25 protein-coding genes (2 of these 25 cut by a window edge) are annotated in these 57,671 nt (G+C 55.4%); 23 read left to right on the forward strand and 2 right to left on the reverse strand.

All coding sequences use genetic code 11. The features are described from left to right. Positions 1–305, forward strand: partial view of a chromosomal replication initiator protein DnaA gene (dnaA, locus tag H6B30_RS06935; RefSeq protein WP_205109044.1) — the final stretch only. The gene continues 1,102 nt to the left of window position 1, outside the view; the window shows 305 of its 1,407 coding nt (coding positions 1,103–1,407); the start codon falls outside the window, past its left edge; its stop codon occupies positions 303–305. Between the two features lie 364 nt (positions 306–669). After that, the gene (locus H6B30_RS06940) at positions 670–2,736 is read left to right on the forward strand and encodes a TonB-dependent receptor plug domain-containing protein (protein WP_205109046.1); all 2,067 of its coding nucleotides are present in this window, start codon (positions 670–672) and stop codon (positions 2,734–2,736) included. 304 nt (positions 2,737–3,040) lie between these two features. Here H6B30_RS06940 and H6B30_RS06945 read toward each other — a convergent pair whose 3' ends face one another. Then, the gene (locus tag H6B30_RS06945; protein ID WP_205109048.1) at positions 3,041–5,422 is read right to left on the reverse strand and encodes a C10 family peptidase; all 2,382 of its coding nucleotides are present in this window, start codon (positions 5,420–5,422) and stop codon (positions 3,041–3,043) included. Between the two features lie 260 nt (positions 5,423–5,682). Between H6B30_RS06945 and H6B30_RS06950 the strand changes: the two genes are divergently transcribed. From H6B30_RS06950 to H6B30_RS06990, 9 genes are all read left to right on the forward strand, one after another. Next, positions 5,683–8,256 (forward strand): rhamnogalacturonan lyase family protein, encoded by a 2,574-nt coding sequence (locus H6B30_RS06950; RefSeq protein WP_205109049.1) that lies wholly within the window; start codon positions 5,683–5,685, stop codon positions 8,254–8,256. A 158-nt stretch (positions 8,257–8,414) separates the two neighbouring features. Then, positions 8,415–11,297, forward strand: a complete 2,883-nt coding sequence (locus H6B30_RS06955) for a glycoside hydrolase family 2 protein (protein WP_205109051.1) — start codon at positions 8,415–8,417, stop codon at positions 11,295–11,297. 1,548 nt (positions 11,298–12,845) lie between these two features. Next, on the forward strand, positions 12,846–13,805 hold the full coding sequence (locus H6B30_RS06960) for a transporter (RefSeq protein ID WP_205109052.1): 960 nt from the start codon (positions 12,846–12,848) through the stop codon (positions 13,803–13,805). A 109-nt stretch (positions 13,806–13,914) separates the two neighbouring features. After that, positions 13,915–15,987, forward strand: a complete 2,073-nt coding sequence (locus H6B30_RS06965) for an RNA degradosome polyphosphate kinase (protein WP_205109054.1) — start codon at positions 13,915–13,917, stop codon at positions 15,985–15,987. A gap of 2 nt (positions 15,988–15,989) precedes the next feature. Beyond that, positions 15,990–16,907: a Ppx/GppA phosphatase family protein gene (locus H6B30_RS06970; protein WP_205109056.1), complete on the forward strand. Its 918-nt coding sequence runs from the start codon at positions 15,990–15,992 to the stop codon at positions 16,905–16,907. Positions 16,908–17,412: 505 nt separating this feature from the next. Further along, on the forward strand, positions 17,413–21,990 hold the full coding sequence (locus tag H6B30_RS06975) for a rhamnogalacturonan lyase family protein (RefSeq protein WP_205109058.1): 4,578 nt from the start codon (positions 17,413–17,415) through the stop codon (positions 21,988–21,990). A 199-nt stretch (positions 21,991–22,189) separates the two neighbouring features. Next, positions 22,190–24,769 carry a hypothetical protein gene (locus H6B30_RS06980; RefSeq protein ID WP_205109060.1) on the forward strand — a complete coding sequence of 860 codons (2,580 nt, stop codon included), beginning with the start codon at positions 22,190–22,192 and terminating at the stop codon, positions 24,767–24,769. Between the two features lie 71 nt (positions 24,770–24,840). Continuing rightward, positions 24,841–25,413, forward strand: a complete 573-nt coding sequence (locus H6B30_RS06985) for a hypothetical protein (protein ID WP_205109062.1) — start codon at positions 24,841–24,843, stop codon at positions 25,411–25,413. Between the two features lie 1,652 nt (positions 25,414–27,065). After that, complete coding sequence (locus H6B30_RS06990; RefSeq protein WP_205109134.1) at positions 27,066–29,639, forward strand: hypothetical protein; 2,574 nt, start codon at positions 27,066–27,068, stop codon at positions 29,637–29,639. A 168-nt stretch (positions 29,640–29,807) separates the two neighbouring features. On the opposite strand, the gene H6B30_RS06995 is transcribed toward H6B30_RS06990, so the two are convergent. Next, complete coding sequence (locus tag H6B30_RS06995; protein ID WP_205109064.1) at positions 29,808–30,071, reverse strand: hypothetical protein; 264 nt, start codon at positions 30,069–30,071, stop codon at positions 29,808–29,810. 536 nt (positions 30,072–30,607) lie between these two features. On the opposite strand from H6B30_RS06995, the gene H6B30_RS07000 reads away from it, so the two are divergent. The 12 genes from H6B30_RS07000 to H6B30_RS07055 form a co-directional block, all read left to right on the forward strand. Then, on the forward strand, positions 30,608–33,496 hold the full coding sequence (locus H6B30_RS07000; protein WP_205109066.1) for a fasciclin domain-containing protein: 2,889 nt from the start codon (positions 30,608–30,610) through the stop codon (positions 33,494–33,496). Between the two features lie 43 nt (positions 33,497–33,539). Further along, a complete protein-coding gene (locus H6B30_RS07005) occupies positions 33,540–36,911 on the forward strand; it encodes a SusC/RagA family TonB-linked outer membrane protein (protein WP_205109068.1) in 3,372 nt (1,123 codons plus the stop codon). Between the two features lie 41 nt (positions 36,912–36,952). Beyond that, positions 36,953–38,704, forward strand: a complete 1,752-nt coding sequence (locus H6B30_RS07010) for a RagB/SusD family nutrient uptake outer membrane protein (RefSeq protein ID WP_205109070.1) — start codon at positions 36,953–36,955, stop codon at positions 38,702–38,704. A 15-nt stretch (positions 38,705–38,719) separates the two neighbouring features. Beyond that, a complete protein-coding gene (locus H6B30_RS07015; RefSeq protein ID WP_205109072.1) occupies positions 38,720–40,855 on the forward strand; it encodes a fasciclin domain-containing protein in 2,136 nt (711 codons plus the stop codon). 25 nt (positions 40,856–40,880) lie between these two features. Then, positions 40,881–42,608 carry a fasciclin domain-containing protein gene (locus tag H6B30_RS07020; RefSeq protein WP_205109073.1) on the forward strand — a complete coding sequence of 576 codons (1,728 nt, stop codon included), beginning with the start codon at positions 40,881–40,883 and terminating at the stop codon, positions 42,606–42,608. Then, positions 42,605–45,892, forward strand: coding sequence for a SusC/RagA family TonB-linked outer membrane protein (locus H6B30_RS07025; RefSeq protein ID WP_205109075.1), 3,288 nt, complete (start codon positions 42,605–42,607; stop codon positions 45,890–45,892). The genes H6B30_RS07020 and H6B30_RS07025 overlap by 4 nt, the downstream gene beginning before the upstream one ends. Positions 45,893–45,904: 12 nt before the next feature. Beyond that, positions 45,905–47,746 carry a RagB/SusD family nutrient uptake outer membrane protein gene (locus H6B30_RS07030; protein ID WP_205109077.1) on the forward strand — a complete coding sequence of 614 codons (1,842 nt, stop codon included), beginning with the start codon at positions 45,905–45,907 and terminating at the stop codon, positions 47,744–47,746. Positions 47,747–48,084: 338 nt separating this feature from the next. Then, a complete protein-coding gene (locus tag H6B30_RS07035; RefSeq protein ID WP_205109128.1) occupies positions 48,085–49,674 on the forward strand; it encodes an alpha-galactosidase in 1,590 nt (529 codons plus the stop codon). Positions 49,675–49,774: 100 nt separating this feature from the next. After that, entirely contained in the window at positions 49,775–50,449 is a 675-nt protein-coding gene (locus H6B30_RS07040; protein ID WP_239483712.1) for an SGNH/GDSL hydrolase family protein, read from the forward strand. 128 nt (positions 50,450–50,577) lie between these two features. Continuing rightward, a complete protein-coding gene (locus tag H6B30_RS07045; RefSeq protein ID WP_205109081.1) occupies positions 50,578–53,241 on the forward strand; it encodes a family 78 glycoside hydrolase catalytic domain in 2,664 nt (887 codons plus the stop codon). 157 nt (positions 53,242–53,398) lie between these two features. After that, entirely contained in the window at positions 53,399–54,817 is a 1,419-nt protein-coding gene (axeA1, locus tag H6B30_RS07050) for an acetylxylan esterase AxeA1 (protein ID WP_205109083.1), read from the forward strand. 928 nt (positions 54,818–55,745) lie between these two features. Beyond that, positions 55,746–57,671, forward strand: the 5' portion of a protein-coding gene (locus H6B30_RS07055) for a rhamnogalacturonan lyase family protein (RefSeq protein ID WP_205109085.1). It continues 2,679 nt past the right edge of the window; only the first 1,926 of its 4,605 coding nucleotides appear in the window; it begins with the start codon at positions 55,746–55,748; the stop codon falls past the right edge of the window.

Raw genomic sequence — 57,671 nt, forward strand, 5'->3', positions numbered from 1 at the left:
TAGACAACCGGCCGCTCACCGTCGACGACATTCTCGAGAAGGTGTGCGCCCACTTCAACGTGACCACACAGAACGTTTTCAGCCGCAGCCGCAAGCGCGACTATGTGCTGACGAGGCAGATATCCATGTACTTCGCGCAGAAGTACACCAAGATGCCGGCCTCGCGCATTGGCCAGCTGATAGGCAACCGCGACCACTCGACCGTCATCCACAGCTGCTCTACGATAGAGAAGCGGCTCAAGGTGGACAAGGCTTTCGTGGAAGAAATGAACAGCATAGAGAACGCTTTCCGCCTGAAGAAATAGGCGGTGAGCCACAGCGTTCCTCTCTCCGAATAGGGCTGCCCCGCACAAGGCAGCCTTTCGTCGTTTCTATGGCCCTGGCGTGGCGCTCGGGTGCGGCTGGCGCCCATGTCGCATTGGCCTGGGCTGCGGGAGCGGTTACGGCCGTATGCCGTTGCCATGCGTCGATTGCCAATTGCGAAACGATGGTGTTCGCTTTATCGCCCATAGTGTTCGCCGCGGGAGCAATGCCGCTCCCTCATTCCAGTTGTCCTTGCCTTGTGTCCATGTTGCGGCATTTTCTTTCTGTGGTTTCGCCTTTTTTGCTTATCTTTGCAAACCCGGCAAAAAGTCCGGGCATGTTATTTTATTTTTAATTACCAATCAAATGTACAAACCAAATTTCTACAAGCGCGAGGTCTTTGTGTTCCGCCGTTTCGGTCGCAAGGGCTATTCACTCTTTGCTTGTTTGGGGCGTGAGGTGGTGATAAGCACCCTGAGTGCGTTCACCCTTACCCATGCCACGGCCAAAGGTGTCAGCATCAAGCCAATCAAGGCTGACACCATAGCGGCCGCCACAGACAGGGAGATGATTCTCGGCGAGGTCAGTGTGACCGGCACGAGGGCGCCGCTGGCCTCCGGCCGCACCGTGAGAATGGTTCGTGTGCTGACAAAGGCGGACATTGCCGCTGCGCCAGCGCAGAGTGTAAACGACTTGCTGAAGCTCGCCGTCGGCGTTGACGTGAGGCAGCGCGGCCCCATAGGCGCGCAGACCGACGTGAGCATCAGGGGCGGAAACTACGAGCAGATAGCCATATTGCTCAACGGCGTCAACATCTGCGACCCGCAAACGGGGCACAATGCTTTCGATTTCCCTGTTGATATTTCTGAAATCGAGCGCATTGAAGTATTGGAAGGGCCGGCCGGCCGAGTCTACGGCACATCGTCGCTTTCGGGTGCCATCAACATCGTCACTTCTTCGCCAATGCGTACTTCGGCCTATGCGCGCGCCGAGGGCGGAAGCTATGGCTATGCCTCGGCAGCTGTGAGGCTGGCTCTGTCGGGCGGCAATGCCGGCAACAGCATCTCGGGCAGCTACACGCGGAGCGACGGCTACAGCCGCAACAAGGCGGGAGGGCTCAATGCCGACTACAGTGGCGGCAAGGCGTTTTACCAAGGCGCCTATGCAGGCGATGGCATCGCCGTGCGCTGGCACGCCGGCATGAGCATAAAAGACTGCGGGGCCAACACGTTCTACGGCGTATCTTCCGACGACCAGTTTGAACATACCATGAAGACATACACCGCATTGCAGGCCGAGGCCCGTGCCGGGGCGTTCCGCTTGCGTTCTTCTATATATTGGAATCACGGCGCCGACCGCTTCGAGTATTTCCGTGGCTCGGAAGTCAAGAGCCCGTTCAACTATCACCGCTCCGACGTGTTCGGCGTCAGCGTGGGCGGATATTTCGACTCGCCCCTGGGCCGGACATCGGTCGGGGCAGAGCTGCGCAACGAGGACGTGGTGAGCACCAAGCTCGGCGAACCGCTGTCAAGGCCGCATCATATCCATGGCACCGACCGTGACTATAAGTATGGGCTGAACCGCACAAACGTCAACCTGATGCTTGAGCACAATGTGGTTTGGCGCGGACTGACGGTCTCGGCAGGGCTCGTGGCGGCCAAGAACTCATGGAACGACATGAACATGAGGGTTTATCCGGGTGTCGACATCAGCTATGCCATAGGCCGCTCGTTGACGGTGTTTGCCTCGTGCAACACGTCGTTGCGCATGCCGTCGGTCACTGAGCTGTATTATTCGGTGGACGGGCACAAGGCCGACAAGTACCTGAAGCCGGAAGAGCTGACGGCATTTGAGGGCGGAGTTAGGTATGCCTCGGGGGCCGTGCAGGCCGAGGCTTCGGTTTACCACAACCGTTACAAGAACATGATAGACTGGGTGCGCCATACGTCCGACGGGCCCGATGCTTCTTGGGAATCGGTGAATTTCACGCGTATCAATGCCTTGGGCGTGGAAGCCTCGCTCAGGCTGGGGCTCGACCGGCTCATGCCTTCGCAGCATGTGTTGCACTCGTTGGCCGTCAGCTATGGCTACATCGACCAGGACAAGGCCAACACCGACGGCCTGGAGAGCAAGTATTCGCTGGAGTATCTGCGCCACAAGCTGGTGGCCTCGCTTGGCGTAAGCGTTGTGCGCAACGTCTCGCTCGGGCTTAGCTGCCGCTGGCAAGACCGAACGGGGATATACACCGACACCGGTGGTATGAAGCAGTCGTATTCTCCTTATGCCGTGGCCGACGCGCGGCTGGAGTGGCTGGTAAGGCCTTGCAAGATGTATGTCGAGGCCAACAACCTTCTGAACACAACTTACGTAGACTATGGCAACGTGCCGCAGCCAGGATTCTGGTTTGTGGCCGGGGCCTCTGTCGAACTGTGAATGTGACACTGTCAGGCCGGAAGCGCGCCCTGCACTCATGTATTCCATGCGCATGCGGGGGCCTTCCGGCCTTTTCGTGGGGCGGCGTCGGCGGCTTCGCCCATCAGTCACAATGCTGGCGTGGCATTGGTCTTGGCCTCTCGCTGAGTGTGCAGCCAATGCCGCGAGGTAGCGGTGGCGTGGCCATCGGTGCCGTGTCGACGGTTGACGGTGCCGATGGGTGTATGTCAGAACGCATCGGGGGGCGGGCGCCAATGGCACCTGCCCCCCGTTGTAGGTAGTTGCTGCCGCGGCAGCCCCTTTGTCATTTCTTGACGATACGCTTGGCCTCGCCGTCGGTCTTCACTATGTATACTCCGGGAGCGAGCCCCGAGAGGTCGGCCTCTGTGCCCCTTTGGCGCCTCAGGCAAGTTCCGGCAAGGTTGAATATGGCTATGTCGTGCATTGTGTCCACATCGGTATGGGCCGTCTCTACGCCCGACGTTGACCCGATGGTTATGGTGAGCGAGTTGTTGCTGTCAGGCCCTATGGCCAGCGGTGTGAGGCCGTTGAGGCTGAACACCTGCACCTTGAACTTGTCGCCGGCCTTGGCGTTGGGCAGCGAACCGTTGAATGTCACCGTCTTTTTTTCATCTTTCCCAATGTAAATGTTGCTTATGAAATAAGTGGTTCCGTTCGAGTTGTTTTGCGGGAACAGGTAAGCATACAGATTCCCGCCGTAGAAACCATTGGTGCACCCGATGCTGGCAGTGAACGTGATGTCGTCGGCCGAGGCGTTGTCGGCGTCGGCCATGGCTATCGGCGCTGCCATTGTGAGCTTCGGTTGGCCTGATGGCGTCTCGGTCACGCTGATTGTTTGACTGTCGCCCAACGGCGTTCCGTATTCCGTTATCACTAAGAGGTCGTAGTTGCCGGTGGCGTTCGGGGCCGTCATGGTAAACTCCAGGTTGACGCTTTCGCCCTGTGGCACGTCGATGAGTGTTATTTCCGACTTGTCGGTTATCTGCAAAGAGCCCTGCGGCGCTATGGCAAGCTGTATGTTGCCCACATATTCTTTGCCGCTGTTGCTTAGTGTAGCCTCTACCGTAAACTGCTGTCCGGCATACGGGGTCGACGTGGCGTTGATGGCCGTCGTGGTTATTTCAGGCTCGCTTTCTGTCGGGTATGAGAATTTGATTGACCCGTCTTGTTCGGTCTTTGCGACTATGTATTGGCGCTGCGTTATCTTTGTGAGCATCTTGTACCACGTGCCAGTGGCGTTGTCTCGGTAGGCGGGGTATACCTTGTAGGTGCCTTCGGCCTGCGGGAAATTGCTCATTGGCACATTCATTGCGTTGTAGCCAGTGGCCGGGCTGTAGTTTACCGTAGTGTTGTAAGCCTCGAGGAAAGTGCTGTTGCCGTTGGCGTCTTCAACCATTATCCCAAGGGTCATGTTGCAGGTGGTGCTGGTGTAGTTGTAGAATCCGCCGCTGAAGGTCACCGTGGCCCACGAAGCCGTGTTGGCGGGTGACACAGCGAACCTGCCCGTGCAGTACATAAGCGGCTCGTATGTAGACCCCGTCTCGGCCGGCCTTATGTTCAGCGCGGCCTCCTGGCCGTAGTTGAAGCCCGACGCGGCGCCTCCCGTCCCCTGCTCATAGGGGTCGAGTGCCGTTGTCAGAAAGTAGCCGTTGCTCACGCCTCCCCATCCCCAGTTTAGGTGGAAATAGCCGTTTTTGTATCCGTCGATGACGAAAGCGTGGCCCTCGTTCTTTGTTGTCAGTCCGGTATAGAATATCGGGTAGCCGCTTGCGAGGCTGTTGTAGAGCATCTCGTTCCACTCTTCGATGCCGTAGTAGTCGCGTGACAACATGTTGACACTTGGGTCGTAGCTGAAGTATTTCTCCAATGCCACCAGGCTGATTATGCTGCTTGCGCCGCTGCTTGAGGGCCCGTACTGCATGTCGCTGGCCACGCCGACGTCGTACATCAGGCGTGCCACGGCGTTCTTCGATGCTTGTGAGCTCGTAGAGTTGTAGGTGTCGGTCATCGACTCCCAGTCATACGTGCTCTGGCTGAAGTCGGCCGACAGACTGCCGGCCTTCTGCCCGTTGACATACCAGGCGTAGGCATGGTATCCTTTGCCGGTCTGCGGCCACTTGTGGTAATACATTATCTGTGACAGGGCGGTGGCGGCGCATCCCGTGGGGCACTTCACCCCGTAGTAGGTGGGGCAGAGAGAGTTATAGGGAGAGTTCTGGTCCCACTTCGATTTTGTAAGCGGTGCAATGGCATCGTATACGGGCAAGGCCCTTTTGAGCTTGTCTCTGCTGTTTGTGGCGTCGCTGCCGGCGGCGTGTTCGAGCTCGCGCTCATATTCGCCCAGCCACCAGCGCATGGCTTCGGGCATGTTGTCGGCGCTGAAAGTGCCCTCGTCGGAGTAGCCCAGCACCTCGGCTGCGGCGCGGTCGTCGGCGGCCACTATTACGAAGCCGTCTTTCTGGCCCCGGTTGAAGGCGTAGTAAGCTTTTGACGTATGGGCGAGCCTTATCGTGGCAGAGGCTCCCTGGGCAGGCGCTTTGGCCATTCCTGCGTTGCTGTTGAAGAACTTGCTGGCGATGGTTTTCGCCTGCTCAGTTGTTATCTGTCCTGCCCATGCTGCGTTTGCCAGTAAGGTTAGGGCAATGATCAATAGTGATTTTCTCATACGTTTTTATGTTTGAATTTGGCTTTCTGTGATATTTTATGCATAATCCGATACTTTGCAAAGTTAAGGAATTTAAGCGATTGTTTGGTGTTTTGGTGTTTGTTTAACTATGGTTAACGGTTTGTTATAAGCAATGAACTCCTGTACAGAGTTAAAGTATGTTGCATTTTGACTAATTTTGCCTGTCTTTTCAAATTTTATGCGTAAGTTTGCAATGACAAACTGAAGCCAATAACTAACAACAAACAAAATTTCCAGATATGAGCAAATTTACATCTTATGCAGTTGCCGCATTGCTGTCGGCAACGGCAACAGTGTCAGATGCGCAGAATACGCCTGTCAGTCGGATGGAGCATCTGACCCGTGGCGTGGTGGCTGTGCCTGCATCTTCGGGCAACGGTATGTTCGTCAGCTGGCGTATGTTCGGCACCGACGACGACCTGACCACCTTCGACCTTCTGCGCGATGGGGTGGTTGTGAAGAAAGACATAGTGGACAAGACCAACTATGTAGACGTCAACGGCTTTACGTCAAGTGAGTACCAGGTGGTCGCCAAGCACAATGGCGTTGAGGTAGACCGCTCCGAGCCGGTGACAGGCTGGTCGAACCTATACATGCAGATACCCCTCGACAAGCCTGCCGACGGCAACGTCAAGGGCAGCGCTTATTCCTATTCGCCCAACGACTGCAGCGTCGGCGACGTGGATGGTGACGGAGAATACGAGATAATACTTAAGTGGGACCCGTCAAACTCGAAGGATAACTCGCAGTCGGGATATACGGGCAATGTGCTCATCGACTGCTACAAGCTCGACGGTACCAAGCTGTGGCGCGTCGACCTCGGCCAGAACATACGCGCCGGGGCCCATTACACCCAGTTCCTTGTTTACGATTTCGACGGCGACGGCAAGGCCGAGATGATGTGCAAGACAGCTACGGGAAGCAAGGACGCCACCGGTGCTTATGTCAACTCGGTGGCAACAGACCCCGACATACTGTCGGCCGACAACGAGAAGGACTGGCGCAACAGCAGCGGGAAGGTGACCGGGGGCCAGGAATACCTCACGGTGTTCGACGGAGAGACCGGCAAGGCCATGCACACCGTGTTCTACAACCCGAACAGGGCCATGGGCTATGGCGGCGCTCCCGGATGGACTGTAAACTGGGACGACCGTAGCGGCAAGGAAGACAAGGAGTATGGCAACCGCGGTGAGCGCTACCTGGCAACGGTGGCCTATCTCGACGGCCCCGACAAGAATCCCTCGGCGGTGTTCGTTAGAGGCTACTATACGTTTGCCTTCCTATGGGCCGTGGGCTTCGACGGCAAGGAGATAACCACCAAGTGGCTGCATTCGGCCAAGTCGAAGACCAAGTACACGGTGACATATCCCGACGCAGACGACTTTACCCAGATGCCCGGCAGGAGCACGAGTGGCACAGGCAGCTATACGGCATACGGCAATGGCAACCACAACCTCTCGGCGGGCGACGTCGACGGTGACGGGTGTGATGAGATTGTTTGGGGCGGATGTGCCATCGACCAGGACGGAAAGCAACTCTATGCCACGGGCTACGGACATGGCGACGCCATGCACCTGAGCGACCTGATGCCCGACCGTCCGGGCCTGGAGGTGTTCACCGTGCATGAAAGTTCGCCTTACGGGTGGAACATCCACGATGCCGCAACGGGCGAGATACTTCATTATTCGAAGGGAAGCGGTGACAACGGCCGTGGCCTTGCCGCCGACATCGACTTGAACAGCAGGGGATTTGAGTTCTGGTCGTCGAATGACCGGAGCATACGCAGTGCCGTCGACGGAAGCGTGGTGAGCACGAAGTCGACGACGGTCAACTTCCGTACATACTGGGACGGCGACCTGGATGACGAGATTCTTGACGGAAACAAGATGGACAAATGGATTGGCGACGGCACTGAACGCATTTATCCCATCAGCGGCAAGAACTTCTATGACATAGCAAACTCGTCGACCTGCAATGGAACGAAGAACACCCCGAACCTCCAGGCCGACATCCTCGGCGACTGGCGCGAAGAGTTGATATTCTGGGATGGCAGCGACGCTGCCCACCTCAATGTGTTTACGACTAACGTACCGACAGACTTCCGTGTGCCGACGCTGATGCACGACCATGTCTACCGCCTCGGAGTGGCATGGCAGAATGTGGCCTACAACCAGCCTCCTCACCTCGGCTATTACCTGCCCGACTATTTCTCTACCCGTTACGCCGTCTTGGGCGAGGGTGGGTTTGAGCAGACCGTCGCCTTGGGCGAGCCCATCAAGGACATTGAATGCAGGTGGGTGAACAGCAACGCGCCTTCGCTCTACAACTGCATTGCACCCGACGGTACCGAGACAAAGACCGCGCCGGAGGGATTCAAGTTTGTTCGCAACACCTATACAACAAAGACATTCACCTTGTCGGGCACGCCTACGATGGAAGGCCTGTATGAGTTTGTGATAAAGAGCGGTGCCAACGTCGTCGACAATTCCACCAAGTATGATACCATCCGCATCAACTGCGTTGACCCCTCGGGCATAGTGGATGCCTCGACTGCCGGCGATGGCGGATGGGCAAGAGTGGCTGGCGGTGTCTTTGCAGACCAGATTGCAATCGACGTCAATGTCAGCGGACAGCAAGACGTGGCTGTAAGCATCTATAATGCGGCCGGTGCCCAAGTGTTCGGCAGGCAGTATGGTGTGGCAGGCAGCTCAAGGCTGACTGTCGACGGCCTCGGAAACCTCCGCGAGGGCATATATGTGCTGCGCGTGGAATCTGCAAGCGGACGCTATGTCAAGAAGCTCATCAAGCGCTAAAAATGGACGTTTGACACGATAATCGTACGATATTCCCATATTGCTTATGGTGGTTTTGTCGTATCTTTGCCGAAGATAAGCTGCACTCGGGAGCGTTCCCTTGGCTCACAGCAGCTTTGACTGGGACTCAGATACACAAAGCAAACTATATAAGTAATATGGGAATATTTTTTAGGAACCTGTTTATTGTCGGGGGTATCGCGCTGGCTATGAATGTCGAGGCGCGCGATACATACAACTTCAACTCCGGCTGGAGAATCGAAAAGCAGAAAAATCTCGTCACCCTTCCGCATGCGTGGAATGAAGACGAGGCCTTCAAGGTGTACATCAACCAAATGAGTGACTCGGTGATATGGTACCGTAAGACGTTCCGCATGCCCGAGAGCGCCGAGGGCAAGCGTGTCTTCATTGAGTTTGAGGGCGCCCGCCAGGCCGCCGAGGTGTTCCTCAACGGTGAGCGGGTGGGGCTCCATGAAAACGGGGTGATGGCCTTTGGCTTCGACCTTACGCCTTATTTAAAGAAGGGGAAGAACGAGATTGAGGTCCGAACGGACAACGACTGGCGCTACCACGAGCGGTCTACGAACTCAACATTCCAATGGAACAACAACAACTTCAACTCCAATTACGGCGGACTTACCAAGAATGTGAGGCTTCATGTGGTTGACGACGTCTACCAGACGCTGCCGCTCTACAGCAACCTGAAGACCACCGGCGTGTACATCTATGCCAAAGACTACGACATAAAGGGCCGGCAGGCAACCATCTGCGTTGAGAGCGAGGTGAAAAACGAGACCGACCGGCCTGTGACGCGCCGCCTCGAAGTGGCTGTCAACGAGCTTGACGGAGCCGAGGTTTGCGGCTTTGCCAGCGAGGAGGTGACCATTCCGGCCCACGGCACAGCCATACTGAAAGCCCAGTGCAGGGCTTACAACCTGCATTTCTGGAGCTGGGGATATGGCTACCTTTACGATGTCAAGACAACTGTTGGGGCCGACGAGGTGGTAACACGCACGGGATTCCGCAAGGCCGAGTTCAAAAACGGCATGGTTTATCTCAACGACCGGGTCATAATGCTGCACGGTTATGCGCAGCGCACAAGCAACGAGTGGCCCGGGGTGGGCATGTCTGTGCCGGCATGGCTGAGCGATTACTCCAACGACCTGATGGTGAAGAGCGGCGGAAACCTTGTGCGCTGGATGCACATCACGCCGTGGAAGCAAGACGTGGAGTCGTGCGACAGGGTGGGCCTGATACAGGCCATGCCGGCCGGCGACGCCGAGCGCGACGTTGAAGGCCGCCGTTGGGAGCAGCGCGAGGAGCTGATGCGCGACGCCATCATCTACAACCGCAACAATCCAAGCATACTTTTCTATGAGTGTGGAAACCAGAAGATATCGAAAGACCACATGATTTCGATGAAAGCCATACGCGACCAGTACGACCCCAACGGCGGGCGCGCCATAGGCAGCCGCGAGATGCTCGACCGTCCCGAGGCCGAGTATGGCGGCGAGATGCTGTATGTCAACAAGAGCGACACAAAGCCGATGTGGATGATGGAGTACTGCCGCGACGAGGCGTTGCGCTGGTATTGGAACTCATGGTCGTATCCTTTCCACAAAGAGGGCGACGGCCCGCTCTACCGCAACGCCCCTGCCGACGCTTACAACCACAACAACGATGAGTTTGCCCGCGAGCTTGTTGCACGCTGGTATGAGTATTGGCTGGAGCGGCCGGGCTCGGGCACAAAGGTCAATTCGGGCGGCGCAAAGATTGTGTTCAGCGACACCCAGACCCACGGGCGTTCGGCCGACAACTACAGGGTGAGCGGTGTTGTCGACCCGATGAGGGTGCCCAAGGATGCTTTCTTTGCCCACCAGGTGATGTGGGACGGATGGGTAGACGACCTAAAGCCGCGCACTTACATCGTGGGCCATTGGAACTACAAGCCCGGCGAGGTGATACCCACTGTCTATGTGGTGTCGAATGCCGACAGCGTGGTGCTCGAGCAGGGTGGGCAGCGCATAGCCCCAACGGAGCACAAATATAGGTTCCTCTATGTGTTCAACGACTTGAAGTATGCCGCCGACAGGCTGACGGCCATCGGCATGGACAGGCAGGGGCGCCAAGTGTCGTCGTATTCGCTCGAGACATCGGGCCCTGCCGACCACATTAAGCTCACTGCCATCGAGAACCCCACGGGCTGGAAGGCCGACGGGGCCGACGTTGCGCTCGTCCAGGTCGAGGTGGTCGACAAGCAGGGGCGCCGTTGCCCGCTCGACAACAGCCTGATAAAGTTTGAGCTCGACGGCCCGGCCGAGTGGCGCGGAGGTGTGGCCAAGGGCAAGGACAACCATGTGCTCTGCGACACCCTGCCCGTTGAGTGCGGCGTCAACCGTGTAATGTTGCGCTCGCTCGCCAAGGCCGGGACGGTGAAGCTTACGGCCAAGGCCGAAGGCATGGCCCCAGCCACGATAACACTGCGCACGTCTGCTGTCGAAGTGGCCGACGGACTGTCCAGGTGGCTGCCCTCCGACGGGCTTAAGCCTGTGCTCGACCGAGGCGAGACGCCCGACGAACCGTCGTTCAGCCAGTGGCGCCGCGGGGTGCAGATAGTGTCGGCCAAGGCCGGCAGCGGCAACGACGTGCGCCTGAGCTTCGACACGTTTGAGAACACGTCGTGGGAGAGCAGCAACCGCCTCGACTCTGCCTGGGTGACATACACGCTGGCCGAGAACACGCAGATAGACGACATTTGTGTGAAGATGAAGGGCTTCCGCTCTACTACATACCCGATAGCTGTCTATGCGGGCGACTCGCTCGTGTGGGAGGGATGGACGCCCAAGGCGCTGAGCTACATACACATACCGCTGAAGAATGCCCCGAAGACCAACACCATCACTATACGTTCGCGTGGGGCCAGCACCACAAAGGATGCTTTCGGCGCCGTGCAGGAACTTGACGCCCGGAACAACGACAAGGCCGTGAAAGGCAAAAACTCGCTTAAGATTGTCGAGATTGAATTCTTGAAAAATCTTTGATAAGCATTTGCCGGCCCCGTGGCTTGAAAACATAGAAGCCACGGGGCCGGCTTTTTCATGTGCATCGGTAGATGCAGGCCACAAGGAATGCGTCTGGCAGCATGCTTTGCATGGCCGCCGCCGGCATGATGTTGCTGCCTTGCCTTGTAAGCATGCAAGATGGGGGCGTCGTTGCCCTGCCGTGCCGGGGCCTTTTTTAGTATGGTGGCGGATGTATATGCGGCATGCATATCTGGCAATTGTAGTGCTTGCGCGTGGCAGCATGCCAGTTGCTTTTGCAAGCGGCGGGCCGTCGTGCCGCCCTGCCGTTGTTTGGAAATGCGTGACATGCTTGCCAATCGCCTTGCCCGTCTTGCGCCATTTTGCCTGCCGCTCTGTGCGGCCTCAGCCTTCGGCCCGATTGCCAAGGGCGGCATGCACACGGCTCGACAATTCAGCTGAAACGCCGGTTGCCCTGGCCTGCTGTTGTGATTTATGCCCTTTGTCGGGCATAATGATGGTTCTGTTTTGTGGATTATGTGGTTTATATACGATATGCTGCGAAATTCGAGCATCTAAACTCGCAATAATTGTAATGTGATATTTATCTTTGCATGCGTGGCAGCGTCCATGGCCGGGCGCATTCCATACGGAGCGTCGTGTTGCCGCGGCTGTCGCCTCGTTGCGATGCGGCTCGCGGCCCATCGCATCTTGAAGCAGGCAATTACAGTGATATTGCGATATGATATAAATAGATTCGGATTTTTTGAGGGTGTTGCGTCGTGAGGCGCGGCACCTTTTGCTTTGTATTGTGGCCTGCTGTGGGTGGTCTCGGCCTTGGGCGCTTTGCTTCCGCAGCCGGGGTGGCGTGCGGTCTTGGCGCCCACAGGCCTGCTTCGGCAAACAGCCTGGCCTGTAGCGGGTTGCGTGGCTGGCCGCCCTGCCGTTGCAAAACGGGCCGTTCCGCCTTGCGATATGTGCCGTTTGGCAGTGCTGCATGGGCCGTTTTGCAAGGCGGAACGGCCCGTTTTGCAAGCCCTTACGGCAGTCCTTGCCGTATGCCCGCGCTTCCGTTGGCCTTTGGCGGCATGCCGACGACGGTTGGCTTTGGCGTCGGCCGTGCCCGCCGGCCCCGGCATGTCATGATGGCGCCATGTGTGCCGCCTGTTGGTGGCGGATTGACAAATGAATGGAAAACACCAAAAAAAGCATCCGTTTTGTTGCGGGTTTGCGATAGAAAGGTTATATTTGCATCATAATAGATATCCGATGCATATAGTCGGAACGGCTGCCTGTAGTGGCATGTTGCCGCCGTCTGTGAGTCGGCGCTGTAGGGCAGCGGGCTCATGGCCGCCGTCGTGGTGGCGCAATTGGGTTTGATAGGGTGTCTGTTTGGTGTCACCGCCATTGGCCGTCAGGCGTGGCAATGCGGCCATGGCTTCATGCCGGCGTTGCCGCAGGGCGCCACGGTGCAAGAGCCGCCGCCTTCTCCGCCTTTCGGCCCATGGCGGCTCGCTTCAGGTCGCAGCGGTTTGTGCGCGCGTACATTTATATATTAATATTATCGTTATGAACGTTTTGTCATTCATCAAACGTTGGTCGCTGGTGGTGTCTCTGTTGGCAGGCACTATAATTTATCTGCTCTTTTCCCGCGTTTCCTTTCTGGAGCCGATAGGAGCCGATGCCGAGCCGCTGTTGGTGGGCGCGCTGCCGGTGTTGCTCTTCGTGCTTCTGTTCGTCACATTTTGCAAGATCGACGTGCGCGACCTGCGCCCGCGGCCGTGGCACTTCTGGCTGCAGCTGTTGCGCATCGTGCTGTCGTTGGCCCTTGTGGCCGGCATAGTGTGCGCCGGAGTGCCGGGCGTCAGGCTTGTACTCGTTGGGGTATTCGTGTGCGTGGCCTGCCCTACGGCGGCCGCCGCGGCCGTTGTCACCGAGAAACTTGGCGGCAGCATAGCCTCGATGACCATATATACCATCATCGACAATGTTGTCACGTCTGTTGTCGTTCCGCTGCTCCTGCCGCTCATCGAGCGCGGTGTCGACGTGTCGTTTTTCACGGCCATGCTCATGGTGCTGCGCAATGTGGCCTTTGTGCTGGTCGTACCGTTGGCGCTGGCGCTGTTGTGCCGCAGGTTGGTGCCCCGCATCACGTCGGCCATTGCCGGCGTGCGCAACCTCGCATTCTATATCTGGTGCGTCAACCTGGCCATCGTCACGGGCGTCACCGTGCGCAACATCCTTCATGCCACGGTGTCGGGCTCAACGCTTGTCATGCTGCTCGCGCTCCCGCTGTTGGTCACCCTGGCCCTCTTTGCCATGGGCAAGGCCGTGGGCCATGCCTATGGCGACAGTGTGAGCGCTGGCCAGGCGCTCGGCCAGAAGAACACCGTGGTGGGAATATGGATAGCGCTCACGTTTCTCGACCCGCTGTCGGCGTTGGCGCCCGGTGCCTACGTGATATGGCAGAACCTTGTCAACGCCTGGCAGATATGGTATAAGGAAAAGTATGGGCGGGTGAAGTGGTGAGCCCGTGGCGAGGCGTGCTGTGGACGAGGTGTAATGTATTTTTCACGCCGCTGAAACAGAAATGTAGCACAGGTTAAATAATTTTGCACGAGATAAATATATTTTAGATATGGAGAGCAAGAAGAGCCGCAAAGACCGTCGCTATGTTGAACGCGACCTCAGTTGGATGTACTTTAACCGCAGAATACTGCAGGAGGCAGAGAAACAGAATGTACCGGTGCTTGAGCGAATGTCGTTTCTCGGCATATACTCAAACAACCTCGACGAGTTTTTCCGCGTCCGTGTGGCATCGCTCAGCCGCATTGCCGAGTCGAAGGAGAAAATACCCAAGGCCGACAGGGTGAGGGCCAAGGCCACGATAAAGGAAATAAACCGCCTCAACGCCGCATACAACAAGGAGTTTGAGCACACCGTGGGCGTGGTTACCGACGACCTGGCCAAGCACGGCATACGCTTGCTTCATGAGACCGACCTCAACGAAGAGCAGAAGACATACATCCGGCGGCTCTATCTTGACAAGCTCAACGGGTCGACAAACCCCGTGTGGCTTAACGAAATCAAGGAGATAGGCGACACCGACGACGACAGCATATACCTGGCCGTGAAGCGTTCGCGCTGGCAGGCCGACAAGAAGAACCCCACGGTCACCCATGCCCTCATCAAGGTTCCCGACCGCGAGGTGGGGCGCTTTGTGGTATTGCCGCCCAGCGACGGCTTTGCCAACATCATGTACATAGACGACGTGGTGCGGTTCTGCCTGCCGCTGATATTCATCGGCGCCGGCAAGTGCACCTACGAGGCCTATTCCTTCAAGTTTACCAAGGATGCCGAGATGGACATCGACAACGACCTGAGCTACGGCGTGGTGCAGAAGGTGGCCAAGGGCGTCAAGAGCCGCAAGCGCGGCGAGCCCATACGCGTTATCTACGACGAGCGCATGCCCAAGGACTTGTTGCGGAAGATAATGTCGAAACTGAACGTCGACCAGCTGGACACCATCGTAAGCGGCGGCAGATATCAGAACCACAAAGACCTGATGGGCTTTCCCGATTGCGGTAAGTCGGAGTTGCGCTATCCGTCGTGGACGCCCATTGTCAAGCCCGAGCTGGAGACCGAAGACTGCATTCTTGACACCATAAGGGGCAAAGACCGCTTCTTGCATGTGCCATACCATTCGTTCAACAGTTTCATACGACTGCTGCGCGAGGCTGCGCTCAACCCCGACGTGCGCGAGATACAGGCCACGCTTTACCGACTGGCCAAGGATTCGAAGGTTGTCAACACCCTCATCTGTGCGGCGCGCAACGGCAAGAAGGTCACCGTGGTCATCGAGTTGCTGGCCCGTTTCGACGAGGAGAGCAACATCAAGTGGAGCAAGCGCATGCAGGAAGCCGGCATCGAGGTGGTGTTCGGCGTCGAAGGGCTCAAGGTTCACTCCAAGCTCGTTTACATAAATTGCAAGGGCGGCGACATTGCGTGCATCGGCACGGGCAACTTCCACGAGGGCAACGCCAAGATATATACCGACTATATGGTCATGACGGCCAGGCCCACGCTTGTGCGTGAGGTGAAAAAGGTGTTCGAGTTCATCCGCAAGCCATTCAAGCCCGTCAGGTTCCGAGAGCTCCTCGTGTCGCCAAACGACATGAAACCGCGCATACTGAGGCTCATTGACAACGAGATAAAAAACGCGAAGGCCGGCATCGATGCCTGGATACGCATGAAGATAAACCACATCACCGACGAGGATGTGGTGGAGCGGCTCTACGACGCCGCAGCGGCCGGGGTGAAGATTGACATCGTTTTGCGCGGCAACTGTTCTCTCATGCCGTCGAATGTCGACAACATGCACGTGGTGGGCATCATCGACCGCTACCTCGAACACTCGCGGATACTGATTTTTGCCAATGGCGGGACGCCACGGTATTACATGGGCAGCGCCGACTGGATGCCGCGCAACCTCGTCAACCGTGTTGAGGTGCTTACACCGGTCTACGACGAGGACTTGCAGCGCGACCTGGCGCGGACTGTGGATTACGGCTTGCGCGATACCACCAACGGGCGCATTGTCGACGGTTTCGGCAAGAACGAAATGCAGCAGGGCGAGCCCTTCCGCTCGCAGGAGCACCTGTATGTCGACTATCTCAAGGAATCTCAAGAATACAACAACATAAGGAACTGATTATGGAAAACAGCAATTTCGCAGCCATCGACATTGGGTCTAACGGGGCGCGCCTGCTCATCAAGAACGTGATTGAGGACGCAGGGGGCAACTATGAGTTCAACAAGGTGCTGTTCCTCCGTATACCGTTGCGGCTGGGCAAGGATGTGTTTACCATCGGTGAGATATCTCCCGAGCGCGAGCGCATGATGATGTGCATGATAAAAAGCTACAAGCAGCTCATGAAGCTATACCGGGTGGTGGAGTACAGGGCATGTGCCACGTCGGCAATGCGCGACGCTGCCAACGGTCAGAAGATTCTGAAAAAGATACGCAAGGAGACGGGCATCAACATCGAGATTATCCCCGGAAGCGAGGAGGCACGCCTGCTTTGCGACAATTCTGTAGAGAGCGGATATGCGCGCAAGGGCAATTATGCCTATATGGATGTGGGCGGAGGCAGCACCGAGATTTCGATGATTAGCGACGGGCGCATCGTGGGCAGCTGCTCTTACAACCTCGGCACGCTGCGCATCCTCGGCGGGGCCGTAGAAGAGGGCGAGGTGGAGAAGATGAAAGAAGAGCTGGCTGCATATGCCGCCGACTATAAAGACATCTCCATCATAGGCTCCGGGGGCAACATCAACAAGCTGTGCAGGCTGTACGACAGCGGCAAGGGCAAGAAGTCGAAGGACACGCTGCCGGTTGACGGATTGCGCAAGGTGTACGACGAGATGAAGGGAATGACTTACCGCGAGCGCATCGACCGCTATTCGCTCAAGCCCGACAGGGCCGACGTGATAATACCGGCGGCAGAGCTGTTTCTCACCGTGGCCGACGCGCTGGGGTGCCAGCAGATACATGTGCCCAACATATCGCTGGCCGATTGCATCATCGACGGGCTTTACAAGAAACTGAAAGACTCGCCCATCAAGGCATGAGGGCGGATTTTCGGTAGGAATTGTTGCCGGAGGCACGGGCCGCAGACCGTTGCCTCCGGCTTTGTGTTTGTGCGGTGGCTTCACTATTGTGCCATCCAGCCACTGCGTGCCCGGCTGTTCGGCGACGTAGACGTTGTAATCCCGGGGCATTCACCTGTCTTTTTCTGTCACTTTTCCATAAGTTGCCATACCGTGGCAGTAGGTGTTATGGCCCATGGGCAGATTGCCTCAGCTGTGCCTTGAGGCTGCACTTTATTGTTTGGCAAGGTTGCATTAATGTAGTGGCTAAGCCATGCAATATGGTTGTTTTTTAGAGGTTGGGCTGTAGCCCGACCGTCCGTTTTTCTCCTTTTTTACGTTTTTTGTGTTAATTATTTGCGTGTATAATCCTTTTTTATACTACTTTTGCATTGACAAACGTGTTATCTGGATAACTTGCGTCTGTGACTCTATTGCTAATTTTACATATATTCATTATATATCAATAACTACAAACAATAGTAACATGAAGAAAAGATTTCTACCTCTGTTTGTGTTGGGAATGTTATCGGGCACTGCCTCGGCGCAGCGCGCGACCGACGTGCTCGACCGAGGCTTGGTGGCTGTCCAGGTAAAGGCAGACTCCAAGCTAAACAAGGAGGGGGGCATCTTCTGCAGCTGGCGTATGCCTGCCGAGGAATATTATGATGTTAAGTACAACATCTACCGCGACGGCACCAAGCTGAACAGCGAGCCTCTCAATGTTTCAAACTACTTGGACAAAAGCGGATCTACATCAAGCAGCTATCAGGTGCAGGCGGTTGTACGCGGCGTACCGCAGCAGATGTCGGACGCCGTGACGCCATGGGCCAACAATTACCTTGAAGTGCAGATGGATCACGGCAACCTCAAGAGCACGTACATACCCAACGACGCTTGCATGGCCGACGTTGACGGCGACGGCGAGCTTGAGATTCTATTGAAGTTTGACAACCAGGAAGACATAGCCGGGCGTTGGAAGAAAGGAGGAAACAACGGTGAGTATGCCATCATCGAGGTATATAAGCTCAACGGAAAGCGGTTGTGGTGGATTGACCTGGGACCGAACATGGCCGATTTCCAGAACAACGAGAACAATATCGTTGCTTACGACTGGGATGGCGACGGCAAGGCCGAGGCTGTGTTGCGTGCTTCCGATGGTACAGTAGTACACAAGGCCGACGGCACAACGGTTGAGATTGGCGACATGAATGCCGACTACCGCCCGGCAGACGGGCATACGGGAGGGGCCGAGTTCTTTGTGCACGAGGGTCAGGAGTTCCTGCTCTACCTCAATGGCGAGACCGGAGAGCCTTACCAGATAATGGAGTATCCGCTGAAAAGGCTTGAAGACGGCGAGACCGACCTCAACGCTGCTTGGGGCGACGGCTACGGCCACCGTTCCACAAAGCATTTCTTTGGCGCTCCCGTGCTCGACGGCCGCAAGCCCAGCATCTTCATCGCACGTGGCATATACACACGCCACAAGATGATTGCATACGATGTTAACCCCGCTACCCACCAGCTCGTAGAGCGTTGGCGCTGGAACTGCAACACGCCGGGATCGATGTGGTACGGGCAGGGTTACCATAACTATTGCATCTCAGACGTCGATTGGGACGGGCGCGATGAGATTGTGTTCGGCTCCATGGTGATTGATGACAACGGCAAGGGCCTCTCGTCGAGCGGCCTCGGACACGGCGACTCGCAGCACTGCAGCGACTTCGACCCATACAGCTTCGGGCAGGAAATCTTTGCCTGCAACGAGTCGCAGCCTAACAATAACTTCCGCGACGCAACCACGTCGAAGATATATTACCGCTCTGTGGGCAGCCGCGACGACGGCCGTGCCAACATGGGCAAGTTTGTAGACGACATACCCGGTGCCCAGGGAGTGTCGTCGCGCGACGACAATCTCGTTGGCGCTGCGGCCCATGCCGGCGTCGACGGATATTCGAAGAGTTCGTTCAACATTACACAGAACTTCAGGATATATTGGGATGGCGACCTTTGCGAAGAGTCGTTCGACTATCGCAACGGCAAGAACACCGAGGGACACATCGTCAAGGCGCGCGAAGGCGAGATAGCGGTGCTGGCCGGCAGCATGACCAACAACGACACAAAGGGAACGCCTTGCTATCAGGGCGATGTGCTGGGCGACTGGCGCGAGGAGGTCATCATGCGCACAGCCAACAACAACATACGCATCTACACAACCGACTTCCCCACAAAGTGGCGCAACTACTCGCTCTGGCATGACCACCAGTACCGCCAGGCTATGGTATGGCAGATGTGCGGATACAACCAGACTCCGCATGCAAGCTACTACCTTGGCGAGATGGAAGGCATCACGATGGCGCCGCCGGCTCTTTCCATGACGGGGCGTGACGAGATTGCAAACGGTTCGTCGATAGATGCCGGTAGCAACGACAAACACATCATCATGTGCGAGACCAACGACATGACTGTCAGCGTTGCCGACGGTGCACAGCCTTACATCTTTACCGACAATGCGCCGATATGGACGCAAGGCCATGACGACAACAACAACATCACTACCGAGACATACACCCACACGCTCACGGGCGGGGCGTTCACCGGTTCAATGCGCCTTGTCAAGCAGGGCAGCGGAGTGCTTGTGCTGCCCAAGGTCACCGAGACATATACGGGCAACACCGACGTATGGGGCGGTACGCTCAGCTTCGACGGAACCATGCAGTCAAGCCGCGTCTGGCTCAACCGCCACACAACGCTCATCTCTGATGGCGGCAAGTTCATGAAGGGCATACAGGCAGAGTACAACGCCAGGCTGCTGCCAGGAGGCGAAGGCAAGCAGGGAACCATCGAGACCGACTCGCTCATACTCAACTTCGGTTCGCGGATGCTTATCGACTTGTTCAGCGACGGCATCTCTTCCGACCAGATAAAGGCCAATGTCCTCACCATTGGGAAGAAGGACTGGAAGAACGGTCCGCAGTATCTCACCCCGGTGATGGAGTTTGTTTGCCATCCTGCTTCGGGCGAGGACAGGATTGCCGAGGGCAAGTATCTGATTGGTGAGTTTGGCAAGATAGAAGGCGACATCAACGACCTTGTCATCGAAGGGCTCAACAGCCAGCGCAAGACCTTGACCTACGAAGACGGCAAGCTGTATATCTCCATAGAGAACTACGTGCCGGGCAACGTGACGTGGACAGGCGCCGAAGGTGGCGATTGGGACCTTGACAAGACCCCGAACTTTGCCGTCGACGGTTCTGAAGACGTGCGTTCGTTTGTCCAGGGCGACATCGTCACGTTCAACGACATTGCCTCTGTCACCGACATTACCATCAGTGGCAACGTCGCTCCCAAGAGCATAGTATTCGACAACTCCGAGAAAGACTTCACAATATCCGGCGACAGCATCGTCGGAGACCCCACAGTCGAGAAGCGCGGCACTGGCAGCGTCACAATAAACAATGTCAACCACACCGGCAATACCACCATCAGCGGTGGTGAGCTCGTGGTAACGTCGCTTGCCAACAACGTCGGCCAGGAGTTTGGTTCGCTGGGCGGACTCGACAAGAAGGTCACCATCACAGGCAACGGCATACTCGGTGTGTCGGGCTCAGTGACCTCCGGCCAGGAGATTTTCGTAGGCGAGGGCGGTGCAGTCATCGACGTCAAGCCGTCGTCGTCGCTCACCATGGAGCGCGGCATTGCCGGCACTGGGGCGTCGGCTGTGCTCAGCAAAGACGGTACCGGAACGCTCACGCTCGGCTCTTCCAACCAGGTGGGCCGCCTCATCATCGTTGCCGGAGTGGTCAATGCCGTTGAGAGCGGTGACCAGACACAGCTGCCGTCTGTCGTAGAGTTCCGCGGCGGAACGCTTTACGACCCCAACAGCGAAGGCTCTTACACCACCAACTATGCAGCGTTTGAGGTGCCCGAGGGCGCAACCGGCACGTTCTATGCCGACCCGCGTTGCAACTACCGCGGCAAACTGACAGGTGCCGGAACGTTCAACGTCAACGCGGCAGGTGTCCGCAACTACTTCCAGGGCGACTGGAGCGAGTTTGAGGGAACGCTCGTGCCGGGCTTGTCGAAGCGCGCCACCTACGACCCGTCGTTCGACTTCGACAACAACTACGGTCTGCCTAAGGCTACACTGCAGCTCAATTCGGGCGTGACATTCAACAACAGGGGCCACGCTGTGAGCATTGCCAACGTCACGGGCTCGGGCGTACTGGCCGGAGGCGGCACGTACACCATTGGCGGCCAGGGCGACGACATCAAGTTCCGTGGCCAGTTCGATGGCTCGTCGGTAGTGAAGACCGGCGACGGCACATGGTCTGTATACACCTCTTCCCCGCAAGACAACATCGGTTCGGTAACGGTGAACGGCGGCGGGCTTTATCTTGACACATACAATTCGGCAACGTGCATCATGTCTGGCACGATAACGATGAACAGCGGCACGTCGATCAAGGGCACCGGCACGGTGAAAAACATTGTGCTCAACTCGGGAGCAGAGCTTGCCCCGGGCCGCACCACCACAGCCGATGTGTCGGGCTTCGTTGCCGCCGAGGGCAACCTAACGGCCAATGCCGGCTCTGTGGTCAGCCTCAACATCAAGAACGCTTCGAACACCACGAGCTCGAGGTCTTTCCTCAAAGTGGGCGGAGCATTCAAGGCCGACGGCACCATCCGCATTACTCTCAGCGACAACTACTCTCCCGAGGAGGGCGATGAGATAGTGCTCTGGACGGCCGGCAGCTTCAGCGGCACACCTACGGTAGAACTGCCCGAGCTGCCCGAGTGGCTCGACTGGGACAGCACCGGCCTGCTTGCGGCCGAAGGCAAACTGCGCGTCATCTCTTCGGCAGGCATCTCGTCGAAGCCGGCCGCCGACGAGGCTGTCGTTTGCCGCGTGTTCACTCTCAGTGGAGTGCTTGTCGGACAGTTTGAGGCCACAGGTGCAACAGCCGTAGAGCGTGCCAAGAGCGCCATCGGTGCATCGGGCACATACATCATCCGCATCAGCGGAGCCGATTCGGCTTCTACGGTGAAAGTCGTAATCGACTGAATCTGATTATATTGAGCGTAAAACGGAGTTTGGTGTCCGTTTTACGCTCATTTTAGTTAAAACTAATTAATTTTGTGTGATTATCCACAAAGAATTAGTGTATAAAGGATAATATTTGACTGTTTTTACCTATCTTTGTCGCCGAAAGATATGACCAAAGGCTAAAAACGAAACTTATTAATAACCAACTTAATTATTTATGAAGAAGCAATTACTAATGATGGCGGCTGCCTTCATGGGCGTAGCTGGGTCGGCGTATGCTTATAACATCGGCGACGCAGTTTATACCCATTCAGGCAAGTACAAGATTGTGGGTGAGAACATCTTGGTCAATGGCGATTTCTCAAACGGTACGACCGGATGGACCGGCCTGACCGGCAGGGCCATTCCTACCGACACGTTCAACGTTGTGCCCAACGGCGGGCCCGATGGCAAACCGTGCCTTCAGGTCATGATTAGTGGCGGTACGATGGGCAACACTCTCGACGGCAGTGCCAACTTCCGCCAGAGCGTGCGCCTTGCCGGCGGCAATACCTATGTGATTTCTTACAAGGTCAAGGCCAACACCGGTGGCGTTACGTCTACCGCACGCTGGTCGGGCCGCAACGACAACTACCAGGATGTGTTCGTCAACGGCAACGGATTGAGCCCGTATCCCACCGAGACAGAAGACAACAAGTCGCAGGGAAGCGTGGCCGAGTGGATTGACACCAAGGGCGGCGAGTGGATGACCATCAACTATGCCTACCGCGCCGAGACAGACATCTACCTCAACTTTGAGTTCTTCAACCTCATCCAGTTTGACAGCTTTGCCGACTTCGGCGTTTATTCAGCTACTCAAGTGGGCGACGACCGCATTGCCACCAGCGCAGCAAACACACTGCAAAGCATCATCGACGACACCGAGACATTCCCCGATGCAGCCGACTACCTGTCGGAGCCCTTGGCCGAGCTGAGGTCTGCTGCCGAGAATCCCGACATCTCGGTTGACGAGCTCAACGGCATGGTTGATATGATCATGGGCAGCGAGTCGGCCCTGAGCGAGTATCTCAACGCCATTTCTGCCGACGTGTCTTCTTATTTCGATTACTTCACGTTTGACGACTGCACCGAGAAGGGCGCCAACAAGGGCGCTGCCGAGGGATGGTCGGAGACCGGCGGACGCTGGGGCGTGAGGGCTCCGTGGTCTGACATGACCACACGCCACATCTTTGCCGAGAGCCCGGCCAACGTGGCCATGGCTGCCGGTAGCCAGTATCAGACTGCCGCACTCCCCAAAGGCAAGTACCTGTATATGGTAAAGGGCTCGGGTACAAGGTATTACGGCGACGGCTCGGGCAAGAAATCCAACTTCTACATACCCGACTACTATAACAATGTTTCGGGCATGGGCTTCTTTATAAATGGCGACTCTGCAGAAATGAAAGACGTGCCCACATACATGTCTAACATTTATTACAAGGTGTTCGACGTGGCTGAAGACGGCGACCAGACCATCGGATTCTATCGCGACGCCCAGAGTGCCTTTACGGGCAACGACCGCAACAAGGTGAGCGGTTCGGGCATTGTGCGCTTCGACAACATGCACATACGCATACTCGGCGTTACCAACGAGGATGTTGAGGCTTACTTCCTGAAGGAGACACTGGCCAACTCGCAGAACGCGCTCAAGGTGATGGTCGACTCGGCCAAGAACGTTGTTGCGCTTACAAAGTACATCTGGGGCAAGGACGAGCTGCAGGCTGTGATCGACGAGTCTGACAATGTGTATGCAACATGCACCAATCCTACGCAGGAAGACATCGACAAGCTCGACGCACAGATGCCTATCATGCGCGACGCCATCCGCGCTTACTATGCTGTAAACAAGGAATATGTGCAGCTGGGCGAGGACATTGAGGCTGCCAAGGAAGTGGCTGCCGACGCAAAACGCCCTGCCGGCAAGGATGCACTCAATGCTGCCATCAAGACGGCCGAAGACTATTACACTCCGCTCAACGCGTCGTCGGTGCGCGACTCGCTCACTCTTGTCAAGACCGACTCTACGCTCAATGCCGCTGTGCAGACATTCTATGTTGCCAACGCATCGTGGGAGGCACCTGCTGTGATGAACCTGGTGAACGCCGACTTTGCCGACAACTCAACCGGATGGTCTATCGATGCCATAGGCGGCACTGCTTCTTGGAAGTTTGGCACCATCGACGGCGTGGGCCGCACCATGTACTTCAACCGCGGCAACACGGCATACGACAACAAGTATGCATATCAGGACGTAAAGGTTGAGCAGCCCGGAGTCTACGAGTTCTTCGCCACTCTGGCCGTGCATAACTCACAGTGGAGCTCAATCGAGGGCCAGGTGACCAGCACTTACCTCTATGCCAACAAAGACTCCATCGAGGTTTGCACTCTCGGACCGGGTGAGCCCACTGCCCAGGTTGTTGGTTCGTTCGACGACTTCAGCGTGGTAAGCAAGGTTACCGACATCAACGACACCGAGCAGGTGCCCGTGGCCGGCTACATCCGCGTGGGTCTTGAGAAGCGTCCGTTGCCCGATGGAACCAACGCTGTTGTCAACATGATTTACATTGCCAACACCAAGCTGCTCTACTACGGTTCTATCGAGGACTATGAGACCGGCGTTACCGATGTGGAGGTGGTCGACACCACGTTTGATGTTTACAACCTCAATGGCATGAAGGTGCGCTCTAACGTCAACTCTCTCGACGGCCTTGCCAAGGGCATCTATATTGTCAACGGCAAGAAGTATGTTGTGAAATAATTCATTATATCTAATATTAATTTAGTGCCAAAAGCTTAAACGCTTTTGGCACACTTTTAATTGACTTGTTTATGAGACAATATTTTATCTTTTTATGCATACTTTTTGCATTGTTTTCGTGTGATTCAGATACAGATGCTTTGTTAAGTGTAGATGATGATAAATGTATTAATGGGGAAACACGAGGAGGTAATTTACCGTATTTTGTTGATTTCGATATTTACGGGGATAAATATAAAACATTTATCGTTACTAGTGCAAATAATAACGGAGGTGTTGTTGTAGGAGATAGGGGGCCTTTTCCTTTTTATTTAGATGGTCATACGGCAGTAATTTTGGCAGATTATTCATATATCGATTTAATTACCCCATTGACTAATCTTTATTTCGATGATAGGGGTTTATGGCCTTCCGTTTATACTTATGATTATACTTTGTCAATGTATGTGTGTAGACCAATACCGATTGGAGAAAAAATTGCCATTTGGGCAAGTGAGGAGGAATATACTAATGCAGATCTAAGAGCCCACGATGGTGATGAAGAGTATTTTTCAAAAGCATGTGATACATTTGTATGTTGTTATATTACAACATTGCGTAAGAATATGGTTATTGTTTATGATTCTGTTAGATGGTTTGATTGATATCATTATATCTTGGGCGAAAGGGCAACAGCCTTTTCGCCCTTTTTTGTTGCTTTTCGCCTCGCAGCCCCTTGCTTTTTCTGCTGTATTGCCGCCGCGGTTTTGCCAAATTATTGCACCCTCAAACCGGCAATCCTGCCGCATGATTCTTGTTTTGGTGTCGATGCCCTGCTTGTCAAGCGCCTGTGTTCTCCGCCGAGGCTCTTTCCTCACCCTTTTAACCGGCGTGTGCCGCCATAAATGCGGTAAAACAGGAAGTCATTATGCGCTACATTTTTATGCGTGTTTTTTGTGATGAACAGCCCGGTAGGGGGGGTGAGAGATGGCCCTGCCGTGGGTGTGGTGTCGGCATGGGGCTGCGCCGCTGCGTGCGGCCTTGGCCGGCTGTAGGCCGGTATGGCCCGTTTTGCAGTGCCGGACGGGCCGTTTTGCAGTGCCGAACGGGCCGTTTTGCAATGCCGAACGGCACGTATTGCGCAGCACCGGTTGAGGGGTAGGTTTTTAGCCGGCGTTTTTCTTCAGCCCCGGCATTATGTAGGCAGTCAAAACGCCCCATGGCATTGTTGCGTGGGCCGGACGGCCCATTTGTCGGACCACAGCGTTTTGCAATGCTGCCCGAAGCATGCCGGGCGTTTTATTGGCGTTTTGCCAACTTTTAAGTAGGTGTTCAAAATCAGTTGCCATCAAATTGTGCGCTCTTTCGGAGATGCATGCCAAAGTCCGAAAAGAGAGCGGGGCGGGCTACGCTACCTATGAGACTTTGGTATGCGGCCCGCAAGAGCGCACAAGATGGAGGCAAATATATAGTGGACACATGCAAGGTCTATTGTATTGGTTAGTTTTGAACAGTTGCTTACCGCCACCAAACGGCATCTTTGCCGTTGCTTTTCGCATGTGTGGCCCGCCCAACTTTCGGTATGTGCCGATTACGGTTTGCCCTGCGGCTGCAGGTTGGCGTTGTTTGCTCTTATTGCCTGTCAATGTTGAAATTGTGGCGGTAAACGTCGGTAAAATAATGCAGTCAAGAAGCCAGAAATCTGAGTGAAATGTTTGAGGGGCATGAAGCAAACGTGAAAAACGGCGTTCGGCAGAGAGCCGTTGTTGTGGTGGGCAGCGTCGTTATCAAGCTCAGCTACATTTTTTCTCATTCAAATGGCGTCGGGGCCATGCCCGCCCATAGTCAAAGGGTGGGGCGGGCCAGGTGTGCAAAGGGCATGGGTATTGCAAATGTTGGGTCAGCGCAGAGACTGATGGCCCCGACATGAGGTAATAAACAGCGTTTTACACATTATTATATATATAGCTGTTGGGAATTAATTTTGAACACCTACTTACACATTATTATATAATTATATATGCTTGTGGTCGGGTTCTGCCATAAGCAGTGGCGACATCGTCGGCGCAGGCATATCCAGCCCGATTGCCGCATCGCTGGTGTACAGACCGGCCTGTGCAGACGTCATTTTATGATTTGTTGCTATTCATTTTGCACGGTTTAATGACCACAGAGTTAAAACAGCTTAAATATCAATTATGCGCTTTAAAAATACAGTGATGAAACATTGTGGTTTGCTTTCTTTTAGCTATCTTTGCAATGTCAGATCAAAAAACTATTACTAAACAAAGTATTTCAACTAATTTAATTGTTATTTATGAAGAGACGATTACTTATGATGATGGCAGCCATCGCTGGCTTGGCAACGCCTTCATTTGCTTACCAGCAAGGGGATGCTGTCTACACCTTTAATGGTAAGTTTAAGATTATTGGTGAGAACATGCTCACCAATGGCGATTTCTCGGATGGCGTGAACGGTTGGACCGGCCTGACAGGAAATGCTGTGCCCACCGACACTTTCAGTGTCGTTCCGGCAGGAGGCCCCGACGGCATGAACTGCCTACAGGTGTCTATGAGTGGCGGAACGCTTGGCACAAACCTTCACAACAGCGCAAACTTCCGCCAGAGCGTGCGCCTTACTCCCGGTAACTATGTATTCACATACAAGGTGAAGGCCCTGACCGGTGGCTGTACGTCGAACACCCGCTCAAGCGGCCGTAACGACAACTATCAGGACGTGTTCCTCAACAACTCGGGCAAGTCGCCTTACCTGAGCACCAACGAGGCCGACAACATCACTTCGAGTGTGGCCGCATATGTAGAGACCGAGGCAGGCAACTGGATGACTGTTTCTTACAACTATCGCGTTGAGGCCGACGAATATGTAAACTTCGAGTTCTTCAACCTGATTCAGTACGACTGCTTCGCCGATTTCGGTGTATATCCCGTAGAGCAGGTTGGCGACGACCGTCTGCTGCAGGATGCCGTCAAGACATTGGAGGCTTTTGTTGCCGACGAGACCAACTTCCCCGGTGCTGCCGATTACCTGGTCGGCCCGATTGAAGACCTCAAGGCTTCGATGGAGAATCCCGACCTCACTGTTGACGACGTGAACGGAATGGTAAGCATGATTCTCGGAAGCGATGGTTCGGCACTTCAAGAGTACCTAAACACCATCTCTGCAGACGTTTCGAAATATTTTAATTATTTCACATTCGACGATTGCGCAGAGAAAAGCGCCAACAAGGGTGCTGCCGACGGTTGGACAGAGAGCGGCGGACGCTGGGGCGTGAGCGCACCGTGGTCTAACTACTCTACCCGCCACATCTTCGCCGACATCAACGGTGGCTACGGCTTGGGTGCCGGTTCGCAGTATCAGTCGGCTTTCCTGCCCAAGGGTAAGTATCTCTATATGGTGCAGGCCTCTGCCTATCAGTATTATACAGCTGCAAAGGAGACCTATATCGTTGACTGGTACAACCAGCGCAGCGGCCTGAAATATTTCATCAATGCCGACTCTGTCGACATGGCTGATGTGCCGACTTGGAAGGCAAACACTTATTTCCATGTGTTCAATGTGGCCAACGACGGTGAGCAGACACTCGGCTTCTACCGTGCCGCCAACGAGGCTGCCAGCGGCAACGACCGTAACCGCGTGAGTGGCGGTGGCCAGGTGCATTTCGACAACATGCACATCCGCATACTCGGGGTTACCGACGAAGACGTTGAGCGCTTCTTCCTCGAGAACAATCTTGCCGACGCACAGAACTCTCTCAAGACAATGATTGATTCGGCCAAGACCGTTATCGCCGACTCTCGCTACATCTGGGGCAAGGACGTGCTGCAGGATTCCATCAATGTGTCGCAAGGCATTTACGACCAGTACACCAATGCCGTTCAGGAAGACATTGACAAACTCAACGACCAGATGCCTTTGATGCGTGATGCCATCCGCGACTATTACGCTATCAATAAGGAATATACACAGTTGGGTGACGACATTGCAGCTGCCAACAAGCTGACCGGCGACGAGACCCGCCCCAACGGAAAGGATGAGCTGAGGGCTGCCATCACAACAGCCGACACATATTATAAGTCGCTCAATGCTCAGTCTGAGCGCGATTCGCTCCAGCTCGTCAAGACCGACTCGCTGCTCAACGATGCTGTTGGCGACTTCTATCTGGCAAACGCCTCTTATCAGACACCTGGATACATCACTCTCGTTAACGACGACTTCACCGACGGAACCAACGGATGGTCGGTAGACAATGGCACCGGTACTGCAGCATGGAAGGCCAGCGACGTTGACATGCCTACTTACAAAGGACGCGCCGTGGTGTTCAACCGTGGTGTCACAGCATCCGACAACAAGTACATTGTAAAGGATGTATATATCAAGAAGACAGGTATTTACGAGTTCTCTGCAACATGTGCCGTGCACAGTTCGTCGTGGAGCGAAATCGGTGAGAACCAGACTTACACTTACCTGATTGCCGGTGCCGACTCAGTGAATGTAATCACAAAGGGCGATGGCTCTAAGAAACAGCAGATTGGTGAATGGGATAGGTTTGTGGTTCAGACCAACATCGAAAATGTTGAAACGTCTGAAGGCCTTGTTGCTCCCCACTATCTCCGCGTGGGTCTTGTGAAGATTCCTAAGGAAGATGGTACCAACCAGAGCGTAAACATCATCTGCTTTGGTTCGCCAGTGCTGGTTTACTACGGCACTAAGGAAGAATACGAGTCAGGTATCTCTGACGTAGAGGTGGTAGACACTACCTTCGACGTTTACAACCTCAACGGTATGAAGGTTCGTTCTAACGCAACTTCACTCGATGGTCTGGCCAAAGGCATCTACATTGTCGACGGCAAGAAGTATGTGGTAAAGTAAGTTAGACGTCTATAATAATCAACAACCAGTACCAAGGGGCCTCAGGCTCTTTGGTCTGGTTGTTCGTATCTGTCTGTATGTGCTTACAGGGCAGATGCCAACGACAGGCTTTTGACGAGATTTGTCGTAATATTTCATTGTTTTAAATCACCCGGTTTTTGTTTTGTTTCACAGAGTTTCATATTTCTGTACATAAAGCATTGTTTTGTCAGGAAATTGTTTTCCAAACGCCTTCTGTGCGTAGTTGGCACTGAAATGCAACGCGCTGAATGCTAGTTTGATGTGCTGCTGCATGCCAGCTGTTGTCTGTCGGCCTATGGCTTTTGGTACAGTTTTTTCCCCATTCTTGCCTTCGTAGCGTTCAACCGGTGGTTTCACCGGCTTTTTCGCCATCGCCACGGCGTCGTCGTACAGTTTGGCATGGTTTGCCATAGCCCTTCCGGCGTCCGTTTCCCGATGCTTTTCCCTGCCGGATTTAATTTCGTTTGCCCACGGTTTTCGGAAGCTGCCGCTTGCTCATCGTTTGTTTTCGCGGTAGCCGCGCAGACTTCACAGAGTGTAATCTTTTATGTCTGTTTATCGTATTTTAATCCATATTTTCGCATGTAAGCGTAGTTTCATGCCAAATGTTCCAGGCCTCGCGATAACAGTCTGATGCGATTTCAACATATAAAATCGACCGTTTTTTGTATTTGGTAAATACAGCCAATCGTTCATTTTAACATTTTCATTGAACCGTTTTGAATGGGTTTAAGGCATAGATAATTGACATTAACCACCTTTAATTGCTAAAATATTTAGCATATACCCCCTTTACGGGTTTCCTCATTAAATTTTCTTTCCTTTTGTTTTCTTTATTACCTAAAAAATATGTAACTTTGCCCAAACTATAAAACAATCAGATTCGTGTTGCCTATTAACATTTAGGGGTCAATAACTACAAAATAAATATAAATCAAAAAAGCAGTATGAAGAAACTCATCTTTTGTTTTTCGCTTGTCTGCGTGGGAATGTTGTCTTCCTGTGTGGATAAGAACGAACTTGTGGATGAAAAATCCAAGCCGTCGTGGCTGGGCGAGAGCATCTACGGGGAGTTGAGCAACCCGGACCCGTCAAAGGGCCTTACGGGTACGTTCAAAAACTATCTCCGTCTGGTTGACGACCTCGGCTATGCCGAGACACTCAACCGCACCGGTAGCAAGACGGTGTTCCCCGCCAACGACGAGGCGTTTGAACGCTTCTTCCAGAGCAACGACTGGGGCGTGAGCCGCTATGAAGACCTGACGCAGGCGCAGAAGAAAATGCTACTCTACTCGTCGATGCTCGACAATGCCATCCTGGTTGAAATGTTGTCTAACGTTAGCTCCAACGACGGCATCGTGTCGGGAAATGCTGTGAAGCATGCCACTTCACTCAATGCCATCGACACTGTCACCACATACCCCTTCCTGTCGGCCCTCGACGCTTACGGTGAGCGCAATCCATTCTGGACACGCTTCTCCAACGGCATCTCGCTCGTGAGCGACGCAACGAAGCCCATGCTCGTTCACTTCACGCGCGACTACATGCTCAAGAACAGCATCACCACCGTGGGCGACGGTAGCGACTTCTCAATCATCACCGGCGGTAGCTATGAAGACTCCAACGATGCCTATGTGTTTGGCAACAGGATAACATCGCGCGACATCACCTGCCAGAACGGTTACATCCACCAGGTGGAGGATGTGGTTACGCCTCCGGGCAACATGGCGCAGCTCATTAAGCGCGACAAGAACCTGTCTATCTTCAACCACATGCTCGACCGTTTTGCAATGCCTGTCTACAACAGCCAGGTGACAAACAACTACCACGACTGGTATGCAGAGCAGGAGAAGGTGCAGGACATGACCGGAGTGCCCAACCCCGACTCTATCTATGAGGTGCGCTATCTCAGCAAGATGTCGCAGGGCAACGTCAAGTTCAACGGCGACGCAAGGAGCGGAGGCGTATTCCTAGACGACAACCTGCTCACATTCGACCCGGGATGGAATGAGTATTACGTGGCTTCGCTCACTGGATCGACAGCCACCGAGCTGGCCGACCTCGGCGTGATGTTCGTGCCCGACGACGAGGCCCTTTCGACATACCTCACCGAAGGTGCAGGAAGCATACTGCTTACCACTTACGGCAAGCTGCCAAATACCAAGGAGAACGTGATGAGAAATGTGGAGGACGTGCCTCTGAGCATTCTCTCCAAGCTCATCTCAAACATGATGAACACTTCGTTTGCAGCTTCAGTGCCCAGCAAGTTCTCGTCTATCGTCGACGACGCAAAAGACGTGATGGGCATCACCATTGGCGACCTCAAGACCAAGGCAGACGGTGGCTACGATGTGCGCATTGCCAACAACGGCGTGGTGTATGTCATGAACAAGGTGTTCGGCCCCAAGGCTTACGAGGTGGTTTCGGCCCCGGCACTCTTCGGAGCCGAGACAAACATGAGCATGGTGAACTGGATAATCCAGAACGTTACATATAATAATGTATACGGACTCGGACTCGACTACTATGCTTACCTGCTTTCGACATCGTCGAACTACGGTCTGTTCTTGCCCACCAACGAGGCTTTCGACTGTTATTATCTCGACCCGACTTCGCTCACCCGCTCTACAGGCCCCGAAGTGATACATTATTATTATGTAGGCTCCGGCTCGTCAAGCTCTACCGCCGGTTCTGCCGGTATTGCAGCATCGAGGTGGAAGTATAATGTGGAGACACATCAGGTGGGCGACTCTATAGGCGTCATCGACTTCGAGGGAGCCAACAACGACGCAAACATGCCCATCATCAAGGCCCAGCTCTCAGACATAATACAGCAGAGCACCATTGTGCTCGGCGAGAACGAGACGCTGCAGCCCGGATGCTATTACCTGACAAAGAACGGAGCCGGAGTGAAGATTGAGGGCAGCGGCGACCTGAGCAACGGGCGCGTGCTCGGCGGCGGACAGCTCGTCGACGGCCTGCCTGCATCGACCATCACTGAGGTGTTCAACCAGACCAACGGAAAGTCGTATGCCATCGACCACCTCATACAGGGAACAACCCGCAGCGTTTATTCTTATTTGAGCACAACGCCGCGCTTCAGCAAGTTCTTCGACCTTTGCAACGGGTTCGACACCGAGATTATGGCTTGGGCCGGAATATCCACCGAGAAAGAGGAAGGCGGCACGGGCATCATCGAGTCCGACCAGTATAAGACGTTCTTCATACCGGGCGAGACCAGCACTTCGTCAGACCAGCAGCTGCGTTGCATCGACTACAACGTGAAGTTCTTCAGCAACTACAACTACACTCTCTATGCTCCCAACAACGACGCCGTTGACTATGCAGTGAACCACGGACTGCCCACATGGGACGCAATCTACGAGATATTCTCCAAATATAACAATGAAGAGGGAACCACACCCGATGGCGAGGAGGAAGCCAAGGCCCAGGTCAAGGTGATGATCAAGGCCATTCGCGATTTCGTTCGCTACCACTTCCACTCAAACTCGGTGTATGCCACAACGACACTCGGCTCAACCCATAATGATTACACCACATTCCTCGTTGACGACAACACACACATCAGCCAGAACCTGACGGTGTGGGGCGACAACACCGGTAAGATTCACGTGAAAGACGTGGTGGGCGAGAAGGTGATAGACCCCTCGAACACTAACCTCATGACCAACGAGATGACCCGCGACCTGGAGTTCAACAAGAACCGCACCCAGGCAGGCAACTACGTAACCGCTTCGTCGTATGCTGTCGTGCATGAGCTCACACAGCCGCTGAGCTACAACTCAACGGAAGATTTCAGCCAGGGCCTGCAATGATGGACTAAGTTAAGTAAAATTAAAAACAAAGCTAAAATAAGTTATGCCAAGAATAAAACTATTGGTTACAGCCATATTGCTGACCCTCGTGCAGACTGTGTTTGCCCAGGGCACGCGAATATCGGGAAAGGTCTCTGACGACTTCGGCCCGGTGATGATGGCTAACGTTGTTGAGCGAGATGCCAACAACCGTATCGTTACAGCTGCCGTCACCGACGTGAACGGTAACTTCTCTATGGTGGTCAAGAACACCAAGAACAAGCTTTCTGTTTCGTATGTGGGTGCCAAGCCAATCACCGTGCCTATTGGTGCAAAGACGGTGTTCAACCTGAAGTTGGGCTCGTCGCAGACTACTGTGAAGGAGGTGACCGTGACATCGCGCCGCCGTACCAGCTCGGGCGGTCTCTCGATACCCAAGCGTGAGGTGTCTGTGGCCCAGCAGACCATGGACATGGCCGACGTTGAAGGTCTGTCGTTCACCAGTGCCGACGAGGCTCTCCAGGGTAAGATTGCCGGTCTTGACATCGTTGCCGGGTCGGGTAACCTTGGTGCCGGCACACAGATGCGCCTGCGTGGTGTGACTTCTATCAATGGTAACAAAAACCCGCTCATCGTCGTTGACGACCAGATTTACGATGCCCCCGACTTCGACCCGGAGAATGCAACCGAGGAAGACTATGCGTCGCTGCTCTCTGTCAACGTTGAGGATATTGCCAGCATCACTGTGCTGAAGGATGCTGCCTCTACAGCCATCTGGGGTTCAAAGGGTGCCAACGGTGTGATTGAGATCAAGACAAAGCGTGGTGCCCGCGGCAAGACGAGGGTTAACTTCTCGTATAAGTTCACTGGCAACTGGCAGCCCAAGGGCTACGAGCTGCTCGACGGTGACAGCTACACCATGCTCATGAAGGAGGCTCTCTACAACCCGACACAGGCTCAGGACGCTACGACCAACGTCAACGAGCTCAACTACAACCAGTCTTGGCCGCTGTATGAGAACTGGAACAACAACACCGACTGGGTGGACGCTGTTACTCAGTTCGGACAGATGCACAGCTACAGCCTTAACCTCACCGGTGGTGGCGAGAAGGCCAACTTCCGTATTTCTGCAGGTTATGACCATCAGACCGGTACGATTATCAAGCAGACGCTTAACCGTTTCACCACACGTATGGCTCTCGACTATTTCGTGAGCGACCGCATCACGTTCATCACCAACTTCTCGTTCTCTTATACCGACAACGACAAGAACTACACTGACCTGCTCGGTATAGCCCAGAAGATTGCCCCTAACATGAGCATCTATCGCCAGAGGGCTGACGGAACAGACACTGATGAGTATTACATCATGAACCGCAGCGACGCCAACCGCAACCCGTCGTCGTCGGAGCTCGACAAGATCAGGGAGCTCGGCAACCCCATTGCCATCGCCAACCTGGCCAAGTCGCAGGAGACCGTATATCGTATCAACCCAGACTTCAGGCTCAAGTATGAGCTGCTGGGCATCGAGGAAGGCAAGAGCCGCCTTACATACACCGGTGGCGCTTACTTCGACATCTATGCAAACAGCAAGCCGAGCTACTATCCTGCCGAGTTGGCAAAGCTCACACTCACTGACACCGACTACAACCGCGGTTACAACTACGAGAGCAACTCAATGACATTTACCTTTACCAACGACCTCGTCTTCACTCCTTATTTCAAGAATGAGGACTGGACGGCCACGATGCGCTTCCGCTATCAGATGGTGACAGGTAACAGCAGCAAGCTCGAAGAGACCGCGCGCCTCTTGCCTCCGGGAATAGAGATTCCTACTCTCGGCGGCGAACTCCTTGAGGGCAGCAAGACTCCTACGTCAAGCTCTACCGGAAAGTCGCGCTCGCAGAACTGGAGCTACACTGGCCACGTTTCTTACAAGAGCCGCTACTCTCTCGGATTAACCATCCGTGCCGACGGCGACTCTAAGTTTGGTCCGAAGAACAAGTGGGCTTACTTCCCCAGTGTGTCTGCACGATGGAACATCATCGACGAGCCGTTCATGGAGCCGTTGCGCAAGGTGGTGTCGATGCTCGCCTTCCGCCCAAGCTGGGGTATGGTGGGTAATGCGCCAAGTTCTGAGTCGCTCTTCTACGAAATCTACAAGCCGTCCGAAGGCGCCTACGGTCCCGAAGGCGGCACGCCAACCACATCTATCACACAGCTTAAGCTCGACGACCTGAAGTGGGAGACAACAACCAGCTACAACCTCGGTTTCAACCTCGGATTGTTCGACGACAAGATCGATGCTGAGTTTGAGTATTACTACAAGAAGACTACCGACCTGCTGATGAAAGACGTGGCCATCCCGACAACCAGTGGATATTCAAAGCTGGCCTACGCCAACGTCGGTGCCATGACCAACGAAGGATGGGAGCTCAACGTTAACTTCAACGACATCGTCAAGGTGGGCAAGTTCTCTATGGATGCTTACGTGAACGTTTCGCAGAACTACAACGAGATAACGGAGATGGACGAGAAAGTGCTCAACTCTGTCAATGCGGAGTGGTCTAACGAGAACGGTAAGTATATGAACCGCGCACAGGTGGGCAACCCGCTCGGCTCTGTCTATGGCTATAGGTACAAGGGCGTTTACCAGTATTCTTACGACTATCTGCTCAACCAGCAGCGGGAGAACAACTGGACGTCTTCCGACTTTGAGAACTGGATTAACAACGAGTTCCTGGCCAAGGGCAAGACTGCTCCTGTGGCCCTCGACAAAGATGGCAAGGTGCTAATGCAGGAAGACGGAACCCCGAAGCATGTGGTATACGACTACACTGGCGTGAACTATGAGTTCAAGGGTGGTGACGCCATCTACGAGGACATCAACCACGATGGTGAAATCAACAGCCTCGACGTTGTTTACCTCGGCAACTCGCTGCCTAAGGTTAACGGAGGTTTCGGCTTTACCTTCACTTACGACAGGTTCACGCTGCGTACCAGCTTCAACTACCGCTTCGGCAACAAGGTGGTCAACACGGCACGCATGAACCTTGAGAACATGTCGTCGGCTTACAACCAGTGCGCAAGTGTAAACTACCGCTGGCGCAAGGATGGCGACGTCACCCCGATACCACGCGCCATGTACGGCGACAAGGTGGCTTACAACTACCTGGGTTCAGACCGATATGTAGAGGATGGCTCGTTCGTGCGCTTCCAGTATGTGCAGCTCACTTACAACATGCCGCCGAAACTCACCAAGAAGCTCGGCCTGAACCAGTTTAAGATATACCTCTCTGCTAACAACCTGTATTGCTGGACCAAGTATAGCGGCACCGACCCAGAGCATTCTGCCGACGGTTGGGGATACGCTGAGGATGACTCTAAGACTCCGAGAGCCAAGTCGTTCACCGTTGGAATTAATATAGGTTTCTAAAACTCGATGTGTAAACGCATATAAATTGGAGTTATATTGTTATGAAGAAATATATATTGTTTTTATTATCTGGCATGCTCATGACGTCCTGCATTGACACAGAAGTGTTGCCTAACGATGTGGTCATTGGCGAGGATTTCTGGAAAACCAAAGACGACGTGACGTCGATGGTGGCTGCTGCCTACAAAGAGATGAGCCAGGCGGGCGTGATAGAGCGCTGCATCGTTTGGGGCGATTTCCGCTCAGACGAGCTTGAAGTCAACGAGATTGTGTTCAACGACTCGAAGCGTACGGACTTGGAGGAGATAAAGGTGGGAACGATGGACTACGAAAACCAGTTCTCAGACTGGGCTTCTCTCTATTCTGTAATCAACAAGTGCAACATCGTTCTTGAGAAGGCTCCACAGGTGGTGAGCATCGACCCGAGCTACACCGAGGGAACGCTCCGCACCGACGAGTCGCAGATGCTCGCCCTGCGTGCGCTGTGCTACTTCTATCTTGTGCGTGCTTTCCGCGACGTGCCTGTGACCGATGGCGCTTATTTCAACAGCAGCCAGAATTTCGAGATTCCGCAGCAGGCTCCGCTCACCGTGCTCGACAAGTGCATAGAGGATTTGCAGAAAGCGCTGCAGACCCCGCTTTCACCCGACGGATACACCGACTGGCGCAGCGTTGGTTACATCAACCGCGATGCCATCAACGCCATCCTGGCCGACGTGTACCTTTGGCGCGCTTCCATGACGGGCAACTTGGACGACTATGACAAGTGTGTTGACTATTGCGACGCAGTCATCGAGTCGAAGAAAGCAAGGTATTTGTCAGACAACCAAGCCTCTGGTCCCAGCATCATCGGAAACATCGACCACGACGGCTACCCCCTCTATCCGGGCGAGTATGCTTATCAATACAATTTCATCCAAGGCAACTCGATGGAGAGCATCTTTGAGTTGCAGCTCGATGGTGAGAACATTTCAAACAGCGGCCTTATGCATTGCTATTGGAACTATGACGACAAAGCCCGTACCTACGGCTTGATGATGGCTCCGGCAAGCAGGTTTGCAACGGCAGGCGACGGCAATGTGTTTATCAAAGACAAAGATTACCGTTGGTTTGAAAGCTGCTTCAATGTGCAGAGCGCCGATGCAACTCAGTTGACAGTGTTCAAGATGGTGTCGCCTACGGGAACTGACAATACAGAGGCCTCGCTCAAGCCCGTTACTGCAGTAATCACCCCAGGGTATACCAAGATTGACCAGAACTGGATAGTTTACCGACTCACCGACGTGATGCTCATGAAGGCAGAGGCCCTTGTGCAGCTTGAGGCTTCTGACGCCAACAACCTCCAGCGTGCGTTCAGCATAGTCAACACGGTCAACAAGCGCTCACTGGCTATATCTTCACCCACAGCCACCGACACACTGCAGTTCTCTTCTTACAACTCAAAGTCGGCTATGGAGCAGCTCGTGCTCGAGGAGCGTCAGCGTGAGCTGTGCTTCGAAGGCAAGCGCTGGTTCGACCTGATGCGCTACACTTACAGGAGCCTGCGTTCGGGAGACGCCAACGACCAGTCGGCACTTCTCCATCCCGATATGCTTCTGAGCGAGATGGGCGGACTGTCGAACATGGCAAAGACCAGCACTATACTCGGCAATATCCTCGGTTCGGACGTGCAGATGTCAATGGAGTCTGAGCCTTACCTCTACTTCCCGGTTAAGCAAAGTGAGATGAAAGTCAACTTCTTGCTGAAGCAGAACCCGGCATACGAGAAAATGGAAAGTATTCAGAAACAATAATAAGGAAATTAGAATATGAAAATCAACGTGAAATCATTGCTTAAGGCAGTCGGGGCTGTGTTCATCCCCGGGTGTATAGCATTGTCTTCCTGTACGGCTGAGCCGGATGAGTCTAACCGATTCACTTTTACGGGAGAGACCATTTATGACTTCCTTGTAAACAATGATTCGGCATATAGCAACTTCAATTACATTCTGCAGCGCTCAGGACAAGACAGGATATTGAGCTCTTATGGAGAGTATACTTGCTTTGCACCCAACAACAGGGCTGTGATGAGGTATATTGACAGTCTGTATAATGACAAGGAAAGCGTGGACGACGCCGGCAACTTGCTTCACAACGGCATGACGGAGAACTCTCTCGAGGGACTGAGCGACAGCCTTTGCGAAGACATCGCCATGTTCCATTTGCTGAAGACCGAGCTCACCACCACCGAGATGCTTACCTCTACCGGTGCTACGTACCGCACATTGCTCGGTCGTTACATCACTGCCGGTGCAAGTGGTAGCCAGATTCTTGTGAATGGCAATGCCCCTATAGATCGCACGCTGTGCGACTATGAGGTGGTGAATGGTATCGTGCATGCTGTTGACAGGGTTATCCAGCGTTCAAACAAGCTTGTGGCACGCGAGCTTCAGACCGACTCTGTACACTTCTCCATATTCTATGAGGCACTCGAGCGGACGGGTCTTGACAAGCAGCTTGAGACTCAGTATAAGACTCTTTCGGCCCAGGCACCCGCTTCAAAGGACGGTTACTATATACCGACCGAGTGCAAGAAAGGCTTCACTGTGTTTGCCGAGACCAACGATGTGTTCAAGGCTAACGGCATCAACAACTTCGACGACCTTGTTGCAAAGTGCAAGGAGTGGTATGGCAATGCCGCTTCCGGTTCGCGCAGCATGACTTCCGGATGGTACGACTACTTCCGTAACAATAACATTGAGGTCGACATGTCGTCTGACTATACCAAGCAGAACAACGTGGTCAACATGTTCGTGAGCTATCACATACTCAAGACAGCTGTCAATGCAAATGTGCTGGCGTTCAAGAACAACACCCACACCACTCACGGATGCACCGGCGACGCATACGATTATTACGAGACCATGCTTCCCATGACGCTCATCAAGGCATGGAAAGTGACATCTGAGGGCGACAAGATTTACCTCAACCGCTATGTCCAGAACAACACCCTGACCGATGGAATCGAGACAGTCGGCTCTGCAGCAATGCACCAGATGGTTTACAAAGGCGTTGAGGTTGACGTCGACTCGCTCAAGCAGCCGCTCAACGGATATGTCTATCCTATCAAGGACATCTTGCTTTACGATGGCAAAGTGCCATTGGGTGTGCTCAACGAGCGCATGCGTTTCGATGCGCTTACCCTGCTCGGCGAGACGATGGACAACGGTTTCCGTGGCGCTTATGTAAAGGATATCACAGCACTCAACAGTGGAAAGTCGGCTGCCCGCGTACGTTTCCCGATTGACTATTTCGACAATGTGGTTGTGTTCAACGGCAACAATACCCAGTTGGACATGAACCTCGTGGCCGACCCGGGCTCAAAGGCATACTCGCTATACAAGGGCGACTCCTTCCAGGGAATGGGAGTGTTCGACTTTGCCATCAAGCTCCCGCCCGTGCCGGACGGAACATACGAGATGCGAATCAACCTTGACTGTATGCCCCACGGCACCATGCTTCAGCTGTATATCGGCGACAAGCCCGAGATAGCATCGATGGAGCCGCTGAGCATACCTCTCGACATGCGCATGGCCATGGACGAGAACGACCCAGCCATCAAGGCCATGGGCTTTGTAAGGCTTGACGATGAGTCGTTGCACCCCGAGGCTTACGCCGACCGCGGACTTGAGACCGACAAGATAATGCGTTCACACGGATTCCTGCGTGGCCCACTTTCAGTAAGGCGCCAGAACGAGAGCACCGATGCCTTTATCGTGCGCTTTATCCCTCACCAGTTCCGCCGCATCCTCGACACACGCCAGTTGCGTCAGCAAGACTACTGGCTCCGCCTCAAGACAGTGCTCGACGACGGCAACCTTGAGCGCAAGTTCCAGATTGATTATATAGAGTTTGTTCCGATAGGTGTGGCTCAGAACCAGCAATATCTTGAGGATTGGTATTGATTCCTTGTAAAATCAAAAAAGAATTATGATACGTAACAAATGTATATACAGCATGATAGCAGCTGCAACATTGCTTGCTGCTTCATGCACCGACTTCGATGATTACAACGAAGCGTACAAGACAGGTTCGCCTGAAAGCAAGAAGACTCTTTGGGAGAACATTTCTTCTCGCAGCGACCTTACTGAGTTTGCGTCATTGCTCTATAAAGTTGGCTACGACAAGGAGCTTGGCAATACTCGATTCTATACCGTGTGGGCACCGCAGAACGGCACCTTCGACTATGCCACTTACGACCAGATGGACAGCACGTCGCTCGTCGACAGGTTTATCAAGAGCCATGTGGCAGACTACAACTTCACGGTGTCTTCAAGCATCAACGAGCGTGTTCACACCTTGAACGAGAAGTCGTTTGAGTTGCAAAACATTGAGGGATGCACCTACGGCGACCACAACATAGTTAGCCTCAACAATCCGAGCATCAACGGTATTTACCACGTGATGGACGGAGCGGTGCAATACTTGCCCAACATCTATGAGTATATCTTCGACCAGGCAGACACCGACAGCCTCATTGCTGCATATTTTGCGAAATATGAGTCAGAGGAGTTGGATATCAAGAACAGTGTGCCCGGGCCTATCGACTCTCTGGGCCGGCAGACCTACAGCGACTCTGTGATGATAATGAACAACACTTTGTTCAGGGAGCTGAATGCCAAGATTAACAATGAGGACAGTATGTACACCATGCTGTTGCCAACTGATGAGGCATACACCAGCTCATACGACCAGATCAAGAACTCGTTCAAATACAACACAGAGACCAAGTATTATCCTATCACTACCGACGGAGTAGGGTCTGTGCTTACCAAGAGCGAGGCCAACAAGGATTATGATGGGGCTTACCTGACCGACTCTCTTGCAAAGCTTTGCATTGGCTCAAGCCTTATACTTGCCCATAGCAACAAGTACAATTTCTGGCTTGACGAGGTGGACGGCCCGCAGAATGGTTTGCTCGACACCCTCATGACAACTTCCGGTATCAAGCTTTCTGGTGGCGAGGAAATAGTGTCTCACACTATCGGCTCTCCCGAGAAGATGAGCAACGGCTATGCACGCCGTGTCGACTCTTTGGCTCTTAAGCCCTGGGAGGTTTGGAATCCCGAGCTCAGCGTCAATGTTTACAGCACCGATGTACGTCCTTTGGTAAAGGAGGCCGCTGTCAACACTGTCGAGGTGACGACCTACGATTTCAACGAGAGCGTTGGCGACTACATATCAAGGTATATCGACCTCGTTCCCAACAACGACAGAACGGCTCGTCCGGAGGCATATTTCTATCTGAATGGGATAAGGTCGACGAAATACAACCTCTATGTCGTTTTCGTGCCGGCCTGCATCAACAAGAACTCAACCGAGCAAGAGAAGATCATCCAGTTTGACGTCAATCTGAACTATATGGACGAGAAAGGCAATATCGGAACCGCTTCGTCTCCTACCAAGAAGTTTACCAAGCTGCTCACCGACTCGGCCAATCTCAACAAGATAGACACATTCTTGGTTGGTGAGGTTGACTTCCCATATGCATACGTTGGCATCAGCGATGATTGCAAGCCGTATGTCAGTGTCAAGATTAACCGCAACGTTTATAGTTCAAAGGAAAAGAACTATGGCAACAGGATGCGTATAGCCGGTTTGATTCTCCGTCCGGTTGATTATGACGAGTACTTAAAAAAAGAAGATGAAAGATTATGAACACTGTTATATATAATATCCATAAGTCGTTTTTCAGGAACGCTTTCTTCGCACTTTTAGTGGGGTTGGCTGTGCCGGCTTACGCTCAGGATGAAGTTGCTGCCGACGATGAGCAGGCCTCTTCGGTTCAGCGAGCTCCAAAGATTGAGCCGGAGAAGTATGAACTCGTGTCTGTCAAGGGAACCGTATTCGAGGAGTCCAGCAAGAAGCCTTTGGCCGGTATTCAGGTCAAGGCGCTTGGCAACGCCCGTTACACGGCCATGACCGACGAGAAGGGGCAGTTCGAAATCAAGGTACCCAAGTTCACCACTTCGCTGTTTGTCTATTCGCCAGAGTTCCTATCGCAGCAGGTTGCCATCGGCAAGGGCGACGATCTCGTTATCTATATGTTGAGCGACAAGTATCGCCCGATGTATGAAGACGCAACGAACATCACGGCTTCGCGTTCCATCAAGTCTGATGCAACAGAGAACTACACCCTCGACACAGAGCTTGAAGACAAGTTGCTGGCAGACATGCGCACCACCCAGCGTTCGGCAATGCTTGGCGTCGGAGGCGACATGTTTATCCGAGGCATCAACTCACTGAATGCTAATTCGCAGCCGCTTATCATCGTCGACGGCGTAGAGCTCGACATGCAGCGTGACCGTGCGGTGCTGCACAGCGGCAATTTCTTCAATATGCTGGGCAATATCATGCCTGCCGACGTAGAGAAGGTGACGGTGCTGAAGAACGCCACAGCCCTCTATGGTGCCCGCGGCGGCAATGGCGTCATCCTCATCGAGACCAAGCGTGGCCATAGCATGGCAACGCGAATCGACGCCAACCTTTCGGTAGGCGTGACGCTGATGCCACGCCTGCAGACCGTCATGGATGCCTCTCAGTATCGCATCTATGCTACCGAGATGCTCGGCACAGTGCCCAACCTCGACGTCAACTCGTCGGCATTCAAGTTCCTCAACGATGATCCCAATGGTTATTACTACCATACGTATCATAACAACACCGACTGGCAGGACGAGGTTTACCAGACGGCATTGACGCAGAACTACAGCATCAATGTGCAAGGAGGCGACAACATCGGTATGTACAACCTCTCTGTGGGCTATGTCGATGGCGAGACAACCTCAAAAGGCAATGCCTACAATAGGATGAACGTTCGCTTCAACACCGACATCAACATCCTTAAGAATCTCTCAACCAAGTTCAACCTGTCTATTTCGCGAATGCAGAACGACCTGAAAGACGACGGCGTGCAGGAAGACTTCGATGCCGCAACACCGACATCGCCCACATTCCTCGCTCAGATTAAGTCGCCGCTGGTTGCACCTTACCAGTACAACCAGTACCTGGGAGGATTCTCCAACCTGCTCAGCGAGGCCGACGACTTGTTTGACGCTGTCGGCACGGAGCATTCGCTTTCAAACCCTGTGGCCATTCTGGCGCAGGCTCACGGCGACAACAAGAACTTCCTTGAGAACACCTACTTCCAGGCAATGTTGGAGCCTACGCTTAAGTTGGGCAACGACTGGCGCATTACCACAGCGTTCAGCTATACCCTCAACCGCAACTCGCAGCGCTACTACCGTCCTAACACGGGTGTGGCCGGGTTCAACATACCCGATGTAGGCTTGGTTTACAACCAGTTCTCTACATATTATGCCAAGGAGAACAACATCCTCAGCAACACGCGAGTAAGCTACTCTCACATCTTCGGTGCCCACTCGCTGAGCGCTTTCGTTGGTTTCCGTTACAATTACTTCTCGTACGACGGCGACGGTATCTCAACCCAGTACACAACGCGCCAGGACGACAAGAACCCGCAGATTTCTGCCAACACCAACAACATCATCTCGGCCTTCGGTGCCAATGATGTATGGAAGCAGATACAGTGGTACGGCAACGTAGACTATAACTACCAGAACCGTTATTTCCTCACACTGTCGCTCCTTGGCGAGGCCAACAGCCGTTTCGGCGACAACAGCGACGGGCTCAGCATGTTCGGTGTGCAGTGGCAGGTTTACCCCAGTGTACAGGCCGGATGGGTGGTTACCAACGAGAAGTGGTTCCCGAAGAATGCCGGAGTTGACTATCTGCGCCTCAATGTTGGCTACGACATCAGCGGCAACGACGACATTGCCAGCAATGCCGTGCGCACCGTTTACGCCATGGTGAAGTACGACAACCAGGCCGGCTTGCAGCTCAAGAACATCGGTAACGACAAGATAAAGAGCGAGACGATGAAGAAGTTCAACGTGGGCTTGCAGACCAACTTGCTGCACAACCGTGTCGCATTGAGCTTTGATTACTATATCAACAAGACGAGCGACCTGCTCACTCTGAAGACCTTCACCGACCCGATTGCCGGCCAGAACAACTACTGGACCAACAGTGGCGAGATTCAAAACACCGGTTTCGAGGTCATGCTTTCCGGCAAGCCCGTCGTGGCAAAGGACTGGGATGTCGAGATTGGCGCCACTGTGGGCCACTACAAGAACGAGGTCAAGTCGTTGCCTGATGGCGATTACCTCTCTTCTATATATGGCGAAGACAACATCCTCACCTCTGTGGGCAACCCTGTGGCCCTGTTCTACGGCTACGAGACAGCCGGTGTGTTTGCCGACGATGCAGCCGCACGCGCAGCAGCAAAGCAGGACGGTGGCCATGAGTATCTCTACATGCTCGACAACACCGGCAAGGAAATGTATTTCCAGGCTGGCGACATCCACTTCGTCGACCGCAACGATGATGGCAAGATTGACGAGAGCGACCGTACGGTCATCGGCGACCCGAATCCCGACATTTACGGCAACATCTTTGCTTCTGTCAACTGGAAGAACTTCACGCTCAGCCTCAACTTCAACTACAGCCTCGGCAACGACGTGTTCAACTACCAGCGCATGATACTCAACTCGGGCAGCAACTTCTACAATCAGCAGGTGGCAATGACCGACCGCTGGCACTATGAAGGCCAGGTGACCGACATTCCGCGCATAGCCTATGGCGACCCGATGGGCAACAGCCGCTTCAGCGACCGTTGGATTGAAGACGGAAGCTATCTGCGCCTGAAGACCCTCAAGCTGACATACCGCGTTCCTGTCAACTTCAGCTGGCTGCAGGGTCTTGCTGTGTGGGCAGAGGCAGTCAATCTGTTTACTCTTACCAATTATCTTGGCAACGACCCCGAGTTCAGCATTGGCCGCGGTTCGTTGTATCAGGGCATAGATTGTGGCAACCTTGCCCAAAGCCGTGCATTTACTTTTGGAGTGAAGATAAATCTATAAGAAAACGAAATCATGAAGAAGATAATATTTTCAGTTATCTGTATGATGACGCTCTTTGTGTCGTCATGTAGCGATATGCTCGACGTTGAGACAAGCCGCGAGGTTGAGCTGCCCTCCATCGGGCAGGCCTCCGACTCCTTGTTCTACGTGCTGGGCATAATGCAGGCAGTGCAGCAGGCTGCCGACGCCTACTACATTCAGAATGAGATGCGTGGCGACCTGGTCGACGTCACCGTGCATTCAGACCTCAACTTGCGTGAAATGGCAAACTTCAGCGCCACGGCTTCCAACAAGTACGACAGCGCTTACGTTTACTACCGCATCATCAACAACTGCAACTACTACATTGCCAATCGCGACACCACCTTGTATGACGGTACATACAATGTCACACAGTCGGAGTATGCCACCGTGCTGGCTTTCCGTGCGTGGGCTTACTTGCAGCTTGCCCGCAATTACGGCAAGGTGAAGTTCGTGACCAAGCCGCTCACCTCTTTGAGCGACATCGAGAACGACAAGTCTGAGGAGCTTGGCATCAAGGAGATTGTTGCACGCCTGGCCGACGAGGGCAACACCGCGTTGAGGCGTTACAGTGGGCTCGACCTGCCCTACGGCAATGGTGTCATTGGCAGCGATTACATTCGCTCAATGTGCATCCCCGTCGACGTTATCCTTGGCGAGCTCTATCTTGAGGCCGGGCGCTATGCCGAGGCTGCCGACTATTACTTCAAGTACCTGCTTAAGTATAAGATGGTGGCCAGCGACCAGCGTTCTCTTGTTGAATTGTCGAATATGTGGGATCTCAATTTGCCCAACGACTTCCTGCCAGAGTCTTCCGGCAATTGGTTCCCTGATAACTTTTCTCTCATATCTACATCAACGTCACTCGACGGTCGCATCACTTATCTCCCCATGGCGCTGAACAAGTTTAAGGGAGTTACGTCGGAGATACCCAAGTTGTTCGGTTTTGACTATTACCTAACTTCCGGCGACGAAGATGCCACTCCGGACGAGAAGTATCAGGCCAAGTTCATGGACGAGCAGCAGATAGTGCCGTCCTCTGCCTACAAGTCGCTGGCCAACAACTCTCTTTATTACTACACGTCGAGGTTTGCCGGCCATGAGAACGAGAAGGGCGCGCTCAGCATTGGCGACCAGCGTGCAAAGGCTCGCGTGGTTCAGCGCAGCAATGTGGGCGGCGTCGACACCATGGAGTATCAAAGGCTGTTCACTTATGCACCGCAGATCATTCTCTACCGTTCTTCCACCGTGTGGCTGCATCTGGCCGAGGCGTTCAATCGCATGGGTTATCCCGACGCAGCTTTCGCCATCTTGAAAGACGGCCTTACCACCAACCTGCTCACGGATACGACCTACATCACCGATGGCACCAAGGAGTTGCTCACCGGTCGCTATCCGTTCCTGATAGGCGAGGGTGTCTCTATCTTCAGCGGCACGGGTGGGGCGCGCAACTACGGCATCCATCGCCATGGTTGCAGCGACGCCAGCGGCATCGACGGCGTTTACTCGCTCTATCAGATGGACACCGAGGTTTTGCGCAAGCTCGACGAGATAGAGAGCATGTTTGAAGTGACCTCTGCCGGCAGCGAAGACTCTCTCGCCGTTATCGTCAATGCTGTAGAAGACTTGCTGTGCGACGAGTACGCCATGGAGTTTGCTTTCGAAGGCTGCCGCTATGCCGACCTCATGCGCCTGGCCCGCCATAAGAACGAGTCGAGCCCTGCCGGCTACGGCACCAACTTCGGAGGCCGTTGGCTTGCCCGCAAGCTGGCGTTCAAGAATCCGGTCAAGAATCTTGAAGACGAGCAGAATTGGTATCTTCCGATGAAGTAATGCCATAAATTGAGTTTTTTCACATGCAATGGCCGCATGCACGCACGGGCGCGCATGCGGCCATTTTGTTTGTTCATTTGTTACACCGCCGTCACGCGGGACGTTTTCGTACGTATTTCATATTTTTCGTACGAAATGACAATGCCATTGTCGTTGCCGATGCTTAACTTTGCGCACGAAAGCCGGCAGAGGCTGCCGCAGTGCCATGGCAGCGGCCCGCAGGCCGGCATTGGCGTCAGAGAAACAATCAATACATATAAATGATGACATATTTCAACCGTTTATCCCTTTATGGCTGTGCATTGGCCCTGGCTTGCCTGCATAATGCCTTTGCCTGCATGGCAGCCCCGCCAACAGTCCGTGCAGTGGCCTCGCCGTCAGCAGAAGAGTCTGCTGCTGCAGACCCGCCAGTGATGGGCTGGAGTTCCTGGAACACCTATCATGTAAACATCAGCGACACGCTCATCATGCGCCAGGCCGACGCCATGGTGGCCAAGGGCCTCAAGGCGGCAGGCTATCGTTACATAAACATCGACGACGGCTTTTTCGGCTATCGCGACAGCACAGGCCTCATGCATGCCCATCCGCAGCGTTTCCCGCGCGGCTTGCGGCCCGTGGCCGACTACATCCACTCGCTGGGCTTCAAGGCCGGAATATATTCCGATGCAGGCAGCCACACATGCGGCTCGCGTTACGACAACGACGAGAACGGGTTCTGGGCCGGCCTGTACGGCCATGAGCGGCAGGATGCCGAGCTTTATTTCAACGACTGGGGCTTCGACTTCATCAAGATAGACTATTGCGGGGCGGGCACAGAGCTCAACCTCGACGAGCGCCGCCGATACACCGAGATAAGCGAGGCCTTCAAGAGTGTGGGCTGTGGCGACGTGGAAATCAACATCTGCCGTTGGGCTTTCCCCGGCACATGGGCCCGCAGCATTGCCCGCTCGTGGCGCATCAGCCCCGACATACGCCCCCGCTGGTCGTCGGTCAAGCGCATCATCGACCTCAACCTATACCTGTCGGCCTATTGTGGCGGCGGACACTACAACGACATGGACATGCTCGAGATTGGCCGCGGCATGCCCCGCAATGAAGAAGAGGTGCATTTCGGCATGTGGTGCATCATGAGTTCGCCGCTCATGATAGGCTGCGACATGCAGACCATACCCGAGGCGTCGCTCTCACTCATAAAGAACGAAGAGCTGATAGCCCTCAACCAAGACCCGCTCGGGCTGCAGGCCTACGTCGTTCAGCACGAGGGCGAGGGCTATGTGCTCACCAAGGACATCGGGCGCAGGCGGGGCACGGAGCGTGCCGTGGCCCTTTACAACCCGTCCGACTCTGCCTGCCACTTCAATGTGCCGTTGTCGCTGCTCGAGCTTGGCGGCCGGGTGAGGCTGCGCGACCTTGTAAGGCGTTGCGACCTGGAGCCCGTCAGCGACAGCATAGTGTGCGACCTGCCTGCCCGCAGCCTGCGCCTGTTGCGTGCCGAGGGCCTTTACCGCACCGACCCGGTGGCCTATGAGGCCGAGTGGGCTTACCTGCCCTGTTTCGATGCCCTGGGCAAGGTGAAGCACCAGGTGCTCTATGCCGCCAACCCCGACGCTTCGGGGGGCATGGTGGCGTCGTGGCTGGGCGGTCGCAAGGAGAACATAGCCCGCTGGAGCGACGTCTACAGCAGCCGCGGCGGCGCCTACGACATGACCATCACCTATGTGCCCGCCGCCCGCCGCAGGCTCGAGGTCACGGTCAATGGCACAACCACGCGCCTCTACGACCTCGCCTCCGAGGGGTGTTTGGCCACGGTGACCATACCCGTTACGCTGCGCAAGGGGTTCAACACCGTCGAGATGGGCTATCCCTACGGCTGGACTGTCGACATAGACCGCTTCGAGCTTCGCCCTGCCGGCAGTGGCGGGCGCTGACAGCTGCCCCGCATGCCGGCATGACTGAAGGGCGCCGGGCGTGACGTGGTCACACGGCAGCCTGCCGTTACCGTTTACGTTTATGCATGTTTTTTTGTTTATGAAGAAAATACTGTTAGTTATGGCTGCCGCCATCATAGCCGCAGCCAGTGTCGTGGCCGGCGACCCCGACCCGTTGATGGGCAAGAAGATGGGTGTCATCGGCGACAGCTATGTGCGCAACCACCGTGAGCCGGTAGAGAACACATGGCACTATAAGTTTGCCATGAAGCATGGCATGAGGTATTACAATTACGGCCGCAACGGCAATTGCATCTCCGTCGACCTTGCCCGCTGGGGCGAAGGCATGTACCGCCGTTATGCCGACATGGCCGACTCGCTCGACCTCGTCGTAGTCATTGGCGGGCACAATGATGCCGCCCGCCTCGACAGCATAGGCATGGGCCTGTTCCGCGAGCGCCTCGGCGTGCTCTGCCGCGGGCTCATCGAGAAATATCCACGTGCCCAGATAGTTTTCTTCACGCCGTGGGTGTGCGATGGCTTTGCCGGTAGCAACCGCGAGCGTGTGGTCGATGCCATGCTCAGCGTGTGCGGCTCTTACGGCATACCCGTGTTCGACGCTGCCCGCCGTGGTGGCATCTATGCCGGCAGCGCCACTTTCCGGCGCATCTATTTCCAGGGTGGCGGCACCCGCGACACGGCCCACCTCAATTCGCGGGGGCACGACCGTTTCCTTCCGGTGGCCGAGTCGTTTATACTGCAATACACAGAGTGATGCGCCAACAAACCGTTTACCAATGACTTTCGGCGCCCATCGGCGGTTGGAGGCAACAGTGGCGGCTGTGGCTGCCTGGTGCCCCAGGCCGTCGTCAGCCATGGGCCCGCACAAAACAAATCGCAATTATGAAGTTTACCAACATCATCATGGCCTTGGCCTTCATGCCGCCCTGTGCGGCGTCGGCGTCGGGCGTCAGTCTTTCGCGCCTCACGGTAGAGGGCCGTGTGGCCCCTGTGGGCATCGACGTTGCCGTTCCCCGTTTCGGCTGGCAGATAGTTTCTTCCGGGCGCAACGTCCGCCAAGAGTCTTACCGTATCATAGTGTCGTCTTCCGAAGACAATGCGCGGAGCATGGTGGGCGACGTGTGGGACAGCCGCACCGTGGCTTCCGACTCGTCGCAATGGGTGGCTTACAAGGCCGCCCCCTTGCAGCCCAACCGCAAATACTATTGGCGTGTGCTTGTCAAGACCAACGTCGGCGACGCCGTGTGGAGCGAGCCGTCGTCGTGGTCGACGGGCCTCATGTCGCCAGAAAACTGGCGGGGACAATGGATTGGGCTCGACTCGCTGCTGCCCGGCGACGTTGCCGAGCGCCACAGCCGCATGGCGGTGCGCTGCTTCCGCAAGGAGTTCCGGGCCGGCAAGGGGGCCGTGAGCCGAGCCACTATCCACATTTCCGGACTGGGCAACTACGCCATCTACATCAACGGCAGGCGGGTGGGCACCGACGTGCTCACGCCCGTGCCCACCGACTACACCAAGACAGTGGCCTACGACACCTACGACGTCACCTCGCTCATTGCGGGCCGCAATGCCGTGGGCGTGGCCCTTGCCCCTGGCCACTATTTTGCCCAGACACAGAATTACCAGACCAACGTGCGCACCACCTACGGTTACCCCAAGCTGCGCGCCAACCTCATCGTTGAGTATGCCTCCGGGCAGGCCGACACCATAGTCACCGACTCCACTTGGCGCTTCTTTGCCGGCGGCCCCATACGCTATGCCAACGAGTACGACGGCGAGCTCTTCGATGCCCGGCGGTGCGTGGCCGGCTGGGCCGAGGCCTCGTTCGACGACAGCAGCTGGGCCCGGGCTCGCGTCGTGGCCGCGCCCGGTGGCGTGTTGCGCGGCAATGTCACGCCGGCCATGAGCGTCTATTCGTCGGAGCGCCCGGTGGCCGTGCGCAGCTACGGGCGGCGCCACATTGTAGATTTCGGCACAAACGGGGCAGGGCGCCTGCGCCTCACGCTGAGGGCCGCTGCCGGCGATACCGTGCGCATACGCCATGCCGAGCTGCTGGCCCCGGGCGACTCGGCCCTCTATGTGGCCAACCTGCGCAGCGCCGAGGCCACGGCCTGGTATGTGGGCGACGGCCGCAGCCGGCGCTGGGCGCCCGAGTTTACATACTACGGCTTTCGGTATGCCGAGATAACTGGCGTCGACGACATCGGGGAATGCGACGTGGTGCGCGAGCTCATTGCCGACCGCATGGACGATGAGGGCACCGGCTTCGCCGCCTACGAGGCCGGGGGCGAGAGCATGCTCAACGCCATAGTGGCCAATGCGCGCCGGGGCGTGAGGAGCAACTACAAGGGAATGCCCGTCGACTGCCCCCAGCGCGACGAGCGAATGCCGTGGCTCGGCGACCGCACCACGGGCTGCCTGGGCGAGAGCTACCTCATGGACAACCATTCGCTGTATGCTAAATGGATTGCCGACATACGCGACGGGCAGCGTGCCGACGGCCGCATCAGCGACGTGACACCTGCTTACTGGAGGCTGTACAACACTAACATCACGTGGCCGGCGGCCCTGCCTTTTGCCTGCGACATGCTTTACCGCCAGTATGGCGACCTGCGCCCCATGCGCGAGAGCTACATGTCGATAAAGAGGTTTCTCGACATGATAAGGCGCGACAACTATGATGGCGGGCTCGTGCCATACGACCGCTACGGCGACTGGTGCGTTCCGCCGGAGTCGCCGAAGCTCGTTCACAGCAAAGACCCGGCCCGCAAGACCGACGGGCGGCTCATCTCGTCGGCTTACTATTACTATCTGTGCCGGCTCATGCAGCGCTATGCAGGGCTGTTCGGCCTGGATGCCGATGCCGAGACATACTCGCGCGATGCCGAGACCACGCTGAAGGCCGTCAACGACACCTTCCTCTGCCGGGGCCGCTATTCAAACGGCACTGTCACGGCCAACCTGCTGCCGCTGGCCATGGGCATGGTGCCCGAGGGCTACGCCCGTGGCGTGGCCGACAGTCTTGTCAACACCATAGTGGCCAAGAACGGCAAGCATGTCAGCGCGGGCGTCATAGGCATACAGTGGCTCATGCGCCAGCTGTCGGCGATGGGGCGCGGCGACCTGGCCTACGACCTGGCCACCACCGACACCTACCCCGGATGGGGATATATGGTGAGCCGCGGGGCAACCACCATCTGGGAACTGTGGAACGGCGACACCGCCAACCCGTCGATGAACAGCGGCAACCACGTCATGCTGCTCGGCGACCTGCTGCCCTGGTGCTACGAGCACCTGGCCGGCATCAGTCCCGACCCGGCCTGTCCCGGGTTCAAGCGGGTGGTGCTCAAGCCCGACTTCAGCATCAGGCGGCTCACCCGTGTGGCCGCCTCCCACCGCTCGCCGTATGGCACCATACGCAGCGAGTGGTGGCGCGAGGGCTCTGCTGTCAGGTGGGCGGTGTCTGTGCCGGCCAACACCACGGCCGAGGTGCACCTGCCCGACGGCACCGTGCGCCAGATAGGCTCGGGCGACTATGTGTTCTGACTTTGCAGGGTGGGGCGGTGCCGTGTGGCTGCCGGCACTGCCCCACGCCGTCGCCCTGTTAGGGTTAAATGTCGTTAAGCAGCGTGGCGTTAGCCTTAATGTTTGTATTTTTGCATTCGGTTACTGACTACTGAAATAACATTAAGGAAAAATAAGCATGAAGAAGACTTTGTTTTTGTGTGCCGTGGCAGCCCTCGGAGTGGCAGCACAGGCACAGACGGCGCGCAAGCTGACCGTCAACCTGACGCCCGATGGTGCGTCGAACATACAGGTGTTCCTGCCCGAGACGCCCTCGGGGCGGGCCATTGTGGGCTGCCCCGGCGGCGGCTATTCGCATCTGTCTATGCAGAACGAGGGCACCGACTGGGCCGAATACTTCAACAGCCAGGGCATAGCCTACTGCGTGCTCACCTACCGCATGCCCAAGGGCGACCGCTCGCTGCCCATGTCTGACGCACAGAACGCCATACGCACCGTGCGCGACAGCGCACAGGCATGGAAGGTGAATCCATACGACGTGGGCATCATGGGATTCTCGGCCGGAGGCCACCTGGCGTCGACCACTGCCACACATGCACCCATCGACGCGCGCCCCGACTTCCAGATACTGTTCTATCCCGTCATCTCGATGAACGAGCGCGTCACACACAAAGGCTCGGTGGTGGGCTTCCTGGGCGACGGCAGAGCCGACAAGGCCCTTGTCGACGAGTTTTCCAACGACAAGCAGGTGCGCCGCCACCAGACGCCTCCGGCCTTCATCGTCATGGCCGGCGACGACCGCGCCGTGCCGCCCCTGACCAACGGGCTGCCTTACTACACGGCGTTGCGCCGCGCAGGCATACCGGCCGCCATGCACATATACCCCTCGGGCGGCCACGGCTTCGGCTTCCGCTCGTCGTTTGCCTACCATAACGAGATGCTCGGCGAGCTCTCGGCATGGCTCAAGAGCCTCAAGGCACCCGACGCCGGGGCCAAGCGCGTGGCTTGCGTGGGCAACAGCATCACCGACGGGCACGGCATTGACATGGCCGACGTGCAGGGATATCCGGCGCAATTGCAGCGCCAGCTGGGCAGCGGATACTGCGTGCGCAACTTCGGCGTCAGCGGCCGCACGCTGCTCAACCATGGCGACCGCCCTTACATGAAGGAGAAGGCATGGGCCGAGGCCAAGGCTTTCGAGCCCGACATCGTGGTGGTAAAGCTCGGCACCAACGACAGCAAGCCGCGCAACTGGGACAACTACGGCAAGGAGTTTGCCGCCGACCTGCAGCAGATGGTCGACGAACTGAAGGCGCTGCCGTCGAAGCCTGCCATCTACTTGTGCTGCCCTGTGGCCTCGGACACCGGCAGCGGCAAGCAAGACGACAACCAGATACGCGACTCTGTGGTGGTGGCCGGCATCATGCCCGTGATAAAGAAGGTGGCCAAGAAAAACAAGTTGCAGGTCATCGACCTCCATTCTCTGCTCGACCCTAAGTCTGACTCGATGCAGCGCGACGGCATTCACCCCACGGCCAAGGGGGCGGCGGCCATAGCAAAGGCGGTGGCCGAAGCTGTGGTTGCAGGCGGGCGCTGACACCGCGTCGCGGGCTTGCCGAAGACATATCGAAAGCGTTTTTGTACGATATTACCAAAAAACGGACGAAAGTATACTTTTGCAATGGTTTCGTTGCCGTAATTTTGCACCCGTGAGTCGGCTGCGCCGCGCTACGGTCTGATTGCCGTTGGGCGCGCGCCTCTGCCGGGCTGCTGTTCGCGGCGGCCATCCATGAAAGTTTGATTATGTTAGTTTTGGTTAGTACAATACGTTTTTAGAAAGTACATTTGGTAGATATCTTTTTCTGGAAAGGCCTGGCTGTGAAGCCGGGCCTTTTTTAACTCCTGCATGCCGGCAAACCGCCGGTGATATGGCTTTGTTTCTTTCTCTGGCTTCCAAGGGATTGGCAGGCCGCCCAACGCGGCAGGCTTCGTGTCGGTTTTTTGTCATCCGGCGTTGCCGTCTCTTGCTGCCGAGCTTGCGGCCTGTGCCACAGCTGTTTGCGATAGCTGCCGTTTTGCGTTGCCATAAGGGCCGTTTTACGCCCCGAAACGGCCTGTATCGCACAGCAATACGGCCTTTGTGGGATGCCTGTTGGGCCGCGTCCGGTGGCTTTGCGCTGCCGTGTCGCGTTTTTTCATCGCCTGCGGCGGCCTTCCGCCCGGGCTGCCTTGCCACAGCGTCCCGGCCGCCGGCACATGGCCCGGGCATGTTGGCGCATGGCGGCAGGTTGCAGCCCCGAGGCGCGCCTTGCTTAGGCTGCGGTGCCGCAACCGCGGGCCAAAGCGTACTAAATTACCGGTTTTTGTACGATTGTCGTGCTTATGTCGGGTGTTTTTTGGTAATTTTGTGCCGTTAAATGCTTTTGTAGCACCTCGCGGCAGCATGACGCGCATGGTTGCCGAGGGTGATGCGGATGAAGAAAATACTATCATAACTCAGCTTAAAACTAAAAGACAAAACGGCAATGAGAAAATTTTACATCGGTCTTTTGATGGCGGCCATGCTGCCATCCTGCCTGTATGCACAGCGGATACAGCAGAAACTGGGACGCTCGGTGGTGGCCGTGGCCGGCAGCGACAACGTGCTCGTGACGTGGCGCAAGCTGGCGCAGGAGCCCGAGAACTGCACGTACAACCTGTACATGCGTAAGCAAGGTTCGTCGGACTACACCAAGGTCAACGCCGAACCTATTGTCAACACCAACTACCAGGCCACGGTTTCAACCATACCCTACGGAACTGAGCTGGCTGTGACCATGGTTTCGCCCGACGGGACGGAAGGCGACAAGAGTTCCCCATTCCTCTTTCAAAGCCATGCTTACAACAATGTGTTCATGGATATCGACTTCGAGGCGGCGGTGCTCAATCCCAACAATTACGAGTTTAAGTATGCCTGGCCCATGGACAACGACGGCGACGGCGAGTTTGACGCGCTGCTCGTTGACCGCAGATACTGCGGACTGGCAGGGCAGGCCGACCCCGGCACCACAACCACGAGCCACAAGCTGCAGGCATATACGTTCGACGGGCGCTGCCTCTGGACGGTAGACATGGGCCCGAACGTTGACATCGACGCCGGCCAGGGCGACATGGTGGTGGCCTACGACATCAATTGCGACGGGCGAACCGAGGTGATTGTGAAGAGCTCTGACGGCACGCGCTTCTGGAACAAGGCCGCCGAGACGTGGGGAAGCTACGTGGGCGGAAGCCAGGATGCCGACACCGATGCCGACGGTATTGTCGACTACACCAAGCAGGGCAAGCGCAACCCGCCTTATTATGTGTCGATAATCGACGGTGCAACGGGCGAGGAGATTGTGCACTCCGAACTCAACTACTCGGCCGTTACCGACGGGGCCGACAGCTACGGGCGCGACAACAGGGCCGACTATTACGACGACAACAACGGACTGGAGTATGCTTTCCTCGGAGGTTCGTTCTCGATATGCTACTTCGATGGCATACACCCGTCGCTTGCAGTGCAGTGTATGAACCGCCGAAAGAGCGACGGCCACCATTACTACATGTGCGAGTGGACGTTTGACTGGACGGGCGGCAAGCCCCAAAACTGGCATCACGCCTACACGTGGCCCATGCGCAGCGCCAATCCGCCGGCCGCAGAGTTCCACCAGTTGCGCGTGGCCGACGTCGATGGCGACGGCATCGACGAGCAGCTCGGCGGCGGCTATGCAGTCAACTCGGTCAAGGGGCTCGTCATGTCGCCCGGAATAGGCCATGGCGACCGCTACGACGTGAGCGACATAGATCCCGACCGGCCCGGGCTCGAGGTCTACGCAATACAGCAGACCAACCTGATGGGGCAGCTGCTCTACGATGCCGCCACCGGCGAGCACATCAAAGAGTGGTACCTGCCGACCATCGGCGACGTGGGGCGCGGGCGCTGCATCGACGTAGACCCGGCCCACAAGGGCTACGAGGTGTTCTCGACCATGGGCAACCTTTACGACTGCAAGGGCAACGTGATAAAGGAAGGGGAGACCGCCTACCCCGTGGAGGCCGTGTGGTGGGATGGCGACCTGCAGCGCGAACTGATTGCCTCGAGCGGCGGCAGCGGCCGTGGCACCAACGTACACGTGGCCAAGTACGACGGATCGCGCCTCATTCAGTTCTCGCGCGAGAGCGACTGGGCCGTCCATGCGGGCGGTGCCGTGCGCCCGGCGTTCATGGGCGACATCACCGGCGACTGGCGCGAAGAGCTCGTTCTCATGAAGCAGGACGACAAGACCAGCACCGGACTGATTGCATATTCTACCAACATACCCACCGACTACAGCTTCTACACGCTGCAGGAAGACCCGCACTACCGTCTCGACTGCACCACACGTGGCTACTACCAGATGCCGTGCACGGGCTTCTACCTCGGTGGCGAC

It is taken from the genome of Marseilla massiliensis, from assembly GCF_016899955.1.
Taxonomy (GTDB): domain Bacteria; phylum Bacteroidota; class Bacteroidia; order Bacteroidales; family Bacteroidaceae; genus Prevotella; species Prevotella intestinigallinarum.

Coding starts and splice junctions, on each gene's coding strand:
- H6B30_RS06975 (WP_205109058.1), top strand. CDS start 17,413: ATGAAGAAAAGATTTCTACCTCTGTTTGTGTTGGGAATGTTATCGGGC.
- H6B30_RS07020 (WP_205109073.1), top strand. CDS start 40,881: ATGATACGTAACAAATGTATATACAGCATGATAGCAGCTGCAACATTG.
- H6B30_RS06960 (WP_205109052.1), top strand. CDS start 12,846: ATGAACGTTTTGTCATTCATCAAACGTTGGTCGCTGGTGGTGTCTCTG.
- H6B30_RS06995 (WP_205109064.1), bottom strand. CDS start 30,071: ATGGCAAACCATGCCAAACTGTACGACGACGCCGTGGCGATGGCGAAA.
- H6B30_RS07010 (WP_205109070.1), top strand. CDS start 36,953: ATGAAGAAATATATATTGTTTTTATTATCTGGCATGCTCATGACGTCC.
- H6B30_RS06955 (WP_205109051.1), top strand. CDS start 8,415: ATGGGAATATTTTTTAGGAACCTGTTTATTGTCGGGGGTATCGCGCTG.
- H6B30_RS07015 (WP_205109072.1), top strand. CDS start 38,720: ATGAAAATCAACGTGAAATCATTGCTTAAGGCAGTCGGGGCTGTGTTC.
- H6B30_RS06980 (WP_205109060.1), top strand. CDS start 22,190: ATGAAGAAGCAATTACTAATGATGGCGGCTGCCTTCATGGGCGTAGCT.
- H6B30_RS06965 (WP_205109054.1), top strand. CDS start 13,915: ATGGAGAGCAAGAAGAGCCGCAAAGACCGTCGCTATGTTGAACGCGAC.
- H6B30_RS06990 (WP_205109134.1), top strand. CDS start 27,066: ATGAAGAGACGATTACTTATGATGATGGCAGCCATCGCTGGCTTGGCA.
- H6B30_RS06985 (WP_205109062.1), top strand. CDS start 24,841: ATGAGACAATATTTTATCTTTTTATGCATACTTTTTGCATTGTTTTCG.
- axeA1 (WP_205109083.1), top strand. CDS start 53,399: ATGAAGAAGACTTTGTTTTTGTGTGCCGTGGCAGCCCTCGGAGTGGCA.
- H6B30_RS07025 (WP_205109075.1), top strand. CDS start 42,605: ATGAACACTGTTATATATAATATCCATAAGTCGTTTTTCAGGAACGCT.
- H6B30_RS06950 (WP_205109049.1), top strand. CDS start 5,683: ATGAGCAAATTTACATCTTATGCAGTTGCCGCATTGCTGTCGGCAACG.
- H6B30_RS07045 (WP_205109081.1), top strand. CDS start 50,578: ATGAAGTTTACCAACATCATCATGGCCTTGGCCTTCATGCCGCCCTGT.
- H6B30_RS07005 (WP_205109068.1), top strand. CDS start 33,540: ATGCCAAGAATAAAACTATTGGTTACAGCCATATTGCTGACCCTCGTG.
- H6B30_RS07030 (WP_205109077.1), top strand. CDS start 45,905: ATGAAGAAGATAATATTTTCAGTTATCTGTATGATGACGCTCTTTGTG.
- H6B30_RS07035 (WP_205109128.1), top strand. CDS start 48,085: ATGGCAGCCCCGCCAACAGTCCGTGCAGTGGCCTCGCCGTCAGCAGAA.
- H6B30_RS07000 (WP_205109066.1), top strand. CDS start 30,608: ATGAAGAAACTCATCTTTTGTTTTTCGCTTGTCTGCGTGGGAATGTTG.
- H6B30_RS06940 (WP_205109046.1), top strand. CDS start 670: ATGTACAAACCAAATTTCTACAAGCGCGAGGTCTTTGTGTTCCGCCGT.
- H6B30_RS06945 (WP_205109048.1), bottom strand. CDS start 5,422: ATGAGAAAATCACTATTGATCATTGCCCTAACCTTACTGGCAAACGCA.
- H6B30_RS06970 (WP_205109056.1), top strand. CDS start 15,990: ATGGAAAACAGCAATTTCGCAGCCATCGACATTGGGTCTAACGGGGCG.
- H6B30_RS07040 (WP_239483712.1), top strand. CDS start 49,775: ATGAAGAAAATACTGTTAGTTATGGCTGCCGCCATCATAGCCGCAGCC.